The organism is Faecalimonas canis (assembly GCF_054601575.1).
The window spans coordinates 1-40762 of record NZ_BAAHSI010000032.1; the positions used below are offsets into that span (position 1 = coordinate 1).

At 36.8% G+C, this 40762-nt stretch carries 36 protein-coding genes; 28 read left to right on the plus strand and 8 right to left on the minus strand.

The features are described from left to right. Positions 1–58 precede the first annotated feature (58 nt). From ACYPXO_RS09120 to ACYPXO_RS09160, 9 genes are all read left to right on the plus strand, one after another. A complete protein-coding gene (locus ACYPXO_RS09120) occupies positions 59–487 on the plus strand; it encodes a hypothetical protein (protein ID WP_459640261.1) in 429 nt (142 codons plus the stop codon). 275 nt (positions 488–762) lie between these two features. Then, entirely contained in the window at positions 763–840 is a 78-nt protein-coding gene (gene kdpF, locus ACYPXO_RS09125; protein WP_084667667.1) for a K(+)-transporting ATPase subunit F, read from the plus strand. 27 nt (positions 841–867) lie between these two features. Beyond that, entirely contained in the window at positions 868–2580 is a 1713-nt protein-coding gene (kdpA, locus tag ACYPXO_RS09130) for a potassium-transporting ATPase subunit KdpA (RefSeq protein WP_459640262.1), read from the plus strand. Between the two features lie 21 nt (positions 2581–2601). Then, positions 2602–4665: a potassium-transporting ATPase subunit KdpB gene (gene kdpB, locus ACYPXO_RS09135; RefSeq protein WP_459640263.1), complete on the plus strand. Its 2064-nt coding sequence runs from the start codon at positions 2602–2604 to the stop codon at positions 4663–4665. 14 nt (positions 4666–4679) lie between these two features. Beyond that, positions 4680–5312, plus strand: coding sequence for a potassium-transporting ATPase subunit KdpC (gene kdpC, locus ACYPXO_RS09140; RefSeq protein WP_459640264.1), 633 nt, complete (start codon positions 4680–4682; stop codon positions 5310–5312). 44 nt (positions 5313–5356) lie between these two features. Continuing rightward, the gene (locus tag ACYPXO_RS09145; protein ID WP_459640265.1) at positions 5357–7360 is read left to right on the plus strand and encodes a DUF4118 domain-containing protein; all 2004 of its coding nucleotides are present in this window, start codon (positions 5357–5359) and stop codon (positions 7358–7360) included. Positions 7361–7415: 55 nt separating this feature from the next. Next, positions 7416–8933 (plus strand): DUF4118 domain-containing protein, encoded by a 1518-nt coding sequence (locus ACYPXO_RS09150; RefSeq protein ID WP_459640266.1) that lies wholly within the window; start codon positions 7416–7418, stop codon positions 8931–8933. Then, positions 8930–9652, plus strand: coding sequence for a response regulator transcription factor (locus ACYPXO_RS09155; protein WP_459640267.1), 723 nt, complete (start codon positions 8930–8932; stop codon positions 9650–9652). The genes ACYPXO_RS09150 and ACYPXO_RS09155 overlap by 4 nt, the downstream gene beginning before the upstream one ends. A 123-nt stretch (positions 9653–9775) precedes the next feature. Then, entirely contained in the window at positions 9776–10240 is a 465-nt protein-coding gene (locus ACYPXO_RS09160) for a hypothetical protein (protein WP_459640268.1), read from the plus strand. On the opposite strand, the gene aroA is transcribed toward ACYPXO_RS09160, so the two are convergent. Further along, a complete protein-coding gene (aroA, locus tag ACYPXO_RS09165; protein ID WP_459640269.1) occupies positions 10198–11493 on the minus strand; it encodes a 3-phosphoshikimate 1-carboxyvinyltransferase in 1296 nt (431 codons plus the stop codon). The genes ACYPXO_RS09160 and aroA overlap by 43 nt on opposite strands. Positions 11494–11521: 28 nt before the next feature. Next, positions 11522–12622, minus strand: coding sequence for a prephenate dehydrogenase/arogenate dehydrogenase family protein (locus ACYPXO_RS09170; protein WP_459640270.1), 1101 nt, complete (start codon positions 12620–12622; stop codon positions 11522–11524). A 266-nt stretch (positions 12623–12888) separates the two neighbouring features. Between ACYPXO_RS09170 and ACYPXO_RS09175 the strand changes: the two genes are divergently transcribed. Both ACYPXO_RS09175 and ACYPXO_RS09180 read left to right on the plus strand, forming a co-directional pair. Then, complete coding sequence (locus tag ACYPXO_RS09175; protein WP_459640271.1) at positions 12889–14961, plus strand: elongation factor G; 2073 nt, start codon at positions 12889–12891, stop codon at positions 14959–14961. A gap of 108 nt (positions 14962–15069) precedes the next feature. Next, the gene (locus ACYPXO_RS09180) at positions 15070–16671 is read left to right on the plus strand and encodes a CvpA family protein (protein ID WP_459640272.1); all 1602 of its coding nucleotides are present in this window, start codon (positions 15070–15072) and stop codon (positions 16669–16671) included. 49 nt (positions 16672–16720) lie between these two features. Here the strand turns inward: ACYPXO_RS09180 and ACYPXO_RS09185 are convergent, their stop codons facing one another. Continuing rightward, positions 16721–17143: a hypothetical protein gene (locus ACYPXO_RS09185; protein WP_459640273.1), complete on the minus strand. Its 423-nt coding sequence runs from the start codon at positions 17141–17143 to the stop codon at positions 16721–16723. Between the two features lie 168 nt (positions 17144–17311). Between ACYPXO_RS09185 and ACYPXO_RS09190 the strand changes: the two genes are divergently transcribed. From ACYPXO_RS09190 to ACYPXO_RS09225, 8 genes are all read left to right on the plus strand, one after another. After that, complete coding sequence (locus tag ACYPXO_RS09190; RefSeq protein ID WP_459640274.1) at positions 17312–17989, plus strand: response regulator transcription factor; 678 nt, start codon at positions 17312–17314, stop codon at positions 17987–17989. A 1-nt stretch (position 17990) separates the two neighbouring features. After that, on the plus strand, positions 17991–19109 hold the full coding sequence (locus tag ACYPXO_RS09195; RefSeq protein ID WP_459640275.1) for a sensor histidine kinase: 1119 nt from the start codon (positions 17991–17993) through the stop codon (positions 19107–19109). Between the two features lie 52 nt (positions 19110–19161). Next, entirely contained in the window at positions 19162–19842 is a 681-nt protein-coding gene (locus ACYPXO_RS09200) for an ABC transporter ATP-binding protein (protein ID WP_459640276.1), read from the plus strand. A gap of 3 nt (positions 19843–19845) precedes the next feature. Continuing rightward, positions 19846–22311, plus strand: a complete 2466-nt coding sequence (locus ACYPXO_RS09205; RefSeq protein ID WP_459640277.1) for an ABC transporter permease — start codon at positions 19846–19848, stop codon at positions 22309–22311. A gap of 129 nt (positions 22312–22440) precedes the next feature. Then, complete coding sequence (locus ACYPXO_RS09210; protein ID WP_459640278.1) at positions 22441–24183, plus strand: ABC transporter ATP-binding protein; 1743 nt, start codon at positions 22441–22443, stop codon at positions 24181–24183. Then, a complete protein-coding gene (locus ACYPXO_RS09215; protein WP_459640293.1) occupies positions 24176–26065 on the plus strand; it encodes an ABC transporter ATP-binding protein in 1890 nt (629 codons plus the stop codon). Before ACYPXO_RS09210 ends, ACYPXO_RS09215 begins: the two co-directional genes overlap by 8 nt. A 20-nt stretch (positions 26066–26085) precedes the next feature. Continuing rightward, a complete protein-coding gene (locus tag ACYPXO_RS09220; RefSeq protein ID WP_459640279.1) occupies positions 26086–27117 on the plus strand; it encodes a 3-deoxy-7-phosphoheptulonate synthase in 1032 nt (343 codons plus the stop codon). Positions 27118–27203: 86 nt separating this feature from the next. Next, positions 27204–27848 carry a cytidylate kinase-like family protein gene (locus tag ACYPXO_RS09225; RefSeq protein WP_459640280.1) on the plus strand — a complete coding sequence of 215 codons (645 nt, stop codon included), beginning with the start codon at positions 27204–27206 and terminating at the stop codon, positions 27846–27848. A gap of 37 nt (positions 27849–27885) precedes the next feature. Here the strand turns inward: ACYPXO_RS09225 and ACYPXO_RS09230 are convergent, their stop codons facing one another. Together ACYPXO_RS09230 and ACYPXO_RS09235 are read right to left on the minus strand one after the other, a co-directional pair. Continuing rightward, positions 27886–28950, minus strand: coding sequence for an FUSC family protein (locus ACYPXO_RS09230; RefSeq protein ID WP_459640281.1), 1065 nt, complete (start codon positions 28948–28950; stop codon positions 27886–27888). Between the two features lie 5 nt (positions 28951–28955). Further along, positions 28956–29399, minus strand: coding sequence for a MarR family transcriptional regulator (locus ACYPXO_RS09235; RefSeq protein WP_459640282.1), 444 nt, complete (start codon positions 29397–29399; stop codon positions 28956–28958). 156 nt (positions 29400–29555) lie between these two features. Between ACYPXO_RS09235 and ACYPXO_RS09240 the strand changes: the two genes are divergently transcribed. Beyond that, complete coding sequence (locus ACYPXO_RS09240) at positions 29556–29849, plus strand: rhodanese-like domain-containing protein (RefSeq protein WP_418754949.1); 294 nt, start codon at positions 29556–29558, stop codon at positions 29847–29849. A gap of 3 nt (positions 29850–29852) precedes the next feature. Further along, on the plus strand, positions 29853–30506 hold the full coding sequence (locus ACYPXO_RS09245; RefSeq protein WP_459640283.1) for an HAD family hydrolase: 654 nt from the start codon (positions 29853–29855) through the stop codon (positions 30504–30506). Here the strand turns inward: ACYPXO_RS09245 and ACYPXO_RS09250 are convergent. Next, positions 30475–31101, minus strand: coding sequence for a formate/nitrite transporter family protein (locus ACYPXO_RS09250; RefSeq protein WP_459640284.1), 627 nt, complete (start codon positions 31099–31101; stop codon positions 30475–30477). The genes ACYPXO_RS09245 and ACYPXO_RS09250 overlap by 32 nt on opposite strands. A 181-nt stretch (positions 31102–31282) precedes the next feature. Here ACYPXO_RS09250 and ACYPXO_RS09255 point away from each other — a divergent pair, with 181 nt between their 5' ends. The 5 genes from ACYPXO_RS09255 (at position 31283) to ACYPXO_RS09275 (ending at position 36031) form a co-directional block, all read left to right on the plus strand. Further along, entirely contained in the window at positions 31283–31684 is a 402-nt protein-coding gene (locus tag ACYPXO_RS09255; RefSeq protein ID WP_459640285.1) for a hypothetical protein, read from the plus strand. A gap of 33 nt (positions 31685–31717) precedes the next feature. Further along, positions 31718–33346, plus strand: coding sequence for a Na/Pi cotransporter family protein (locus tag ACYPXO_RS09260; protein WP_459640286.1), 1629 nt, complete (start codon positions 31718–31720; stop codon positions 33344–33346). Between the two features lie 72 nt (positions 33347–33418). Continuing rightward, positions 33419–34258, plus strand: a complete 840-nt coding sequence (locus ACYPXO_RS09265; protein WP_459640287.1) for a PHP domain-containing protein — start codon at positions 33419–33421, stop codon at positions 34256–34258. A gap of 92 nt (positions 34259–34350) precedes the next feature. After that, positions 34351–34725 carry a prepilin peptidase gene (locus tag ACYPXO_RS09270; RefSeq protein WP_459640294.1) on the plus strand — a complete coding sequence of 125 codons (375 nt, stop codon included), beginning with the start codon at positions 34351–34353 and terminating at the stop codon, positions 34723–34725. 91 nt (positions 34726–34816) lie between these two features. Then, positions 34817–36031 carry a carboxylate--amine ligase gene (locus tag ACYPXO_RS09275; RefSeq protein WP_459640288.1) on the plus strand — a complete coding sequence of 405 codons (1215 nt, stop codon included), beginning with the start codon at positions 34817–34819 and terminating at the stop codon, positions 36029–36031. A 65-nt stretch (positions 36032–36096) separates the two neighbouring features. Here ACYPXO_RS09275 and feoB read toward each other — a convergent pair whose 3' ends face one another. Both feoB and ACYPXO_RS09285 read right to left on the minus strand, forming a co-directional pair. Continuing rightward, positions 36097–38139 (minus strand): ferrous iron transport protein B, encoded by a 2043-nt coding sequence (feoB, locus tag ACYPXO_RS09280; RefSeq protein ID WP_459640289.1) that lies wholly within the window; start codon positions 38137–38139, stop codon positions 36097–36099. Beyond that, positions 38132–38362, minus strand: a complete 231-nt coding sequence (locus ACYPXO_RS09285) for a FeoA family protein (RefSeq protein WP_459640290.1) — start codon at positions 38360–38362, stop codon at positions 38132–38134. The genes feoB and ACYPXO_RS09285 overlap by 8 nt, the downstream gene beginning before the upstream one ends. Positions 38363–38500: 138 nt before the next feature. Here ACYPXO_RS09285 and ACYPXO_RS09290 point away from each other — a divergent pair, with 138 nt between their 5' ends. Both ACYPXO_RS09290 and ACYPXO_RS09295 read left to right on the plus strand, forming a co-directional pair. Continuing rightward, positions 38501–39289, plus strand: coding sequence for a putative ABC transporter permease (locus ACYPXO_RS09290; RefSeq protein WP_459640291.1), 789 nt, complete (start codon positions 38501–38503; stop codon positions 39287–39289). Positions 39290–39317: 28 nt separating this feature from the next. After that, positions 39318–40706 (plus strand): VanZ family protein, encoded by a 1389-nt coding sequence (locus ACYPXO_RS09295; protein ID WP_459640292.1) that lies wholly within the window; start codon positions 39318–39320, stop codon positions 40704–40706. Positions 40707–40762 lie beyond the last annotated feature (56 nt).

Below are 40762 nucleotides of genomic sequence, written 5' to 3' on the forward strand. Positions count from 1 at the left end.
ATTTATATTCTAACACCAACTTGTATTGAATATCAATCTCGGATACAACAGGAAACTTATGGAGAAGTGCAAAGTGCTTAAAGAATACGCTCAGTTTATTACAACTATTCGAGAAATTTTTAAGAAAGGAAAGAATTTTTCGGAGGCAGTAGAGGAGGCAATAGATACTTGTATACAGGCAGGAATTTTGTCAGAGGTACTTCGGAATAACAGAGCGGAGGTTGTAGATATGATTTTGACAGAATATGATGAAGAAGAGTTTTATGATTTTTTGGCAGAAGAGTCATGGAAAAATGGACGGTGTGAGGGAGAATTATTGGCACAAATTAATTTGATTCAGAAAAAGTACAAAAAGGGAAAAAGCATAAATACTATTGCGTTGGAATTGGAGCAAGAGAAAAAAGATATTGATAACATTTACCGTTTGGTAAGCGAAAATCCTATGGTATCGGCAGAAAATATTTTAGAAAAATTAAAAAATAAATAAGATTGACAAAACTACTCACTTGAATAGGTGGGTAGTTTTTTTGTGCATTATTGATGAAATTTTAATACGGTTTTAATATTACAGCCCTGCATTATAATACTGATTTAAAATCTTTTATGCTATTATAATTCCTGCTAGAAAGGAAAGAAAAAGGAAGGGATAAGTATGGATTTATTAATGATTTTAATTCTGGCGATTTGTTTTGGCAGTATGAAATTACTGGTTGACTGGTGTGAAAAGCAGGTAGGAACTGCTGCGACAAGGGAGGAAGAAAAATGATACTATTGATTATTCTTATTTTATTGCTTGCCGGATATTTATTCTATGCGTTGATTTATCCGGAAAAACTATAAAAGATATAAATTTGGAGGAAAAAAGCCATGTTACAGATTGCACTGACGCTTGCTATATTTTTGGTGCTTGTCATTCCAATGGGAACTTATATGTACCATATAGCAACAAAGCAGAAAACATTTGCTGACCCGTTGTTTGACAGACTTGACGGGGGAATTTATAAAGTTCTGAGAATAAGCAGAGAGGGAATGAACTGGAAACAATATGCGTTACATTTATTAATGACAAACGCGATGATGGTACTTGTAGGATATATTATTTTAAGACTGCAGGGAGTTTTATTTGCAAACCCAAATGGAATAGATGCTATGGAACCGACACTCTCGTTTAATACAATCATCAGTTTTATGACAAATACAAATTTACAGCATTATGCGGGAGAATCGGGACTTTCTTATTTAAGTCAGATGATGGTTATTGTCTTTATGATGTTTGTATCGGCAGCCAGCGGTTATTCGGCTTGTATGGCGTTTTGTCGGGGACTTGCGGGAAAACAGAAAGATGTCGGTAACTTCTATGAAGATATGATTAGAGTTACAACTCGTATTTTAATTCCGGTATCCATTATTATAGGTATACTTTTGATTTGGCAGGGTGTTCCGCAGACTTTTGATGCAAATCAGACGGTGAGAACGATAGAAGGAAATTATCAGGATTTGGCAATGGGACCTGTGGCTGCCCTTGAGAGTATAAAACATCTTGGGACAAACGGCGGTGGATTTTTTGGAGCGAACTCTTCGACACCATTTGAAAATCCAACGATTATTTCAAATATGATTGAATTATTAAGTATGATGATTTTGCCGGGTGCCTGTGTTGTTACGTTTGGAAAAATGACTATGCAGAGAAGAAAAGAAGAGAAGAAAACAAAGAGAGTGCTTTTGGGCAATCAGGGAAGAACAATCTTCGCAGCAATGTCTATTCTGTTTTTAGTCGGACTTCTTCTTTGTTTTGAGGCAGAAAAATCCGGCAACCCGATTTTAGAGCAGGCGGGATTAAATCAAGACGTAGGAAATATGGAAGGAAAAGAAACAAGGTTTGGTATTGCACAATCAACCCTCTTTACGACAACAACTACGTCATTTACAACAGGTACGGTCAATAATATGCATGATTCGCTGACTCCGCTCGGAGGTCTTGTACCGATGCTGCATATGATGTTGAACTGTGTGTTCGGCGGTAAAGGTGTCGGGCTGATGAATATGATTATGTATGTAATTTTAGCGGTATTCCTTTGCGGTCTGATGATTGGTCGAACCCCTGAATACTTGGGTAAGAAAATCGAAGGAAAAGAAATGAAACTTGTGGCGCTTGTGTTGATTATTCATCCGCTTTTGATTTTAGGATTTTCAGCGCTGGCAGTTATGGTGGGAGCAGGAGTTGAAGGAATTACAAACGGAGGCTTTCACGGGTTATCCCAAGTTCTGTATGAATATGCATCGTCCGCAGCAAACAACGGTTCAGGATTTGAGGGATTGGCGGATAATACGGCATTTTGGAATATCACAACAGGATTGGCGATGTTCTTTGGCAGATATATTACAATGATTGCACAGTTAGCGATTGCAGGAAGCCTTCTTGCAAAACGCCGTGTGAATGAAACGGTAGGTACACTCCGCACGGATAATGTGATTTTTGTTGTGGTATTAGTTATAGTTGTTTATATTTTTGCCGCATTGACATTCTTCCCTGCACTCGCACTCGGACCGATTGCGGAGCATTTATCATTATGGTTGTAATAGGAGTCAGAAAGGATTACGATGAAAATGAAAAATCAGGAGAAAAAAACAAAATTTATTACAAAGGATATTTTGAAAACATCAATTATTGGTGCTTTTCAAAAATTAAATCCGAAATATATGATGAAAAATCCGGTCATGTTTGTCGTTGAAGTGGGATTTGTCATTAGTATGATTATGACAATCTGTCCAACTATCTTTGGAGATGACAGCGAACTCCGTATTTACAACGGGATAGTAACCGTGATTTTGTTTGTCACTATTTTATTTGCAAACTTTGCCGAGTCTGTGGCTGAAGGAAGAGGAAAAGCACAGGCAGATTCACTGAAAAAGACAAAGAAAGATACAATGGCAACCCTGTTGTTGAAGGACGGAACAGAGAAAGTTGTAAATGCATCTGAATTGAAAAAAGGCGATATTATTATCGTGAGAACAAATGAAGTGATTGCAAATGACGGTGAAGTTATCGAAGGCGTTGCTTCTGTAGACGAGTCGGCGATTACAGGGGAATCAGCGCCGGTAACCCGTGAAGCGGGCGGAGATTTTTCTTCCGTAACGGGGGGAACGACAGTAGTCAGCGACTGGTTAAAAATCAGAATTACTTCTGAGCCGGGACAGTCTTTCCTTGACAAAATGATTTCCCTTGTAGAAGGAGCGTCCAGACAAAAAACACCGAATGAAATTGCGTTAAATACATTGCTTGTCAGTTTGACGATTATTTTCCTAATTGTTGTAGTGACACTATATTGTTTCTCTGACTATGCGGGAGTGAAAATTCCAATGGCGACAATGATTGCCCTCCTCGTATGTTTAATTCCGACAACAATCGGCGGACTTTTATCCGCAATCGGTATTGCCGGTATGGACCGTGTAACAAGATTTAATGTTATTGCCATGTCAGGAAAAGCTGTGGAAGCATGCGGTGATGTAGATACAATGATTTTGGATAAAACGGGAACAATTACTTACGGAAACCGTCTTGCAGCAGATTTCCATGAAGTAAAAGGAAAAAGTAAAGAAGATTTAATTGATTACAGTGTAATGACTTCTTTATGTGACGCCACACCGGAAGGAAAATCTGTAGTGGAATTGGGAAAACGTCTTGGAACAAAGATTAAAGACGAAGTAAAAGACCAAATGGAATTTGTAGAGTTCACTGCACAGACAAAGATGAGTGGAGTAAACTTAAAGGACGGAACACGAATCCGAAAAGGCGCTTATGATGCTATCAAAAAATATGTACAGGAAAATAACGGTGAAATACCGGAAGATTTGGAAAGTATTGTAACAGAAATTTCCAGTTTAGGCGGAACACCTTTGGTAGTCTGCGTCGGAAATGTGATTTATGGCGTGATTTATTTGAAAGATACGGTAAAACCGGGACTTGTGGAACGATTTGAGCGTCTGCGTGAGATTGGTATTAAAACAATTATGTGTACAGGTGACAATCCTCTTACAGCGGCGACAATCGCAAAAGAGGCAGGTGTGGACGGGTTTATTGCCGAATGTAAACCGGAAGATAAAATTGATGCCATTAAAAAAGAACAGGCAGAAGGAAAAATCGTAGCGATGACCGGAGACGGAACAAATGATGCCCCTGCTCTTGCACAGGCGGACGTAGGACTTGCGATGAACAGCGGTACAACGGCGGCAAAAGAGGCGGCAAATATGGTAGACCTTGATTCTGACCCGACTAAGATTTTGGAAGTAGTGGAAATCGGAAAACAACTTTTGATTACGAGGGGATCTTTGACAACGTTCAGTATCGCCAATGATGTGGCAAAATATTTTGCAATTATTCCGGCGATGTTTACACTTGTCATTCCTCAAATGGAAGTGTTGAATATTATGCACCTATCCACACCGTTCAGCGCGATATTATCTGCATTGATTTTTAATGCAATTATTATCCCGTGTTTAATCCCGATTGCGATGCGCGGTGTAAAATATAAACCGATGCGTTCCGAAAAAATGTTGATGAAAAACATGGGTATTTACGGATTGGGCGGAGTAATTGTTCCGTTTGTGGCAATTAAACTGATTGATATTTTGGTAACGCCTTTGCTGGCATTATTAGGATTATAATATGAGGTGAGAAAATGAAGAACTTTGGAAAATATGTGAAAAGAGCGGCAGTTATTACACTTGCACTGCTTGTTATATGCGGTATCGCCTATCCTCTTTTATTGACGGGGATCGGACAGGTTGTTTTTCCGAAACAGGCAAACGGAAGCATTGTAAAAGCAGAAGGAAAAGCGGTAGGCTCAGAGGTAGTCGGACAGAAATTTGAAGGAGATGAATATTTTCACGGAAGAATTTCAGCGGTAGATTATAATACATATACAAAAGAAGAAAAAGAAAACGGAGATTATGCGGGAGTTTCTTCGGGCAGTTATAACTATGGCGCTACAAACGAAGAGTTGGAGAAACGTGTAGAGCAGGATGTACAGGCATTTAAAGAACGTTATAAAAAAGCAACAGGAGAAGAATTTAAGGGAGAAATTCCAGCAGATATGCTGACAGCATCGGGGTCGGGGTTAGATCCGCATATCAGTTCTGCATCAGCAAAAATACAGATTCCGATTGTGGCGGCAAACAGCGGTTTGTCTGAAACGGAAGTGGAAGAAATTGTGGAGAGAAATACAGAACACAAATTATTCGGTATTTTTGGTGAAGAAACCGTAAATGTTCTTCAATGTAATATTGAAATAGCAAAAGCAATGGGCGAATAAAAAGAGGGAGGCATAGCCTCCCTAAATGTATTTAGGAGAGAACTATGGGTGGAGAAAGAGCAAACCCTGAAGAGTTGTTGAAACGTATTCAGGCGGCAGAAAAACAAAAAGAAATTGAAAAAAAGGGAAAATTATGTATCTTTTTGGGATATGCGGCAGGAGTTGGGAAGACATGCGCTATGTTAGATGCGGCACATGAATTGCAAAAAGAAGGGGTAGATATTGTCGCGGGATATATCGAACCACACGCCCGTCCGGAAACAAGTGCGAGGGAGGAAGGATTAGAGAAGATTCCTCCTCTTATGGTGGAATATAAAGGAATAGAACTACGGGAACTGGATATTGACGGTGTGTTGAAAAGAAAGCCGCATACAGTTCTTATTGATGAACTTGCTCACACAAACGCAAAAGGAATGCGTCATCAAAAGCGGTATGAGGATATTGAAGAAATTTTAGATGCGGGAATTAATGTGTATACAACCGTAAACATTCAACATTTGGAAAGTCTTAACGATGTTGTGGAGAGCATTACAAAAATTCATGTAAAAGAAAGAATACCGGATTTTGTTTTTGACGAGGCGACACAGGTAAAATTAATAGATATTGAGCCGGACGAGCTGATAACCCGTTTGAAAGAAGGAAAAATTTATAAAACCGTGCAGGCGGAGAGAGCGCTGCAGAATTTTTTCGCAAAAGAAAAATTAATCGCTTTAAGGGAAATTGCGCTTCGCAGAATGGCGGATAAAGTAAATCGGTTAGGTTTACAGGAGCGTATTTTAAATGAAAATGCGGACGGAAGCGAGGGGTATCAGGGTGAACATATTATGACCTGTATTTCAACTGCTCCCTCCTGTGAGAAAGTTATCCGTAGCGCATCGAGAATGTCATATGCTTTCCATGCAAAATTCACCGCATTGTATGTGGAAACGCCGGAATTGCAAAATGCAGACAGTTCCGTAAAGAAAATAAGGGATAAAAACATCCATTTGGCGGAGGCGCTTGGTGCGCAGATTATTACCGTATTTGGTGAGGATGTGGCATTTCAGATTGCGGAGTATGCGAAAGTAAGCAGTGTGACAAAACTTGTTTTAGGAAGGACAAACCATCGTATTTGGCTTGGACAGAAGAGAGGAACAATTACGGACAAAATAAGCGAATATATGCCTAAATTGGATATCTTTATTATTCCGGATACAGCAAAATACAAACAGAAAAAGCGGGAATTTTTCCCAATGCCGAAAAAGTCGGAGGGGTTGGCAGTTGATTTGTTAAAAGAGGCGGCTATGCTTGTTGCCGCAACGGGTATAGGGATTTTCTTTCAAAAGAAAGGGCTTATGGACGCAGATATTATTATGGTATATCTCATAGGTATACTTATTCTGTCGCTCTGTACGAAAAGGCGGTATATTGCGGTATCTTCATCAGTTATTAGTTTACTTTTGTTTGACTGGTTTTTTGTTCCGCCGTTTTACAGTTTCCATTTTTACAGTGGGAAATACAGCGCAACTTTTGCGTTGATGCTATTGTTTGCCGTTATTATTTCTACGATTATTTCTAAAGAAAGACGGCAGGTAAGAGAAAGTGCAAAAATGGTGTACAGAACCCAACTTTTGCTTGATAACAGCAGAAGAATGCGAAGGATTGAAACAGTGCGGGAACTTTTAATGGAATTAAGCCAAAGAGTATTAAAACTAATGAATCTTTCGGTTGTGTTTTATATCCGAAAAGGGGAAAAGACAACAGGGCCGTGGCTCTTTCCAAAGCCGGGGATGTCTAAAGCGGAATTAAAGAAAATGATGACGCAGAGGGAGCGGGCGGTCGTTGACTGGGTTATGGTAAATAAAAAGCGGGCAGGCTGTTGTACCCACACGCTTCCGGAGGCGGACGCCATGTACCTGCCAATTAAGACGGGGGATGAAATTTATGGTGTTATGGGGATTGTTTTGGAAGAAAAAAGAGAAATTCCTACGTTTGAATATGGACTTTTGACAGCCATGTTAAATGAGGCGGCGCTTGTATTTGCGCGAATTTATCTTGTACAAAAGTAGAACTTGCAAGTCTGTTTAGATGTGTTTAAAATAGGAAAGAAGAGGGGGAATGTATGTGAAAGAGATAAAACACAGTTATATAGGAAGAGATGTTTTTTATTGTATTGTCAGTTTAGTTCTGTCTACGCTAATCGCATATATCTTTTTCATTTTGGGATTTACAGATGCAAACCTGATTATGATTTATATTTTGGGTGTTCTTATGGTTGCTCTGATGACAAGCGGGTATTATTGGGGACTTTGTGCAAGCGCTTTGAGTGTACTTACATTTAACTTCTTTTTTGCAGACCCGATATTTACATTTTCCGTATATAATCCGGATTATTTGATTACTTTTGTCGTTATGCTTGTCACGTCAATTACCTGTTCTATTTTAACAAAACGGGTGAAAAACTACGCGCAGGAAAATGAGATGAAATCATATCGTTCGGAACTTTTGTTGCAAGCGAGCAGAAGTTTACAAGAGGCATCGACTTCTCAAGAGATTATGCAGAAAACAGTTGAACAACTTGGACATTTATTAGAAAAAAATGTGTACTGTTATATGGGCGAGCCGTCAGGAAGTGAAATTCCTATTTCATATAAAAAAGAAAATGCACCGGAAAAACTTGCCGAATCAGATTTGGCTGTAGTGAAGTGGTGTTATCAGAATAAAGAAGATGCAGGATTTTCAACAAAAATTTTGAGAGAATCGGATTATCTGTTTCTTGTAGTCAAAAGTGATGAAAAAATGTTTGCTGTGATTGCAGTAGATATGGAAAAAGAAGAAATCGGAACATTTGAAAAAGGAATTATGGGAACGATTATCCATGAGAGTGTACTGGCTCTTGAAAAGGAGCAGTTAATTAAACAGAGAAGTGAATCAGAGGTGCGGTTGGAGAAAGAAAGACTGCGTGCTAATCTTCTTCGTTCTATTTCCCACGATTTGCGAAGCCCTCTCACAAGTATTTCCGGAAATGCGGAGAATTTATTGACAAATGAAGAAAAATTAAGCGGGGAAAAAAGACAAAAAATATATCACGACATTTATGACGATTCTATGTGGCTTATTAACCTTGTGGAAAATCTTCTTTCCGTTACGAGAATTGAAAATGGAACGATGGAGTTAAATATTCAGGGAGAAGTTGCCGAGGAGGTTATCGAAGAAGCGTTGAAACACGTGAACAGACGTGGAAAACAGCAGAAAATTACAGTGGACTGTGAGGAAATTCTGATTGCAAAAATGGACGTGAAATTAATTTTCCAAGTGCTGATTAATCTTGTGGATAACGCTGTTAAGTATACGCCTAAAGGGGCGGAAATTATTGTGGGAGCGGATAAAGAGGGCGATAAAGTCGCATTCTTCGTGAAAGATAACGGTCAGGGCTTAACCGCAGAACAGAAAGAAAAAGTTTTTGATATGTATTACACGGTAAATAATACAGTGAGTGACAGCAGAAGGGGAATGGGACTTGGACTTCCCCTTTGTCAGGCAATTGTGCAGGCGCACGGAGGTAAATTGAAAATATATGATAATGTGCCAACCGGAACAGTATTTAAGTTTGCGTTGGAGCAGGAGGAGATAATGTTATGATGAAGGGAACAAAACCAACCGTTTTAGTTGTCGAAGATGACGAGCCGATCCGCAATTTAATTGTGACGACTTTGGAGATGGAAAAATATAAATTTGATACGGCGGAAGACGGGAAACAGGCGATTATGCTTGCGGCGGCAAATAATCCGGATATTATTTTAATGGATTTAGGTTTGCCTGATATGGACGGAATAGATGTAATCAAGAAAATCCGTTCATGGTCTGTGGCACCGATTATTGTGATTAGTGCGAGAAGTGATGAGAGAGATAAAGTTGCTGCGTTGGATGTAGGAGCGGACGATTATCTGACAAAACCGTTCAGCGTTGTGGAATTATCGGCAAGGCTTCGTGCTACAATAAGACGTGTACAATATATTATGCATACGGACAATACGAATGAAAGTATATTCCAAAACGGAGATCTGATGATTGATTATAGTGCAGGTGTTGTAAAAGTGGCGGGAACGGAAATTCATTTAATGCCGTTGGAATACAGCCTTTTATGTCTCTTAGCGCAGAACGTAGGAAAAGTACTTACATATCAGTTTATTTTGGAAAAAGTGTGGTCAAATGGAATTGGAAGCGATATTTCTTCACTGAGAGTATACATGACTTCTCTTAGAAAAAAACTGGAAAAGGATAAGACAAATCAAACGTATATTCAGACGCATATTGGAGTCGGGTACCGCATGCTGAATGTAGAGGAAGAAAGCGAGTAGAAGTAAATTTTAATTTATCTTTAATTTCCGCTCTGTTCACTTTAAACCCCATTTAACATCTAATCTGTTACAATACAATCATAGACAAAGGAGTCTGTAAGATAGATTGTAATGAGAAAGGGAATGAATGAGATGAAAGAACAGATAATAAATACAAAAGAAATAATGGAAGAAAGAGAATTAAAAAATTTATGTTCCGATGTAAAACAATGCTGTTCTCAACATGAATTTATAAAAGGCGAACAAATGGCAGCATTGGCAATGGAAAAATATCCGGATGCAGCACAGCCGCATAATTTGTACGGAGCAATTTTGGAAATGACAGGTCAGCATGTATCGGCAATGAAACATTTTCGTGCAGCGCTGGCATTAGATCCGACTTATGAGCCGGCAAGTTATAATTTGGAGCAATACGGAACAATGACTTTGGAAGAAAAACATTGTGCTTTTGATGAGGAGGACTTAGGCGTAAAAAAAATGCCGTCTCACGCATCTGCAAAAAAGCAGAACGCAAACAGCACTTTAAGAATGATATTATATCCGATTTATCGCAATAAAGATGTCAATGTTTCAAAAAATGCAGGATAAGAAATATCAATACAATGACTATTTATCACTTCGGTTTCTCCATCAGCGACAAGGCCCGCGATGGAGAAAGCCATTGCAATTCTATGGTCGAGAAAACTGTCTATTTTAGCGCCGGATAAATGTCCTTTTCCGGTAATAATCATTCCGTCTTCAGTAGGAATAATATCCCCACCCATTTTTGTTAAATTTTTACTTACCGTTTCAATTCTGTTGGTTTCTTTTACTTTCAATTCTTCTGCGTTTTTAATAGTGGTAGTTCCGTCAGCAAAAGCGGCGAGAACAGCGATAATCGGTATTTCATCAATTAAAGCCGGAATAACAGAACCCTCTACAACCGTTCCGTGCAGGCTGCTTGTCCGTACAAGTAAATCAGCGACAGGTTCTCCATTCACTGTCTTTTTATTTAAAAATGTAATATCCCCGCCCATATTCTGACATACGGTTAAGATGCCGGCTCGGGTCGGATTAATGCCTACGTTCTGAATAAGAATTTCAGAATGTGGAACAAGAAGTCCTGCGGCAATAAAATATGCAGCAGAGGAAATATCTCCCGGCACAATAATTTTTTGTCCATCCAAATTCGGTTCGGGTTCAATGGAAACAGTAGGCAAATTTGTAGCAGAATCAGTAAAACGATGCAATTTACCGCCAAATCCCGACAACATTAATTCCGTATGATTGCGGGATAATACAGGTTCGGTTACGGAGGTAACTTGGTTAGCGTAAAGTCCGGCGAGCAAAATTGCGGATTTTACCTGTGCGGAGGCAACCTTTGAATGATAATGAATGCCGCGCAGCAGGGAAGGGGATATGCGAAGAGGAGCGCAGTTATTTTCGTGCATACTTTCGATTCTTCCGCCCATAAGCGAAAGCGGTTCTATAATTCTTCCCATTGGTCTTGTGTTTAAAGATGCATCTCCGGAAAGAATGGTTTCAAAGTTTTGTCCGGCAAGAATACCCGATATAAGTCTTGTTGTCGTCCCGCTGTTTTTTGTGTCTAAAACGGATTGCGGAGCAGAAAGACCGTGCAATCCTTTTCCGCAGATGCGTATGATTTCAGGGGAAACTTCGATTTCTATGCCCATTTTTCTAAAACAGTCAATAGTGGCAAGGCAATCTGCCCCCTGCAAAAAGTTTGTGATTTCGGTTGTGCCGTTGGCGAGAGAACCGAACATAACGGCACGGTGGGAAATGGACTTATCTCCCGGAATAGTTATTACTCCTCGAAGTCCGGTAGTATTTTTTATAATCATATGTGAATCCTTTCTAAGCAATATGTTATTAACGTTTGTATACTGCATATCTGTGCTTTTCTAAAAGTTTTACCGCCTGCAAAGAGGAAGCCTCATCATAAAATTCCATTCTAAGAACGCCCTCCTCAAATTCACGGTTATGGACAATACCTATATTTTTTAAACTGATATTATTTGAGGCTAAAATGGTGGCAACTGTGGCAATTCCCCCTGTTTCATCTAAAATATCGCAATAAATAGCAAAAACTTTTTTGATAGGTCCTGCAGAAATGTCAGGAACGGAATCGCGATAATTTTTCGCACGGGAAAATAAATCATATAGTTCTTCCGCTTCTTGCTTCGTGACAGAATCTTTTATTTTTTGAAGAGTATTTATATATCTACCGAGAATATCGTCAATATTTTCCTTATTTTGTACACAGATATGTTGCCACATTGTTGGGGAAGAAGACGCTATTCGTGTAATATCTTTAAATCCGCCCGCTGCCAGTTGTTTCATAAATTCCTCTTTTGTATCCGCATCCTTTACAAAATCAACTAGAGCGGAAGCGATAATATGAGGAAGGTGGCTGATTGCACCTGTAACATAATCGTGTTCCTGATAATCCATTTCCATTGGAAGAGCCTTCAATGACCGGATAAATGCGGTATATTGCAGTGTTTTTTCTTTGGAAACAGATGCCGAAGGGGTAAGAATATAGTAGGCGTTTTCTATTAGAATTGGTTTTGCATTGGAAAAGCCTGTTTTTTCTGACCCTGCCATTGGATGTCCTCCGATAAAATATTTTTCTAATCCAAGTTTTGTGACTTCCTTGTGTATAGAAGTTTTTACGCTTCCCACATCTGTCAGAATACAGTCACCATGCAGAAAAGGTTGAACCTGCTTTAAATAGGCTGTGTTAAAAGAAACAGGTGTGCATAGAAAAATATAGGAACAATTTTTAAAGTTCTCATCTATTGTATTGCAGGAAACATCTATAACTGATTCGTTCATGGCGAGAGCAAGTGTTTCTCTGTTCTTGTCAAAAGCAATAATTTTTGTGTCAGGATAGTAAAGGCGGATGGCTTTGGCGATAGAACCGCCGATAAGCCCCAAGCCGATAAATCCGATTTTTATTGGTGTGTGCATGGAAAAATCCTTTCTTATTCAATATCTGTTCTTTTCATTTTAAAGGATTTCTGAAAATATGTCAACGCTATGGTGGTTTAAAGTGAGAAAGCGCGACAGCAGTTCGGCAATATAAGTCTGAGTCAGAGGTTAAAAAAATATTTTAAACTTTCAAAGTAACTAATTGATATAAAAATATTGTATAAAATATATAAAAGAGTTGTAAAAACAGAAAAAATTTAGTACAATATATACATTAGAACTAGAAAAATAAGGAGGCACCAATAATGAAAGTTTACAGAACAGACGAGATTAGAAATGTAGTCCTTTTAGGACACGGCGGAAGCGGAAAAACAAGTTTAGTGGAAGCAATGGCTTATGTATCGGGAGCGATTAATCGAATGGGAAAAATTGGCGATCACAATACAATAAGCGATTTTGATAAAGAAGAGCAGAAACGCGAATTCTCAATCAGCACAACATTGACTCCGATCGAATGGGAGAAAGCAAAAATCAATATTCTTGACACACCGGGATATTTTGACTTTGTAGGTGAAGTGGAAGAAGCGGTAAGTGCAGCAGATGCGGCTGTTATCGTTGTTTCAGGTAAAGCAGGTGTGGAAGTAGGAACGGAAAAGGCATGGGAATTATGCGATAAGTATAATTTGCCTCGTATGGTATATGTAACGGAGATGGATGTTGATGATGCAAGTTTTCGTGAAGTGGTAAAACAGTTGACAGACAGATATGGAAAAGTAATCGCACCTCACTTCCAGCCGATTCGTGAAAATGAGAAACTGGTTGGATATGTAAACGTTATTAAAAATGCAGGAAGAAGATATACAGGTATCGGACAGAGAGAAGAATGTGAGATTCCTGATTACTGTCTTCCAAACTTACAGATTTTAAGAGATGCTCTAATGGAAGCTGTAGCGGAAACAAGTGAAGATTTTATGGAACGTTATTTTGCCGGAGAAGAATTTTCAATAGAGGAAATTCGTTCAGCCATGCGTACAGAAGTAATGGACGGAAGTATTGTACCGGTGGCAATGGGATCTAATATTGAAGCGCAAGGTGTTGCAAACCTTTTATCCGATATCGTTCGTTTCTTCCCAAGTCCTGATAAGAGAGAATGTGCGGGATTTAACCGGAAAACAAATGAAATTTTTGAAGCAAATTATAATTTCTCCAAAGCAAAAACAGCCTATGTATTTAAGACAATGGTTGACCCATTCATTGGTAAATATTCTTTCGTAAAAGTATGCTCAGGCGTATTAAAAGGTGAAGATGTATTATATAATGCGGAATCAGATACAGAAGAAAAACCGGGTAAACTTTATGTAATGAATGGAAATAAACCGATTGAAGTATTGGAATTACACGCAGGAGATATTGGTGCAATCGCAAAGTTAACTGGAACAAAGACAGGAGATACCCTTTCAACAAAGAATACACCTGTTTTATATGGTAAGACGGAATATTCTACACCATATACATATATGAAATATGTAGTGAAAGCAAAAGGTGACGAAGATAAAGTTTCTCAAGGGCTTGCAAAAATGATGGCAGAAGATATGACAATGAAAGTAGTAAATGATAGTGAAAATCATCAGACATTGTTATATGGAATGGGTGATCAGCACTTGGAAGTAATTGTAAGCAAATTGGCGACACGTTATAAAGTGGATGTGGCATTGGAAAGACCAAAAGTTGCTTTCAGGGAAACGATCCGTAAGAATTCTGATGTGGATACAAAATATAAAAAACAGTCAGGCGGACATGGACAGTACGGTCACGTTAAAATGAAATTTGAACCTTCGGGAGATTTGGAAACACCATATGTTTTTGAAGAAACAGTAGTAGGAGGAGCAGTTCCAAAGAATTATTTCCCTGCAGTTGAAAAGGGACTTCAGGAATCTGTATTGAAAGGACCTTTAGCAAACTATCCGGTTGTAGGGGTTAAGGCAACTTTATATGACGGTTCTTATCATCCGGTAGACTCTTCTGAAATGGCATTTAAGACAGCAACAATGCAGGCGTTTAAGAAAGGTATTATGGAAGCATCTCCTGTACTGTTAGAGCCAATTGCAAATATTAAAGTTGTTGTTCCTGATGAATATACAGGAGATGTCATGGGAGATTTGAATAAGAGAAGAGGGCGCGTACTTGGAATGAATCCACTTCCAAAAGGAAAACAGGAAATTGAAGCAGATATTCCGATGACCTGTGTATTCGGATATTGCACGGCGCTTCGTTCCATGACAGGAGGACGAGGAACATATTCATATAAATTTGTCCGCTATGAACAGGCACCTTCTGATGTACAGGAAAAAGAAATTGCAAATCGTTCAGAAGAATAGAAGAGAAAAGGATTGCTGTTTTACAGCAATCCTTTTGTGTGTAGAATACTTGACAATTTTAGGCAGAGTGATACAATGAGCCTAATTACTTTTCACTAGGAGGAAATTATGAAAAATATGAAAATGAAAATCATGGGAGTGATTGCATTTTTAATTGTGGCAGGAATATATTATTACGTTACCTTGCCTGCAATTAATATTCACTCCAAAGACTTTTGGGTATTTCTGATTATACTTATGGTGTTGCTCATTGCGTGGTACGGTTGGAAGAAGAAAATCCGTAGCAAACAGGAAGTAAAATCATCAAAAGGAATGAAAGTGCTGATTACATTGGGTGTAGTAGTGGTTGTTGTTTATGCAGTGGGAACACTATTGTCTTCACCAATCATCAATGCGAAGAAGTATCGAAACCTTTTGAAAGTGGAAGAGGGAGAATTTACGAAAGACATTGAAGAATTATCGTTTGACCAAATTCCGTTATTGGACAAAGAATCGGCTACCCTTCTTGGAAATCGTAAAATGGGAAGTATGGTAGATATGGTTTCTCAGTTTGAGGTGGATGAGATTTATACACAGATTAACTACAATGACAAACCGGTCAGAGTATCCCCTCTTAAATATGCCAATGTTATTAAATGGTTTACGAACCGTTCCGAAGGAATACCGGCATATGTAAGAATTGATATGGCAAGCCAGTCGACAGAGTTGGTTAAACTGAAAGAAGGAATGAAGTATACGACAAGCGAGCATTTTAACCGCAATATTTACAGACATCTTCGTTTTAAATACCCGACTTATATTTTTAACGATTTAAGTTTTGAAACGGATGATAAAGGAATTCCTTATTGGATTTGTCCGGTGAAGAAGTTTAATATTGGATTGTTCGGAGGAGAAACAATCGGAAGAGTTGTTTTATGTAATGCGATTACAGGAGAAACGAAAGATTATGCCATTGATGAAGCACCGTCATGGATTGACAGAGCATATTCAGCGGATTTGCTTGTGCAGTTGTATGATTACTACGGTTCTTTAAAACACGGATTTTTAAATAGCGTACTTGGACAGAAAGACTGTCTGAAGACGACAGACGGATATAACTATCTTGCGATTGATGATGACGTATGGGTATATACAGGTGTAACATCTGTAAGCGGTGATGAATCTAACGTTGGATTTGTTCTGATGAATCAGCGTACAATGGAAACAAAATTCTACTCTATTGAGGGTGCGACTGAGAAGTCAGCGATGTCTTCGGCAGAAGGACAGGTACAGAACTTAAAGTATAAAGCAACCTTCCCATTATTGTTAAATATTTCAGGTGAACCGACCTATTTTATCGCATTGAAAGACGATGCGGGACTTGTAAAGAAATATGCAATGGTAAATGTACAGAAATATCAGTTGGTTGCAATCGGTGATACGGTGAGTTCCTGCGAGAAGCAGTATAATAAACTTTTGGTGACGGACGGAGTTATTAAAGAGGAAGAAGAAACGACGGAAGTACAGACGGTAAAAGGTAAAATAAGCAAGATTGCTCAAGGAGTTATCGAAGGAAATTCTCACTATTATATTATGTTGGAAGGTAACAATGAGATTTTTGATGTATCTGTTGTAGATTTTATCGATGTGATTAAATATGAAGTCGGACAGGAAGTTACAATTGAATATAAAAAAGGAGAGAAAGCCAATAAGGTTTTATCTATGAAATAGGCAACAAAAAAGAGGAAAATGCAATGAAGTCATTTTCCTCTTTTGTCATTTAATTAAGTACCTGACAGTCAGTTAAATCAATATCACTTAAATCTTCGCGGTCAGCACTGACGCTTAAGTAGAATTCAATGTGATGAAGTTTACTGATATTCTTAAGTCTTTCTACGAAACGAGGCATATTTTCTAATGAAATGTCTGATTGTTTTAAAATACCGTCAATAAAAATACATTCAATGTCGCTGTTGCAACTAATCATACCGTAAATGAAACCGGTGTAGTCATCAATGTTGCGGATAGATGGATAATCAGCCATACATATCGCTCTTATATCAAAAGAAAGATTAAATGTATCGTTATGGCTGTTTTTAATAAAAACTACGTTTCCGTCCAATGTTTTTGCCTTTTCGTTAGCAAAATCAATCATTTGTTGTGTCTTACCACTGCCTTTTGGGCCTACTAATAAATTTACCATAGCACTATCTCCTTTATGTATATTTCGTTCTGTCTTGATGTTAATTATTATACAACAAATCTGGAAAATGAGCAACAAATTATCTAAAAAATATAAAAATAATACTTTTAATTTGTGCAAATTAATGTATAATACCAGTAGTATGAATGAATTGGGAGGCAGGACAGGATGATTCAGATTTTGGTAATAGAAGATGACAGGCATATAGGGGAAGGACTACAGTTCCTTTTAGAGAGCGAAGGATTTCATGCGGAATTGGCTATGAGCAGGGAAGAAGGATTGGAAAAACTGGAAAAGAAATTATATCAATTATTGATTTTGGATGTAAATCTTCCGGATGGAAGCGGATTTACATTTTTTCAGGAGATACAGAAAAAAGGAATACCGGTTATTTTTTTGACAGCGCTTGACGAAGAAGAAAATATAGTAAGGGGATTTCAGTTAGGGGCAGATGAATATATTACGAAACCGTTTCGGCCAAGAGAACTCATTTCCAGAGTGAAAAACGTAATTAGGCTTCGAGGAATAGAAGCAAATGGAAAGCAGGAGTTGACAATAGGAAATGTTTCTATCCGGTTGGAAGAAAAGATTGTATATAAGAATGGAAATCCACTTGAACTGACAGCGTTAGAATATAAAATTCTGTTATTGTTTTTTGAAAATAGGGGAAGAATTTTGACAAGAAATCAAATATTATCACATATTTGGGATGAATCGGGAAACTTTGTTAATGATAATACGCTTACGGTTTATATAAAAAGACTTCGGGAAAAAATTGAAGATAATCCAAATGAACCGAGTATTATTAAAACAGTCAGAGGAATGGGGTATAAAATAGGAGGATAGTATGGAGAAAAAAAGATGGGTTTTAATAGTATGTCTATGTATACTGTTTAACTTTTCCATCAGTCTTTTCTTAGGAACTGTCAAGGAAAAGGAGATAAATGGCTGGCTGTATACGACAACGGAGAAAATTTTAGAGGAGAACGAGGGGGGAGAAATGGATGTCTTAAAAAAATATGGTGTAGAAGAAAGTGAGTTTCGTCCTGTATCTATAGCGGTTGGAGTTACCTGTATCGGATTGGTAAACGGTATTTTGTTTTTGATGGTCAGTTTGTACGACAGGAAAAAGCAGAATGAAAAATTACGGCAAATGGAAAAGTATTGTGAGGAAATTTTGTCGGGAAAGGAAACGCTGCAATTAGATGAGAATGAAGAGGGAAAATTTAGTATTTTAAATAATAAGGTATATGATATTACAATGCTTTTAAGAGAAAAGAATGTTTATTTGGAGGAGAGCAAATCTGAACTGGAAAAATTTTTGGCGGACATATCGCATCAGTTGAAAACGCCAATCACATCTTTACATATGGCGAACGAACTTTTGCGAATGGATTTGCCACAGGAGAAAAAAGAGTTGTTTTTGGATAATATGCAGAAAGACTTGGTGAAAATCGAATGGCTTGTTAAAGGAATATTAAATTTGGCAAAGTTAGATTCACAGACTTTTACATTGAAAGAGGAAGAAGTATGCGTAAAACAATTAATAGAAGAAGTGAGAGAACGTTTTGACGTTTTGTGTGAGGTGACAGGAAGTAATATTTATGAAGAGGGAGAAAAAAAGGCGAAAATGTGGTGTGATTTTCGCTGGACGAAGGAAGGCATATGCAATATAGTTAAAAATGCCATTGAGCATGGGGCAACAGAAATAAAAATTTTTTGGGAAGAAAACTATATTTATACGAAAATAAGCATACAAGATAATGGTGAGGGAATTGACGAGGAAGATTTACCTCATATTTTTGAACGATTTTATAAAAGCAAAAATGCAAAAGAGGACAGCGTTGGACTTGGACTTGCATTTACAAAGAGTATCATAAAGCATCAGGGTGGGGATGTTGAAGTGAAAAGCAAGAAACAGAAAGGAACAGAATTTATTTTAAAATTTTATCAGAAGTCACTTTAGAGTCACTTTCGTTCGATATGATAGTTCTGTCGAAAGGAGAAGGAGAACAGTTATGGAAATTTTGAAAGTTGAAAATTTGTGTAAAACATATGGAATGAATGACACGGAAGTGCGGGCTTTGGATAATATAAGTTTTTCTGTGGAAAGAGGTGAATTTGTCGCTATTATCGGCGCTTCAGGAAGCGGAAAATCTACCTTACTTCACCTGATTGGAGGAGTGGATAGAGCAACCGCAGGAAAGATTTATATTGACGGAACGGAGATTTCGGATTTGAATAATGATAAAATGGCGATTTTTAGAAGAAGACAGTTGGGATTGATTTATCAGTTTTATAATTTGATTCCGATACTAAATGTGGAGGAAAATATAGCGCTTCCATGCCGTTTAGACGGAAAACAGGTGGAAAAAGAGAAGATGGAAGAGATGCTTTCCACATTAAATCTGACAAACAGAAGAAAACATTTACCAAATCAGTTATCGGGAGGGCAGCAGCAGAGAGTTTCTATCGGGAGAGCATTGATTAATCATCCTGCAATTGTGCTGGCAGATGAACCGACTGGAAATCTTGACAGTAAAGCGTCAGGAGAGATTATCGATTTGCTGAAAATGACAAACAGAAAATACGACCAGACCATTCTTCTGATTACCCACGATGAGAAAATTGCACTGGAAGCAGACCGCATTATCACTATCGCTGATGGGAAAATCATAAAAGATGAGAAAGTGAGGTAATTTATGAATGTTTTAAATGAACTCACTGTAAAAAGTTTGAAAAAAAATAAGAGAAGAACGGTTGTCACTGTTTTTGGTATTTTACTTTCAGTGGCATTGATTACTGCAATCACAACTTTTGTATCTAGTATGCAGGGAAGTCTTGTGGATTACGCAAAGAAAAATGCAGGAAACTATCATATTTTGGCTGAGAACGTACCTGAAGAAAAACAGAAATATCTTTTGTACAATGAAAAAGTGGAAAAGAAAATTGTTATACAGACAATAGGAAATGCAAAAACAGTTTCCTTACAGTATAAACAGGAAGTACAAGAAGAGAATATCAATAAAACAAAAGTGCGTGCAGTGAAGAAAAAAGATTTTACCGACTTGGGAATTGTTTTACAGAGTGGAAATTTCCCGAAGAAAGAAAATGAAATTGTGATACCGGAGCATTTTCTTAATGCTTACAGTATAAAAATCAATGTAGGAGATACATTGAAATTAGATGTGGACGGTAAGGAAAAGAAATATATTGTATCGGGAATTTCAGGAATATCGGCGGTTGAATTTTATGATGATGAGGGACAACTCGGCTGTAGTTTATTTACAGTGCCGGAACATGAGGTGAATGGTGAGAATATTGATATTGCCATGTTAATGAAAACGCCGAAAGAAACATTTGCTTTTAAGAAAATACTTGAAAAGGAAGTAGGTTTAAATGACCTAAATGTAAATGATACATTGCTGACTTTTCAGGGAGCAGTAGAAAATGTAGATGTGTTAATAACACTGAAAGTGCTGGCAGGAATTGTTATCGGAATTATTTTACTGACATCTGTATTTGTTATTAAAAACAGTTTTGACATTTCTATTACAGAGAGATTAAAGCAGTACGGAATGTTGGCAAGTGTAGGGGCAACTTCCAAACAGATACGAAAGAACGTCTTGTTTGAGGGTGCGATTTTAGGAGTAGCAGCCATTCCGCTTGGTATTCTGCTTGGCATAGGAGCGATTTGGTGTACGATTCAAGTTGTCATGGAAATTTTAAAGGGAACAACTTTTAACGGAGAAATTGCATTGAAACTATATGTGTCGGTTGAGGCTATCCTTATTGCCGTAGTTGTAGCAATAATCATGATTTATATATCTTCACTTATTCCGGCGAAAAAAGCGGAAAAAGTTTCGCCTATGGAGGCGATTCGCGAAACAAAAGGTACGAAGTTAGAGGCAAAGCAACTGCGTACATCAAAATTCTTCCAAAAAGTTTTTGGAATAGAGGGAGAGATAGCGAGAAAAAATTTAAAGAGAAGTCGAAAAAAATATAGAACAACGGTATTTTCGCTTTTTATTAGTATTGTATTATTTTTATCTATCAGTTCAGTAAGAATATACGGGCAGGAGATACAGGATATGGAATATGCAAAAATGGATTATAATCTTATTGCACGTTATGATGAGCAGGATATGAAGGAAAAGGGCAAAATCTATCAAAAAGCCGGTAAAGTAGAAGGAATTAAAAAATCTGAACTTGTTAAAGTATGGATTACTACACCAATAAATGTATCTTTTACGGATGAGGCAGAAAAGAGCAGGGGAATTACGGAGTTTAGTCAGGAAGAAAAAGACAAGGAAATGGAGTTTGTATTTTACTCTGTTTCTGACAAGACTTATAAAGAATTTGCAAAAAAACTGGGATTATCTTATGAGGAAGTAAAAGATAAAGGTATTTTATGTGATACGAGTATCGCATTTGTCCGTGATGAAAACGATGAAAAGGCAAAACGGACAAAATATCATGAACTGACGGTAAAAGAAGGGGAAAAACTTCGGTTTGACGGTGGAGAAATTGAAATTGCCAAACGTTCAGACAGAGTTCCGTTTACGCAAAACTTTTATTATGGAGTAAATATTATTGTATCAGAGGCGTGGATGTCTGCTAAGGATTTCCATTATGATGGTTTATATATTGATGCGGATGATACATTTAAGGTTCGCGAGAATATAGAAAAAATAACAGGAGAAGACAACTGGCTGTATATGGATTTTGAGGAAAGAGCAAAGGAAAATAACAGTATTAACATGATTATTTCTATATTCCTGTATGGTTTTGTAGCAGTAATTTCCGTTATCGGTATTACCAATATATTTAATACGATTACGACTAATATGGCATTACGAAGCAGAGAATTTGCTACGTTGCGGTCTGTTGGAATGACGGACAAAGAGTTTAAAAAGATGATATGGTATGAAAGTTTATTGTATGGAACTAAGGCACTTTTACTCGGAATTCCGGTGGGGCTTGGATTATCATATATTTTCTACAGACAGTTTACCGATATTTTAGAATTACCGTATCATGTGCCGTATCACCAGTTGATTATTTGCATTCTGTTTGTCTTTTCTATTATGTGTATGACTATGCAGTATTCTGTGAAAAAAGTGGAAAAACAAAATATAATAGAAACAATCCGAAGTGAAAATATTTAGAAGAAAATAAGGAGGACGTGATAAATTTATTGCGTTCTCCTTTAAATTTTGTTTGATTTACAGGCAAAAAAAGTATTATAATAAAAACAATTGTCATAGATACAATAATACGATAAAGGAGGAAAAGAAATGATAAAAGAACTTTCAAAAAGCATTCGGGAATACAAAAAACCGTCCGCTTTAGCGCCGGTTTTTGTTTCTTTGGAAGTCATTATGGAATGTATTATTCCATTTGTAATTGCCCGTCTTGTAAATGAGATTAAGGCAGGATGTGGCATAAAAACGATTGCAATTTACGGCGGTATTTTAATTTTTATGGCAGGCTTTGCATTACTTGCAGGTGCAATAGCAGGCTCTGTCTGTGCAACAGGTTCATGTGGATTTGCAAAAAACTTGAGAAAAGATATGTTTTATAAGATACAGACATACTCTTTTACGAATATTGATAAATTTTCTACATCGTCACTTGTAACTAGGCTTACAACGGACGTGACGAATGTACAAATGGCATATATGATGCTTATAAGAGTGGCAATCCGTTGCCCGCTTATGTTAATTTTTTCCTTCACAATGGCATTTATTATGGGAGGAAAGATGGCATGGATATTCGTTGTGTTAGTTCCGATACTGGCAGTGGGATTATTTCTGATTATCCGAATGGTTATGCCTTTATTTAAAAGGGTATTTAAAAAATATGATAATCTGAATAATTCTATTCAAGAAAACATTAAGGGAATGCGTGTTGTAAAATCATATGTTCGTGAAGAATATGAAAAAGAGAAATTCGAGAAGGCAGCAGATAATATTTGCAGGGATTTTACAAAGGCAGAGAAAATTTTGGCGTTCAATAACCCGCTTATGCAATTCTGTATGTACACGGTTATGATTTTTGTTCTTTATTTCGGTTCATATGTTATTATCACATCAAGAGGGCTTGATTTAGATGTAGGTCAATTCTCAGCGCTTTTGACATACAGCTTCCAAATCTTAAATTCACTTATGATGATGTCTATGGTATTCGTGATGATTACAATGGCAAGTGAATCTTCAAAACGTATTATGGAAGTTTTACAGGAGGAGGGAACAATTAAAAATCCTGAAAATCCTGTGTATGAAGTGAAAGACGGAGCGATTGATTTTGAAAATGTCAACTTTAAATATGCGAAAACGGCAGAAAAAATGGCACTTTCTAATATTGATTTACATATACATTCCGGCGAAACGATTGGTGTTATCGGCGGAACAGGTTCTTCTAAATCTTCTTTAATTCAGTTGATTTCCAGATTGTATGATGCAACAGAAGGATGTGTAAAGGTTGGAGGAATTGATGTAAAAGAATATGATTTAACTTCTTTAAGAAATGAAGTATCCGTTGTATTACAGAAAAATGTGTTGTTTTCCGGAACAATTAAAGAAAATCTCAGATGGGGAAATAAGGATGCGACAGATGAAGAATTGATTGAAGCTTGTAAACTGGCGCAGGCAGATGAATTTATCAGACAGTTCCCAAAACAATATGATACATATATTGAACAGGGTGGAACGAATGTATCAGGTGGTCAGAAGCAAAGATTATGTATTGCGAGAGCATTGTTAAAGAAACCGAAAATTTTAATTCTAGATGATTCGACAAGTGCCGTAGATACAAAGACGGATGCGTTAATTAGAAAGGCGTTTAAGGAATTTATTCCGGAAACAACAAAAATTATTATTGCACAGCGTATTTCGTCTGTGGAGGAGGCAGATAGAATTATCGTAATGGATAAAGGTACGATTAATGCAATCGGAACACATAAACAATTACTTGCAGAAAATGAAATTTATCAGGAAGTGTATATTTCTCAGAATAAGGCAGGTGAAGATGATGAATAAAAGAGAGAAAAAAGGAACGCTTGGAAGACTTTTGAAAACGTTGTTTGAATTTTATCCGGTGAAAATGCCACTCGTTCTTTTATGTATTGTTTTTAGTGCGATTGTTACTTCCATTCCTGCGATTTTCATGCAAAATATTATTTCTATAGTAGAAACAAGTTGGAAAACGGGAAATTGGGAAGCGGTTAGCACAAAAATAGTTACTTATGTAAGTATTTTATTGATTTTCTATATTCTTTCATTGCTTTCAGCAGTTGCTTTTACACAGATGATGGCGACAATTACACAGGGATTTTTGAAAAAACTTCGTGTGAAAATGTTCCACGGAATGCAGAACCTTCCGATTAAATATTTTGATACACATAATCACGGTGATATTATGAGTTATTATACAAATGATATTGACACATTACGACAGTTGGTATCACAGAGTATTCCGCAACTTTTAATTTCATCGGTTACGGTTTTGACTGTATTTGGGATTATGATGTACTTTAGTTTGTGGCTGACATTAGTAGTGGTTATCGGAGTGATACTTATGTTTGCCGTGACGAAGAAAATCGGCGGAAATTCTGCAAAATATTTTACCCGTCAACAGACTTCGCTTGGAAAGGCAGAAGGATATATTGAGGAGATTATGAATGGACAGAAAGTTGTTCAGGTATTCTGCCATGAGAGAGAATGCGAGGAAACATTTGACAGAATAAATGAAAAATTATTTGCAGATTCAGAGAGCGCTAATAAATTTGCCAATATGCTTATGCCGATTTTGAATAATATAGGAAATGTCCTCTATGTTGCGGTTGCACTTACCGGAGGTGTTTTGATGCTGGCAAAAGCGCCAAATGTAAGTTTATCGGGAATGGCAATCGGTATAAGCATTGTTGTACCTTTTTTAAATATGACAAAACAATTTTGCGGAAATGTCAGTCAGGTATCCAATCAGGTAAACTCAGTTGTTATGGGGCTTGCCGGTGCGGAGAGAATTTTTGAACTGATTGATGAAGAGCCGGAAGAAGATGAAGGATATGTAACTCTTGTAAATGCAAGAGAAGAAAACGGACAGATTGTAGAATGCAAAGAACGTACGGGAATGTGGGCATGGAAACATCCGCATCAAAATGATGGATCGGTAACATATACAAAATTATCGGGAGATGTCCGTATGTTTGACGTAGATTTTGGGTATGAAGAAAACAAAACGGTTTTACATAATATTACTTTATATGCAGAGCCGGGACAGAAAGTCGCTTTTGTAGGTTCGACAGGTGCAGGAAAAACAACAATTACAAATCTGATTAATCGTTTTTACGATATTGCGGATGGAAAAATCCGATATGACGGAATTAATATTAATAAGATTAAAAAGTCAGATTTAAGACGTTCTCTTGGAGTTGTTCTTCAGGAAACAAATCTATTTACGGGAACGGTAATGGATAATATCCGTTATGGAAGATTGGATGCTACGGAAGAAGATTGTATTAAGGCGGCAAAACTTGCGGGAGCGGACGATTTCATTACACGTCTGCCGGAAGGATATGATACTCCTCTGACAGAAAACGGAGCGAATCTTTCACAGGGACAAAGACAGTTAATTGCAATCGCAAGAGCGGCAGTTGCAGATCCGCCGGTAATGATTTTAGACGAAGCAACGTCATCTATCGATACTCGTACAGAAGCGATTGTACAGAAGGGAATGGACGCACTTATGGAAGGAAGAACTGTTTTTGTCATCGCACACAGATTATCCACTGTGCGAAATTCCGATGTGATTATGGTTCTGGAGCAGGGACATATTATCGAGCGTGGTACACATGATATGCTTATAGCAGAAAAAGGTAAATACTATCAGTTATATACAGGTGCATTTGAACTAGAATAATATAGAAGGAGAAAAGCAATATGGGAATGAGAGTAAATAAACAACTTCCTCTTCCTTTAGAGTTAAAAGAAGAGTACCCGTTGTCAAAAGATATTGTAGAATTAAAAAGACGGAGAGATAAAGAAATTCGAGATATTTTTACCGGAAAATCCGATAAATTTATCGTACTCGTGGGACCTTGTTCAGCAGATAATGAAGTGGCAATTTGTGATTATGTGAAACGTCTGGCTAAATTGAATGAACAGGTATCAGATAAACTGATGATTATTCCTAGAATTTATACAAATAAGCCTAGAACAACAGGGGCAGGGTATAAAGGAATGCTTCATCAGCCGGAACCGGATAAAGCCCCTGATTTGCTAGGTGGCATTATTGCAATCCGCAAAATGCATATTCATGCGATTGAGGAAAGCGGTCTTACTGCTGCAGATGAAATGCTTTATCCTGAAAATAGAAGTTATCTTGATGACATATTATCATACGAAGCGATTGGGGCTCGTTCTGTGGAAAATCAGCAGCACAGATTGACAGCGAGTGGAATGGATATTCCGGTTGGAATGAAAAATCCAACGAGTGGAGATTTTTCGGTAATGATGAATTCAGTAATTGCAGCACAGAGTTCCCACACGTTCATTTACAGAGGAATGGATGTGACAACAGATGGTAATGATCTAGCGCATGTTATTCTTCGCGGTGGTGTGGATAAATACGGAACGTGCATTCCGAACTACCATTATGAAGATTTGGTAAGATTACAGAATACATATAAAAAGATGGACTTACAAAATCCGGCTGCGATTGTGGATGCAAACCATTCTAATTCTAACAAACAATTTAAAGAACAAATTCGTATTGTAAGTGAAGTGTTGCATAGTAGAAATTATAACCCTGAGATTAGAAAACTGGTAAAAGGAGTTATGATTGAAAGTTATCTGGAAGAAGGATGTCAGAATATTGCAGAAGACAGGGTTTATGGAAAGTCAATTACAGATCCATGTTTGAGTTGGAAAGACACAGAAATATTGATTCACAAAATTGCTGAAAATTGTTAGATAAAAGTTGTAAAAACAAAAGTTTCTGTGATATAATTAGGAATAAGAATAAAATTTCAGAATTATATAGAAGGAGGCTGACCGTTATGACTGATAATATTATCATTACGATTGGAAGACAATTTGGAAGCGGCGGACATGAAATTGGAAACAGATTGGCAACAAGGCTTGACATACCCCTTTACGACCATAATCTTGTCAAAATGGCAGCAAGGGAATTACATTTAGATGAAGCGGTTGCGGAAGAAGCAGACGAGAGTATGCTTGGAAAATTTCTTTCCGCTTATGTTGTAGGTGTAGGAAGTTATACTTCGTTTATTACAAATGAAGCCGTTGTTGAGCCTGTGAGCGATAGGTTGTATGCAGAACAGACAGAGATTTTGAAACGGTTGGCAAAGCGAAGTTCCTGTGTAATTGTAGGCAGATGTGCGGACTATGTATTGGGAGATTATTCCAATTATATTCATACATTTATTTATGCATTTTGGGAAGACAGAGTCAGAAGAATTATGGATATCTATGGATTGACTGAGAAACAGGCAAAAGAAAAAATCCGACAGATAGACAGAGAGAGAAGACTTTATTACGAGGCACATACAGGAAGAAAATGGGGGGACATTGAGTCGCATCAAGTAGTACTGAACAGTAGTCTTTTAGGAATTGATGGAACGGTAGATATTTTAGAAGCGGCTTATCACAAGAAAGCGGAACAGATGGCAAAAAGCAAATAAAAAGACAGGAGTTTTAACTCCTGTCTTTTTGTTTGGATTAGCATGAAACAGTTTCTTTATTTTTCTTTAAAAAGAAATTGAATGCAGAGTGGAAAATTTTATCAAACGCCATACCGTACAGAGAACCGAAAGCATTGTTGAATATTCTTAGGAATATTGCGCCGTACAGTGAAAACATTGGAACGGCGATTGCTAAAGCACCGAAAGAGTTAAATACCGTTTGCCATCCATAACTTGCAGAAAGACCTACTCCGATACCTCCGATCATACCGATGCACCCGTAAGCACTTTCGGGTAAAACGGTATATAAAACTAAGAATAGGGCCGCTCCGAGAATATTTCCCGGTGCACGAAATTTCACACGATATACTAAATCCTTACGGAATGGAAGAAGGACGGACATCGCGGAGATACCAATCCACATAACACGTGGAATATTTAATAAAGAAGCAATTAACAAAGCGGTAGATACGCCGAAAGTCAGACGGAGATACCACTGTGTACGGCTTGAAGTTAAGTCAAATTCTTTGAATAAATGTTTAAAACTTCTCTTATATTTGTACTTTTTATGATTGCGGTATAAGATAAATGCAGTCATTACCGCTCCGACAAAAAGTCCGGCCAGTCGCATTGTATAGGTGTGACCGCTAACATCATACCCCTGTAAAAGAAGATAGCCTAGTACGAATGTGGAATGATTAGACATAATCACATTATGACAACCGAAAAACATTAATAAAAAGATGCAAATAATATTAATAAAGAAAGCCGGTACAGGTGAAACCATGTTTGTTAATCGAGGACCAAAGGCAAGTATGCCGAAAATTCCCAACAGAACAACAGTGCCGTGGGGAGTGTGTATTCCCAAGTCTGCCTGTCGAAATACCATAACGGATAAAAGAACGACAACACCGACAATACTGTTATCGGCTCCGAATATTTTTGTGTACAGAGTAACGAAAAGAACGCAGAAAGAAACGGTAAGCAATATTTTAAATAAATAGATTGCCCAATGCTTTATTTTTTCTTTAGGCTCTTTAATGGTTTTTAATAATGCTTTTGAACCAACTTGATTTAATTGTAATTCCTGATAAAAAGTCAAATTAATTACCTCCCTTTTTCTTTTAATAACAATTCATTTGCTTCTTTGATTTTTGTGGTGAGAGAGTCAAAACGTTCATCACCCAATACTCTTCTTAACTGATATATCGGCTCTAAATAATAGGCGTACGTTAAATTTAATTCTTCATTTCCCTTTTCGGTAATAAGTAAAGAATAACTTCGTTTATCTGTCGGATTAGATTTTTTGTATAGAAATTCTTTTTTTTCCAAATGTTCGATAAGTCGGCTAACAGCAGATTTACTAAGTCCCATTGCGGAACAAAGAGAGTGAGGGGTCATAGGTATGTTTGATAATACTATACGGGAAAGTAAATCTAATTCCTGTGAGGATGTAATGCCTTCGTTTTTACTTCGCCGAATATGTAAACCGGAGAAGAGTCGTATATCCTGCATTTTTTCCATCATTTCAGTCCAGTGATAATCTTTCATAGAGTAATCTCCTTATATCAAATAGTTTACAATGTGAACTATTTGATATACTATGACAAAAAAATATATTTGTCAATAATAAAAATGTGATTTTATCACAGTAAATAAAAAGAAATTTGGTATAATAAGAAGAAAAAGTATTAGGAGGATAAGAAAATGAGCGAAATGTTGAAAATAGAAGAAGGATTACAGAAAATGAAAGAAACCGAAAATGCGGTGTTGTTGGATGTGAGGTCAACAGAGGAGTATCATGAGGGACATTTAGAGGGAAGTGTAAATATCCCGATTAATCGCATTCCGACTATTTCTCTTCCGAAAGAAACACCGATTTTTGTGTATTGTTTAAGCGGAGCAAGGTCAAAAAGAGCGGCGGACTTTTTGAATAAAATAGGGTATACGGCGATAAATATAGGGGGAATTGCCGGATATAACGGAAGACTGGTGGTATAATAGATGAAAGCAGTTATATTTGATATGGATGGAGTCTTGATTGACACAGAGAAATATTTGGTGAAATTCTGGTGTCAGGCAGGAAAAGAACTTGGCTATGATATGAAAAGGGAAGATGCTCTAATGATTAGGAGTTTAGCGGGAAAATATGCAAAACCGAAATTACAGTCAATTTATGGAGAAAGTTTTGATTATGTCGCCGTCAGAAACAGAAGAAAAGAATTAATGAAAGACTGGTTGGAGAAAAACGGAATTGAAAAGAAAAAGGGAGTGGATGAAATTCTTCCTTATTTAAAAGAGCAGGGATTGAAAATAGCGGTAGCAACTGCGACAGATGAAGAAAGGGCGGTTCGCTACTTGAAAGAAATAGGTATTTATCATTGGTTTGACAAAGTGATTTGTGCAAATATGGTAGAAAATGGGAAGCCGATGCCGGATATTTATCTTTATGCCTGTACACAGATTGGAGAAGAACCAAAAGACTGTTATGCTGTTGAAGATTCACCAAACGGAGTGAAATCTGCCTACTGTGCAGGATGCAGAACAATTATGGTACCGGATTTAACAGAGCCTGATAAGGAAACAGAGAAGTTACTTTATGCAAAGACAACTTCTCTGTCAGAACTTAAAGATGTTTTTTCTCAAGAGAACCGATAAGCAGTCCGCCAACAATGTTTCCTGCAGTAACGATTCCAAGAACTTTTAGGAAAGGCATAACCTGTACGCCGAAAGCCCATCCGTATGCGGAAAGATAATACATATTTGCAACAATATGGTCGTATCCTCCGAAAACAAATGCGGTAATCAGAAGCCATACATAAAAGATTTGAGGGAAAGATCCTTTTGGATATTTCTTTCCAAGAAGAACGGCATAACTTACAAAAATTGCACAGATAATTCCCATAATAAATAAACTGAGTGGGGAATCTGCAAGTTTTGTATCCACAATTGGTTGAAGACGCTCTAAGATTTTGCCTTCAAATCTGCAAAAATGTACAAGTGTGGCGATAATAAATGCACCGACACCATTTCCGAGCCAGGCCATAACCAAATCTATCACACCGTATTCTTTTGTGGCAACCATAAGTGGACATACTCTTGTAAAAAGCATATTGCTGAAGTTGAACACAAGAAAAATTCCTGTAGCAAAGAAAAGAGAGGCAACTATCTGATTAGGTATAATCAGGAAAGTCATTGCACCCAGAGAGATGTAAGCACCCGCCATCAAGCCACTGAAAAAGTTTTGTTTCATCTGTTTGTACTCCTTTAGTATTTAATATTTTATCGTTAGTTAAAAACTCAATCTTTTCAATTCTACCATATTTGATATATATTTCACAAGAGAAAAAGTATAATTTGTGTGCCTGATTTTCTGATTGACAGAAGTGCGGCGAATATGCTATTGTGCTAAGTGGTAAAAAGGAAGAAAGGGTATGACGATGAAAAAAATATTGATGTTTTTTCTAATCTTTTTACTCGCGTTTGCAAATACGGATGAATGGATTGTAGTTGAAGAACCATTATCTATGTATACGCAGGATAAAAACACAATAAAGAAGCGTTTTTTAGAGCGGGTAGTGGAAAAAGACAGTGCGGTAGTCATGGTACGTGGAAAAGTACATACAAGTACCCCTGCGATGAGGAAGAATAGAATTAGAATATATTTTTATTTTTTACTAATGTGTTTTCTTTATTTTCGGTCAAAGAAAAGCAGAAGAGGGGACACATTTACGGAAATATGGAACTTTCTGGAATATCATATTCGTCGAATGCGTCAGATACATCAGATGGATGGGAAAAAGAGGAATTGTTCTCTGACATTAATTAGCGCATAGGATAAGATAGGAAAGAAAGGATAGAACAAAGAAATGGGAATGGCAGAAGTATTTATGTTACTCGGTGGACTTGCATTATTTTTATACGGAATGCAGATGATGAGTAACGGGTTGGAAGCAGCAGCAGGTAATAAAATGAAGAAGATTTTGGAGAGAGTAACATCTAATCGTATCGTAGGTGTAGTTGTCGGTGCGGCAATTACGGCGGTAATTCAGTCTTCTTCAGCAACTACGGTTATGGTAGTCGGATTTGTAAATTCAGGTTTGATGACATTAAATCAGGCAGTATGGGTAATTATGGGTGCGAATATCGGTACAACTATTACCGGACAGTTAATTGCACTTGATATAGGAGCAATTGCACCTCTTATTGCATTTATCGGTGTGGCATCAATCACATTTATTAAAAATGAGAGAGTAAAACATATCAGTGAAATCCTTGCCGGACTTGGAATTTTATTTATCGGTATGGAAACAATGGGAAATGCAATGGCACCTCTTCAGGAATCTGAAACATTTATCGGATTTATGGCAAATGCAAGTAATCCGCTTGTTGGTATTATTGTTGGTGCTATATTTACTGCGGTTATTCAATCTTCATCGGCCTCTGTCGGTATTTTACAGGCATTAGCACAGACAGGAGTAGTTCCTCTTTCAAGTGCCGTATATATTTTGTTTGGACAAAATATCGGTACCTGTATTACAGCAGTGCTTGCATCTATCGGTACAAAGACAAATGCGAAGAGAACAACAGTTATTCATTTAATGTTTAACATTATCGGTTCGATTTTATTTACGGTTATTTGTTTGCTTACACCGTTCGTTCATTTAGTGGAAACACTAACTCCTAATGATACGGTTGCACAAATTGCCAATGTACATACAATTTTTAACATTACAACAACATTATTACTTCTTCCTGTAGGAACTTATATGGCAAAACTAGCAGTGAAAATTCTTCCGGAATCAAAAGAGGATGATGAAGAAGAACACAGATTGGCATATATTGAAAAATTTGAAAGCAGTTATGCAGTAGGTAATGCTGCTCTTGCGATTTCGCAGGTGGAAAGTGAAGTAAACCGTATGCTTACAATGGTAAAGAAAAATACGGAAACAGGTTTCAATGCACTTCTTCGCATAGACAAAATTGATGAAGCAAAAATGTTGGACAGAGAAGAATATATCGATTATTTAAATAAAGAAATTTCAAAATATATCGTAGGTCTTATGGGAACAGAAATGGCAGACGAAGACTTGCGAAGAATTAATGCATATTATAAAATTATTTCTAACATTGAACGTGTGGGAGATCACGCGATGAATTTCTTAGGATATGCAAAAGATTTGAAACAGTGGGAGATGAAACTTTCTGAGTCAGCGTTAAAAGAAGTTGAAGAGATGAAATTACTCTGTGCAAAAGCGTTAGAAGATGTTACTGTTACGGATATTTCTAAAGCGGAAAAGGTTTTGGAAAAGGCTGCTCAGAATGAACAGAAGATTGATGATATGAAAGAAATCTATCTGAAAGAACAGATTGAAAGAATGAAAACAGGTAACTGTAGAGCAGAAACAGGAATTATTTTTTCGGAAATTCTTACGGATTTTGAAAGAATCGGTGATCATATCTTAAATATTGGTGAACAATACAACGAAATGATGTAATAACATTGCTAGTTTTTCTTGAAAGCGGTATAATAAACTTACAACACATAATAAAGCAAAGGAGGCTTTCTTATGAAGATAGATATGCACTGTCATGTGAAGGAAGGTTCGATAGACAGTAAAGTAAGTTTGGATGAATATATTACAATTTTAAAACAAAATGGTTTTCAGGGAATGTTGATTACAGACCATAATACTTACAAAGGATACCGTTACTGGAAAGAAAATATGCGTGGGAAAAAACATACGGATTTTGTTGTGTTAAAAGGTATCGAGTATGATACGCGAGATGCGGGACATATTATTGTTATTATGCCGGAAGGGGTAAAGATGCGTCTTTTAGAGGTGAAAGGCCTTCCGGTGTCTGTTCTGATTGATTTTGTTCATAAGAACGGTGGTATTTTAGGACCTGCACATCCATGTGGAGAGAAATATTTGAGTTATACAAATACGAAAAGATTTTTTAAATCACCGGAATTAATTAAGAGATTTGATTTCTTTGAAGGATTTAATGCGTGTGAACCGGAAGTATCTAATGAAGCGGCGATGAAATTGGTAACACGCTATCATAAACCGGCGGTTGCGGGAAGCGACTCTCACAAACCGGAATGTGTTGGAAAGGCATATACGATTTTACCTGAGTATGTTACTTGTGAAACAGAATTGATTACGCTAATCCGAAAGAAAGTTCCGATTGAAGTTGGCGGGACATTATATGCGAAGACAACAAAGGAGAAATTGGGCAAGGCGAGTAAGATTTTGACATATTCTTTCTGGATATACAATAAAGGAGGAAATCTTCTGAAAGCGCATAAACGAAAAGGAAAAGAGAAGGAAGAAAATCCTGTGGATGCAATAGACCCGATTGAAGTAGAACTTTTAGCAAAGAAAAAATTGAAAAATATATCATAACAAGAAGGTATGTCTTTTGGCATACCTTCTTATTTATAAATGATTAGAAAGAGGGTGAAGATATAGTATTAGATGGTATATGGATATTTCTACTGTTTATTATTTCCATACAGGATATAAGATATAAAAAAATAGAAAATAAATGGATTTTGATTTTATTATTGTGTGGTTTGTGCAAGGGCTTTGCTCTTAAATGGTTTGTGGGAGCGATGACGGCAGGAATAGTCTTTTTTCTTATACTGATTTTGGTTCCGGCAAGTTTCGGTGGAGGGGATGTGAAATTGAGTGTTGCACTCGGTTATTATTTGGGAGCGGAAAAATGGTTTTATAGTTTTGCAACTGCCATATTTTTGGCGGGAATAGTTATTGTAGGAAAATATATTTTGGGAAAGATAGGGAAAGAGGAAGAGATAGCGTTTGGACCCTGTCTTTGTCTGGGAGCGGTGGCAATGAAAGTTTTTATGTAAATAATAGTGACAGAATGATAGTGAATTGATATAATTAATAAGGTTAGGCTGTTTTAGTATTTAATGCAAATAAAAGCAAGGAGATAGAATAATGGAAAAAGTAGAATTTTTACCTGTGCTGTTGGCCAGTGATATTAATGTATACAGTATGGCAAGAGCATTTCATGAAGAGTATGGAATTAAGTCATTAGTTGTAGCGAGAAGTTCCAGCAATATCATTGCAAACAGTAAGATTCTTGTATATAGAGAAAGAGCGGGATTGGACAAGACGGAAGTTTTTCTTAAGGAAATGAATGGCATATATAAGAAATACGGAAAAGCGAAGAAACTTATTCTCATCGGTTGTGCAGACCACTATGTACGTCTGATTGTGGAAAATAAGGCTGAATTAAAGGATAAATTTATTTTACCTTATACGGATAAGGAAGTGTTGGATAACATTGTCTTAAAAGAAACTTTCTATGAATTGTGTGAGAAATACAATTTAGATTACGCAAAAACATTTATCTATAAACCGGAAATGAATTTTGAGTTTGATTTAAAAGATATGTTGTTTCCGGTAGTGTTGAAAGCTTCAGATAGTGTTAAGTTTCATCGCAATAAATTTGAAGGTTTTCACAAGGCATACTTTATCGATACGAAAGAAGAGTTAGTGGACACATTGAAATTGATTTACAAAAACGGTTATGATGATAACATGATTATTCAAGAGAAAGTTCCGGGTGAAGACGCGGCGATGTATGATTTGCAAATCTATGTTGGAAGTGACCATAAAGTAAAAATGATGAATCTCGGAAATGTTGTGTTGGAAGAACATACTCCTACAGCAATTGGTAACAATGCAGCAACAATTACAATGTCAGATTATAATGAAGAATTAATGAAAAAAATACAGTTTTTAATGGAAGATATTGGATATGAAGGCTTTGCGGACTGCGACTTAAAATATGACTATCGTGACGGTAAATATAAAATGTTTGAAATTAATATCAGACAGGGCAGAAGCCACTATCGTGTAACAGGCGGAGGTTACAATTTAGCAAAATATGTTGTGGATGATTATGTATATCATAAAGAAATTCCGACAACTTATGTAAAAGATGAATATTTCTGGCATGTTGTTCCCCTTGGAGTTGTCTATAAATATGTAAAGGATAAAGATAAGATTGCTAAGATTAAAGAATTAGTAAAACAGGGGAAAGTATGTGATTCCTTCTATTATAAAGAGGATATGTGTCTGAAGAGAAGGATTATGTATTGGCTCAGATGTATGAACCACTATAAAAAATATAAGAAATATTTTTAAAAAGAGGTATAAAAATACCAAATTTTGATGTTACATCAAGATTTGGTATTTTTTGTTGATTTTATTTAAAAAAGTAAACCGATACGGTATACGATAAAACTCATCACCCATGCAACGATAAGCTGGAAACTAATAATTGCAAATGTAAGTTTTTTACTATGAACCTCTCTGTTGATTGTAGCGATTGTGGCGGTACACGGTACATATAAAAGACAGAATACCATAAGTGCGTATGCATTTGCCGTTCCAAATCCTATTCCGCCAAGTGTAGCGGCCAAAGCGCTCATACCACTTGTGGAAGTAATGTTCTGTATGCCAAAGAGTACACCACAACTCGAAACAACAACTTCTTTAGCGGCAATTCCGGCGATAAGTGCAACAATAATCTGCCAGTAACCAAGACCGAGCGGTTTGAATATAGGAACGATAAGTCTTCCTGCCATAGAGCCGAAACTCTGTGTAATATCCGTCACATATCCGGTTGGACCAAAGTTTAATAAAATCCACATAATGACAGATGCAATAAAGATAACAGTTCCCGCTTTTGTCAGATAATCTTTTATTTTTTCCCAAACATAAATTGCGATTGTATGCGCGTTTGGTGTCTTGTATTCAGGAAGTTCAATAAGCAGAGCGTGTTCTGCTTTACTTCCGTCAAATTTAGAAATGATATATGCAGTTACGATTGCAACAATAATTCCAATAAGGTACATAGAATAGGAAACAAGCATGGCGTGTTTCGGGAAAAACATTTGTGAAAACAAAACGTAAATCGGTAATCTTGCGCTGCAAGACATAAACGGTGTCACAAGAATTGTTTTCAGCCTGTCTTTTTTGTGTTCTAATGCACGAGAAGCCATAATGGCAGGAACGGAGCAACCAAATCCTAAAAGAAGGGGAATAAATGCACGTCCTGATAAACCTAATTTACTCATAATATCGTCCATGACAAAAGCAACTCTCGACATATATCCGCTGTCTTCAAGGAAAGCAAGGGCGAGGAAGAGGATGAAAATATTTGGTAGGAAAGTAAGGATACCGCCTACTCCCGAAATAATACCGTCTACAACAAGAGAGATAACCATATCACTTGCGTGGAAAGAGGCAAGTATATTAGCAATATTTCCGGAGAAAAATTCTAAGAAAATCTCAAAGTATCCTTTCAGCCAGTCCCCAATAGTAAAGGTAAAGAAGAAGACAAGCGCCATAATGCCAAGGAATATAGGAAGTCCCCATATTTTGTGCGTCAGATAAAAATCAATTTTTTCTGTTCGTTCTTCTTTTTGGGCTTTATTTACTAAAACTTCTTTTATGATTTCTTCTATAAAATCATATTTTTGGTTGATAATTTCTGTTTCATAATTTTTTGTTAAAAGATGTGACAATTCAAGCGGATGACGTTTTAATACTTCAGCATCATTTTCTAAAATTTTGATAGCGTGCCATCTTTTTAAATCACTGTCAGGATAGTGTTTGTCAAATTCATCCTGAATTAAGTCAATTTTATCTTCAATTTCATCGGAATATACCATGGCATATTCATGATGATGATTATGATGATGCTTTGGAGTATGCTCATGATGATGATGAATGAATTTACTCTGCTGTGCATAATCTTTATGATGTGCAATAGCGTGCAGAAGTATGGAAAGCCCTGTTTTTTTGCGGGCGGAAACAGGAATTGCAGGGATTCCAAGCATCTCAGGAAGTCTGTGCAAATCAATTTCCATTCCACGTTCTTTAACAATATCCATCATATTCAAAGCCAGAATAACAGGTTTTCCTAATTCAATCAATTGAAGAGTAAGATATAAGTTACGCTCCAATGAGGATGCATCCACTACGTCTACGATAACATCTACGTCATCACTTAAAATGCATTCACGGGAAACTTTTTCTTCCATTGTATAGGAAGTTAGGCTGTATATTCCCGGAAGGTCAATAAGTTTAAATGTGTCGCCTTTATATGTTGTTGTGCCTTCTTTCTTTTCTACGGTTACGCCGGGCCAGTTTGCAACTTTTAAATTTGCACCGGTGAAGGCATTGAAAAGAGTTGTTTTTCCACAGTTTGGATTTCCGATAAATCCTACTTTAATTACATTATCCATTTTTCACCTCGGTTACTGTGATATGCTCTGCAATTCGTTTGCCGATAGCAAAGCGTGTACCACGGAATTTTATTGTAAGAGCGCCTTTTTTATTATTGTTCAGAATAGTTATAAGCGTACCGTGAGTAAGTCCAAGTGCTTCCAAACGTCGCTCTAACTGTAATTCTAAATCAATATTCTCTACACGATATACATGATGATTTAAGCCCTGTTTCAAATACATGAGTAAACCTCCAAATGCTATTGATAATTATTATCTGCTGAATATTGTAAAACGATATGAAGCAAAATTCAAGTATTTTGTTGGTAAAAGGAGGAATTGTGTTATAATAAAGTCACGTTAATTGAAAGGAGAAAGGCTATGAATGGATATGAAATAATTATATGCTTTTTCATATATGGATTTTTAGGATGGTGCACAGAAGTGGCATTTGCGGCTGTAAAGGAAAGACGGTTTGTCAACAGAGGATTTTTAAACGGACCGATTTGCCCGATTTACGGGGTGGGAGTTGTTATGGTTGTACAACTTTTAATGCCGTATAAGTCAAATTTGTTTTTGTTATATGTAACATCGGTAATTGTTGTGACGGCTTTAGAGTGGCTGACAGGGTTTGCACTGGATAAAATTTTTCATAATAAATGGTGGGATTATTCAGGGATGCCGTTAAATCTAAATGGATATGTATGCCTGTTGTTTTCACTTATTTGGGGAGTTGCCTGTGTAGCAATTGTAAAATGGATTCATCCGCTTATCTATAAAGGAGTTGTATTCCTTCCTGTATGGCTTCTGGTTGTTTTGGATTTGATTTTCGGTATAGCGATTTTGGCAGATCTTTTTGCAACGGTTTCTAAGATTTTGAAAGTGAATAAACATTTAGAAAGAATGGAAGAAATCGCAGCAGAGTTGCATCGCATTTCTGATGAAATCGGACAAAATATCTCAAAAGGTGTTTTAGAAGTTAGTGAGAGAAGGGATGATATTTCTGAAGAAATGGCTGAAAAGATTGCTGAGTTGAAACAGAAATATCGGGAGTTAGCAGTACATAATGCGAAAAACATGAAGCGTCTTATGAAAGCGTTTCCTCGCATGACGCCGAGAAAACATAAGGAGATTATTGATGAACTCAAAAATTATTTAAAAAAGAAATAAATTCAAAAGAACATAAGGGGAGATAAAAATGAGAATCGTAGATTTGATTTCAATGGGAAAAGAATATTTAATTTTGGGAGTTATTGGCATTTCTATTATTATGGTAATTGTATTTGCAGTGTATAGATTTTTGCTAAAAGGGAAGAAAAAATGCAAATTAAGTAAGGTTTTCGGGTGGGTTGCACTTGGAAGTTACATGGTAATTGTATTGGGAGTGACCTTACTCAGTAGAACGGAAACATGGGGGAGTGGAAGTGTTTTACCACTATTTTATTCTTACCGTGATGCCTGGATAAATTTTTCCGTAACGGCATGGCGAAATATCATTTTAAATATATGTATGTTTGTACCTCTTGGAATTTTATTGCCGAGTGTAATGAAGTTTTTCAGAAGTTTTTGGAAGACATATCTGGCAGGTTTTCTATTTACATTATTTATAGAAGTAGTTCAATTATTCGGGAAAAGAGGAATTTTTGAACTGGACGATATACTGCATAACACAGTGGGAATGATGATTGGGTATGGAATTTATGTACTTGTTGTTATAATTATTAAGAAGTATAAAAACGAGGAGATTTCTTGGAAAAAAGTTGTGAGTCTACAGTTACCGCTTATAATCTGTCTTGTCGGTTTTTCAGTGATTTTTATTTCCTATAGTAATAAAGAACTTGGAAATGTGGGTGGACAGTATATTGTAACTTATGATAAAGACAAGTTAGAAGTAAAAACGAATAATCAATATAGTAAAAAAGTAAAGAAAGTTCAGGTATATCGGTTTAAGATGTGGAGCAAAGCGGATACGATTGATTTTGCGAAAAAATTTTTTCAAAGGTTAGGTACGGAATTGGATGTAGAGAGAAATGATTTTTATGAAGATACTGCTGTTTTTTATGCGAAAGACCAGAAAAGTCTTTGGGTAGATTATGCAGGCGGAACATATGAATTGAATGAGCCGTTTTCTGAAACCGATAAAGTGAAAACAGACATTTCCGAACAAGAGGTTCGCAAAGTACTTGAGAAATATGGTATCATTGTTCCTAAGAAGGCAGTTTTTAGTAAAACTGAAGGTAGATATAGATTTTCCGTAGAAAAGTTTATGGAAAATGGCAGTATGATGGACGGACAGATTAGCGGAGAATTAAGCGAAGACGGAAAAATATTGGAAGTGCATTACGGATTAAAGCAATGTAAAATATATAAAACATTTAAGGGAATAAGTGAGCAGGAAGCATTTGAACAAATCTGTTCGGGTAAGTTTTGGTATCCTTACGGAAGAGAAGATAAACTTTCCGTTTTGGTTAAAGAGTGCAAAATAGGATATGAAACGGATTCAAAAGGATATTATCAGCCGGTATATTTATTTGACTGTGAGATAAACGGAGAGAAGAATGAAATAAAGATTCCTGTATTGCAGTAGGAAGAAAAGATAGAAAAGATAGTTTATACTGTCTTTTCTCAGACTGTAGACAAAGT

Bases quoted from the DNA above. Each gene is read 5' to 3' on its own strand.
- ACYPXO_RS09120 (WP_459640261.1), top strand. From the start codon at position 59: ATGGAGAAGTGCAAAGTGCTTAAAGAATACGCTCAGTTTATTACAACT.
- kdpF (WP_084667667.1), top strand. From the start codon at position 763: ATGATACTATTGATTATTCTTATTTTATTGCTTGCCGGATATTTATTC.
- kdpA (WP_459640262.1), top strand. From the start codon at position 868: ATGTTACAGATTGCACTGACGCTTGCTATATTTTTGGTGCTTGTCATT.
- kdpB (WP_459640263.1), top strand. From the start codon at position 2,602: ATGAAAATGAAAAATCAGGAGAAAAAAACAAAATTTATTACAAAGGAT.
- kdpC (WP_459640264.1), top strand. From the start codon at position 4,680: ATGAAGAACTTTGGAAAATATGTGAAAAGAGCGGCAGTTATTACACTT.
- ACYPXO_RS09145 (WP_459640265.1), top strand. From the start codon at position 5,357: ATGGGTGGAGAAAGAGCAAACCCTGAAGAGTTGTTGAAACGTATTCAG.
- ACYPXO_RS09155 (WP_459640267.1), top strand. From the start codon at position 8,930: ATGATGAAGGGAACAAAACCAACCGTTTTAGTTGTCGAAGATGACGAG.
- ACYPXO_RS09160 (WP_459640268.1), top strand. From the start codon at position 9,776: ATGAATGAGATGAAAGAACAGATAATAAATACAAAAGAAATAATGGAA.
- aroA (WP_459640269.1), bottom strand. From the start codon at position 11,493: ATGATTATAAAAAATACTACCGGACTTCGAGGAGTAATAACTATTCCG.
- ACYPXO_RS09170 (WP_459640270.1), bottom strand. From the start codon at position 12,622: ATGCACACACCAATAAAAATCGGATTTATCGGCTTGGGGCTTATCGGC.
- ACYPXO_RS09175 (WP_459640271.1), top strand. From the start codon at position 12,889: ATGAAAGTTTACAGAACAGACGAGATTAGAAATGTAGTCCTTTTAGGA.
- ACYPXO_RS09180 (WP_459640272.1), top strand. From the start codon at position 15,070: ATGAAAAATATGAAAATGAAAATCATGGGAGTGATTGCATTTTTAATT.
- ACYPXO_RS09185 (WP_459640273.1), bottom strand. From the start codon at position 17,143: ATGGTAAATTTATTAGTAGGCCCAAAAGGCAGTGGTAAGACACAACAA.
- ACYPXO_RS09190 (WP_459640274.1), top strand. From the start codon at position 17,312: ATGATTCAGATTTTGGTAATAGAAGATGACAGGCATATAGGGGAAGGA.
- ACYPXO_RS09195 (WP_459640275.1), top strand. From the start codon at position 17,991: ATGGAGAAAAAAAGATGGGTTTTAATAGTATGTCTATGTATACTGTTT.
- ACYPXO_RS09200 (WP_459640276.1), top strand. From the start codon at position 19,162: ATGGAAATTTTGAAAGTTGAAAATTTGTGTAAAACATATGGAATGAAT.
- ACYPXO_RS09205 (WP_459640277.1), top strand. From the start codon at position 19,846: ATGAATGTTTTAAATGAACTCACTGTAAAAAGTTTGAAAAAAAATAAG.
- ACYPXO_RS09210 (WP_459640278.1), top strand. From the start codon at position 22,441: ATGATAAAAGAACTTTCAAAAAGCATTCGGGAATACAAAAAACCGTCC.
- ACYPXO_RS09215 (WP_459640293.1), top strand. From the start codon at position 24,176: ATGAATAAAAGAGAGAAAAAAGGAACGCTTGGAAGACTTTTGAAAACG.
- ACYPXO_RS09220 (WP_459640279.1), top strand. From the start codon at position 26,086: ATGGGAATGAGAGTAAATAAACAACTTCCTCTTCCTTTAGAGTTAAAA.
- ACYPXO_RS09225 (WP_459640280.1), top strand. From the start codon at position 27,204: ATGACTGATAATATTATCATTACGATTGGAAGACAATTTGGAAGCGGC.
- ACYPXO_RS09235 (WP_459640282.1), bottom strand. From the start codon at position 29,399: ATGAAAGATTATCACTGGACTGAAATGATGGAAAAAATGCAGGATATA.
- ACYPXO_RS09240 (WP_418754949.1), top strand. From the start codon at position 29,556: ATGAGCGAAATGTTGAAAATAGAAGAAGGATTACAGAAAATGAAAGAA.
- ACYPXO_RS09245 (WP_459640283.1), top strand. From the start codon at position 29,853: ATGAAAGCAGTTATATTTGATATGGATGGAGTCTTGATTGACACAGAG.
- ACYPXO_RS09250 (WP_459640284.1), bottom strand. From the start codon at position 31,101: ATGAAACAAAACTTTTTCAGTGGCTTGATGGCGGGTGCTTACATCTCT.
- ACYPXO_RS09255 (WP_459640285.1), top strand. From the start codon at position 31,283: ATGACGATGAAAAAAATATTGATGTTTTTTCTAATCTTTTTACTCGCG.
- ACYPXO_RS09260 (WP_459640286.1), top strand. From the start codon at position 31,718: ATGGGAATGGCAGAAGTATTTATGTTACTCGGTGGACTTGCATTATTT.
- ACYPXO_RS09265 (WP_459640287.1), top strand. From the start codon at position 33,419: ATGAAGATAGATATGCACTGTCATGTGAAGGAAGGTTCGATAGACAGT.
- ACYPXO_RS09275 (WP_459640288.1), top strand. From the start codon at position 34,817: ATGGAAAAAGTAGAATTTTTACCTGTGCTGTTGGCCAGTGATATTAAT.
- feoB (WP_459640289.1), bottom strand. From the start codon at position 38,139: ATGGATAATGTAATTAAAGTAGGATTTATCGGAAATCCAAACTGTGGA.
- ACYPXO_RS09285 (WP_459640290.1), bottom strand. From the start codon at position 38,362: ATGTATTTGAAACAGGGCTTAAATCATCATGTATATCGTGTAGAGAAT.
- ACYPXO_RS09290 (WP_459640291.1), top strand. From the start codon at position 38,501: ATGAATGGATATGAAATAATTATATGCTTTTTCATATATGGATTTTTA.
- ACYPXO_RS09295 (WP_459640292.1), top strand. From the start codon at position 39,318: ATGAGAATCGTAGATTTGATTTCAATGGGAAAAGAATATTTAATTTTG.